The following is a 57,671-nucleotide window of genomic DNA, read 5'->3' as shown; positions in this document are numbered from 1 at the left end:
TCGTTTTGATGAATCGCCCGAGTCAAGTGAGGGGTGAAGCGAGAAAAGAGAAAAGCCAGGAAATCGAGGGTTTTTGCCGTGCCCGCCGTGTCGCCGTGGTTTGAATTGAGGCTTTCAGCTTTAACCGGCGGCCGCGCCCCGTTCGCGCTCGTCGTTCAGCGCCAGATAGCGCCGGGGCGAGACCCCCAGTTCGCGGCGGAACATCGCGACGAAGGCGCTGGGCCCCTCGTAGCCCAGCTCGTAGGCCGTGGCCGTCACCGAGCACCCCTTGGACAGGAGCGTGATGGCCTGCAACAGGCGCAAGCGTTTGCGCCACTGGAGGTAGCTCAGCCCCGTCTCGCCGTTGAAATGCCGCAGCAGCGTGCGCTCGCTGGCGCCGACGCGCTTGGCCCAATGCGACAGCGGATGGTTGTCGGAGGGGTTCTCCAGCAGGGCGTCGGTCACGATCCGCAGCCGTCTGTCGCGCGGCAGCGGCAGTTGCAGCGGCTCCGGCGCGATCGCGCCGAGCAGGTCCGGGATCACCGACAGGATGCGGGCGTCGGCGCCGTCCAGGGCGTAGTCGGGCCCCACTCTGATGGCATGCAGGATCAGTTCCCGCAGCAGCGGCGACACGGTGATCACGCAGCATCCCTCGGCCAGGCCGTGGATCGCCGCCGGGTGCAGGTACAGGGTCCGCAGGTCGAAGGACCCCGTCGCCGTGACCGAATGCACGACGTCCGCCGGCACCCACACGGCCTGCTGGGGCGGCAGCACCCAGGTGCAATCCGCCGTGCTGACGCGCAGCACCCCCGCGGTCGCGTAGATCAACTGGGCCCGCAGATGGCGATGAGCCTCGATGCTGAACTTCTCGTTGGTCGGCCAGCCATAGGCGTAGCCCATGACCGGGCGGCGCTCGTCGTCGTCGTCGGCCAGGCGGTCGTGCATCGGGCCCGCGCCGATGCGCAAGGCGCCGACCCCGTGATGCACCGAGAGCTGGAACGAGACCGTCATCGATCCGCCGGCGCCGCTCAGGAAAACGCGGCGATGCCGGTGATGGCTCGCCCGAGGATCAGGGCGTGGATGTCGTGGGTGCCCTCGTAGGTGTTGACCACTTCGAGGTTGACCAGATGCCGCGCCACGCCGAATTCGTCGCTGATGCCGTTGCCGCCCAGCATGTCGCGCGCGACGCGGGCGATGTCCAGGGCCTTGCCGCAGGAGTTGCGCTTCATGATCGAGGTCAGCTCCACGGCGGCGCCGTCCCCCTCCTCCTTCATGCGGCCAAGCCGCAGGCAGCCCTGCAGGCCCAGGGCGATCTCGGTGAGCATGTCCGCCAGCTTCTTCTGCACCAGCTGGTTGGCCGCCAGCGGCCGGCCGAACTGCTTGCGGTCCAGGGTGTATTGGCGGGCCCGCTGGTAGCAGTCCTCCGCCGCGCCGAGCGCGCCCCAGGCGATGCCGTAGCGGGCGCTGTTGAGGCAGGTGAACGGTCCCTTCAGGCCACGGACCTCGGGGAAGGCGTTCTCCTCGGGGCAGAACACCTCGTCCAGCACGATCTCGCCGGTGATCGAGGCGCGCAGGCCGACCTTGCCATGGATCGCCGGCGCCGACAGGCCCTTCCAGCCCTTTTCGAGGATGAAGCCGCGGATCGCGCCGGCGTCGTCCTTGGCCCAGACCACGAACACGTCGGCGATCGGGCTGTTGGTGATCCACATCTTGGCGCCGCTCAGGGAATAGCCCCCCGCCACCTTGCGGGCGCGGGTCGCCATGCTGCCGGGATCGGAGCCGTGGTTCGGTTCGGTCAGGCCGAAGCAGCCGATCCATTCGCCGGTGGCCAGGCGCGGCAGGTATTTCTGCTTTTGCGCCTCGGTGCCGAAGGCGTTGATCGGCACCATCACCAGCGAGCTTTGCACGCTCATCATGGAACGGTAGCCGGAGTCGATCCGCTCCACCTCCCGCGCCACCAGGCCGTAGGCCACATAGCCCATGCCGGCGCCGCCGTAGGCTTCGGGGATGGTGATGCCGAGCAGCCCCAGCTCGCCCATTTCGCGGAAGATCGCCGCGTCGGTGCGCTCGTGGCGGAACGCCTCCACCACACGCGGCGCCAGCTTCTCCTGGCTATAGGCGAACGCGGTGTCGCGCACCATGCGCTCTTCCTCGGTCAGTTGGTTGGACAGCGAGAGTGGGTCGCTCCAGTTGAATTCCGGCTTGGCCATTTTGAGTTTTCCTTGAGATTTTCAGTGGTGACGGTAGTGACGGCGGGCTATTCCGATGGACCGGATCGTAGGCGCCGGCCAGACGCGAGGCAAACGAATTTTAGGAACCAAGATATGTTGTTTTGGAATATATTCCGGGACGCCAGCGAGTCCATCCCGGAGCCAGCGACATGAGACGCAAGATCCCCAGCATTCAATCCCTGTGCTGCTTCGAGGCGGCGGCCCGCCACGAGAGCTACACCCGCGCCGCCCAGGAGCTGGCGCTCACCCAGGGCGCGGTGTCGCGCCAGATCGCCGCCCTGGAGGAATTCCTCGGCGTGCCGCTGTTCAAGCGCACCCGCCACGGCGTCGCCCTGACGCCGACGGGCGTCGCCTATGCGCGCCAGATCGCCGGCCGGCTCAACGGCCTGGAGCGGGACACCATCGACGTCATGTCGGCGCCCGCCAGCGGCGGCGCGATCCAGCTGGCCGCGGTGCCCACCTTCGCCACGCGCTGGCTGCTGCCCCGGCTGGCCGATCTGGCGCTGCTGCACCCCGAGATCACGGTGCATATCGAGACGCAGACCCGGCCTTTCATGTTTTCCGACAGCGGCTTCGATGCCGCCCTCTATGCCGGAACGGCCGAACAGCTCGCCAACTGGCCCGGCACCCGGGCGACACTGCTGATGCAGGAGGAAGTGGTGCCGGTGGCCAGCCCCCGGCTGCTGGCCGGGCGCGGCCGCTGGCAACCGCGGGACCTGCTGCGCCTGCCTCTGTTGCAGCAGAGCACGCGACCCGACGCCTGGCGCCAATGGTTCGAGGCCATGGGTGCCAGCGCCGACCCGATCCGCTACGGCCCGCGCTACGAACTGTTCTCCATGCTCACCATGGCCGCCAGTTGCGGCCTGGGCGTGGCCCTGGCGCCACGCATGCTGATCGAGCCGGAACTGGCGCGCGGGGAATTGCGCATCGCCTGCGATCGCCCCCTGCGCGGCGCCCGCGGCTACTATCTGGTGACGCCGGAATCCGGCGAGGAACGCCAGGACATCGTCGATTTCCGCGACTGGCTGCTGGCGCGGAGCGGGCCGCAGGCATCCGCTTCCCGACCCGCGCGAGAGTGAACGCCGGGCAGTCATGCCTCCCGGCCCATTGACGGCGAGACATGCGGAACCCAAATACTTCGACATGAACATGACCGCCCAAGGCATGGGTATGGGCATGGCAAAAAAAGAACCCGGCCCCGTTGCGGGGTGCCGGGTCAAGAGGAGATGCCTTCGATGCCGCGGCGATCGATGGAAACGATCGCCGCGGCCAGTCGTGCCGCGATCAGCGGCCAGCCGCCTCGAGCTGTCCCAGCGAAACATCCGAGGACTTCACCTTGGCCTGGTTGACGAACCACTGGGTGGGGTCGGTCAGGAACACCGTGGCGTGGTTGCGCTGGAAGTCGATGATCGCGCCGCCGGAGGTCTGGTAGCTCTGGAAGCCGTCCTCGCCCTTGACCATGAACGAGTGGAATTCCATGAATTTCCAGAACTCGCCCTTGCGGTTGTAGGCCTCGCCGTAGTAGATCCGCGGGTACTTGGTATCCATGTACAGCACCTTCTTGCTGTAGGGATGGACGTCCGGCGTCACCGCCTCGATCACCCAGACCTCGCGCGGCTCGAAACGATCGTTGTTCAGGTTCCAGTGCGGCTCACCCTGCTCCAGCACCGGATAACGCTCGTTGAACGCCTTGGCCTTGGGGTTCCAGGCCGGCAGCCTGGCGTGGGCGACGGCCAGCACCCAGCGCTTGCCGAGCAGCTTGTAGCTCTTGTACCAGGAAGGACGTGCGTTGAAGATCTCCAGGTCGTCCTGCAACTGGTCGGAGCTGCCCACCGGGTCCATCCAGGCGCCGCCGGAGAGACGGCGCACGCGCCGTACCGCCGGCACATAGACCCAGGCGTCGGGCACCTGGGCCGAGTCGTACATGATGGTGAAGGTGCCCAGGCCCTTCATTTCCGCCGGTTCCTTGAAGAACAGCAACTGGCGGGCCTTCTCCTTGCCGTCGCCCTCGGTAGGCTTGCCGCCCAGCCGCCCCTTCATGTTGTAGCGGGTGAATTCGGCGATGGGCTCGGCGTGGATGCCCTTCTTGCCGTCGATCAGGAGCTGGGTCCAGGTCTTGGCGGTCGCCACGTCGCCCGCCAGCTGACCGAGGTGGTAGTTCCAGATCAGCTTTTCGGCGACCTGGGGATCGTTGGCCTGGACGTCGGGGAACGGCTCGCCGGCTTCCCAGCCCTCGATCTCGCGGGTCTGCGGATTGATCTTGGTCTTGCCTGCGTTGGCCTTGCTGGCCTTGACCCACTTGGCGTCGAGCGGGATCTCCTTGGCCTTGTAGAGCGGCAGCTTCCAGCCGTTGTTGCGGATGCGCCATTCCATCTTCTCGGTCAGCAGGCTGCCGATCGGCTTGCCGTCGAGGGTTTCGTTCTTCAGGCTGTCGATGTTGGCGGCGGAAAGCACGGTGCCATCGGCGACCTCGCCGGCCCAGGTCAATTGGCAGGTGCCGGCCATCGCCATGACGACGGCGGTGGTGAGCAGTTTACGTCTGGTGATCATGCGCGATACTCCTCGACTCAGAATTGATAGGTGACTTTGGCGTAGAACTGGTTGTTGTTGGCGAAATAGCCGAACAGACTGGTATTGCGCTCGATGTTGTTGTTTGCGAAGGTGCGCTCGCCGCCGCCGAAGAAGTGGTCGTACTCCAGCTTCAGGCGCCAGTCCTTGCCGAACTGGAAGGCGATGCTCGGCACGATGAAGCCGCCGCCGTAGCTGAGGTCGCGGCCGGCGACGATGCCCGGATTGATGGTGCCGTTGGCGTAGCTGGTGTCGAAGATCACCGTCAACAGGGAGGAATGCTCCTTGCTGCGCTGGCCGAAGCCCACCAGCTGGACAAGATCCTCCTTGCTGTTGAAATCCCGAATCCAGGTGTCGAACAGCTGCACCGAGAAGAACGCGGGCTTCTCGGTGCCCAGCAGGGACTGGGTGAAGGCCAGGTTCTTGTCCATGCGGAACATCGAGCGGATGACGTCCTTGCGCTTCACGCCGTCATAGCCCGGGCCGCCCAGTGCCCCGGAATAGAACGAGGTCTGGCCGTAGTTGTAGGCGAAGTCGCGGATGTAGGCGACTTCGGTGCTGAACACCGCGTCCGCGGCGGCGGAATAGCCCGAGGCGGTGAGGCCGAAGAGGTCGATCTTGGGATAGATGACCTCGCCCGCCAGACCGATCGGCTGATTGCCCTCGAACGGCGTGGAGCCGGAGAGTCCGGCCGTGCCGGGGGTGCTGAAGATGTCATTGCGCATGCTGATGACCGGCACCGGATTGAAGGTCTTCAGGTACGACAGCGAGTAGTTGATCTCGCTGGCCATGCCGCTCCAGCGCAGCCCCCAGGTGTTGTCGCGCGCGTCCGCGCCCCTGACCTCGTAGTTGTAGGGCGTGACGGCGAGGAAGTCGACGCTCTTCAGCGGCTGGTTGGCCCAGCGCCCGCCCTGGATGTCGAAGGTGTTGCCGATCGAGTCGTGCTTGTTCAGCGCGCCGGGACGGAACAGGGCCTGGACCTTGCCGTCGAGCTCCGGCACCTGGATCGTCAGGTTCGCCATCACGGACGGTTTGCGCAGATCCTCGTTGGCGGGCTCGAGGAAGCTGCGCCACATGAAGTTGTAGCCATGCACCATGTCCATGGCCTGGAAGAAGTCCGACTCGCCCCAGACCACCTGCTGCTTGCCCAGGCGCAGCATCACGTTGCTGCTGGGCTTGATGTCCATGTACAGCTCGCGGATCTCGCCTTCGCTGTACAGCCGCGACAGATCGTTATGTCCCGCCGCATCTGCGCCGAGCTTTTCGAGCGTCCGCAGGTAGTCGGTCGACGCATCCTTCACCAGGCGGAACTTGCCGACCCAGGAAATGTTGTCATTGACCGTGGAATCGATGTTGAGCTTGAGCGTGAACCGGGCCATGGACAACTTGCCCTTGGTGTCCCGGTTCGAACCGGCCAGGTTGTCCTTCAGCGTGTTCTGGGTGTTCCAGGAAAACGCCGCGCTCACATCGCCGTAGATCTTCGTATCTTCAGCGTGCGCCGTGGCCACGCACAGGGGTGCCATGGTTGCCAGCACGCCCGCCATCCTGCCGACGGTGCGTCGGACCGACTTTCTTTTTTTACTCATAAACCCTCCTCTAGCATGAATGGGATCAAGCAGTTATCTGTTACAGATTCACAAGGCACTACCAGGGCACTACTACGACTTCTGGCCGAAGACGAAAGCCGGCCGGAATACGAACAGCATCGAAGGCATCAGCAGCAGGGCGGAACTCGCCGACACCGCCAGCCAGATGCCCATCAGCAGGGCCATCTCCGCCTGGAAACGCAGCGAGGAGACCCACCACAGCATCACCGAGAGGATCAGCACCAGCGCGGTGATCACGACGCCGAGCCCGGTGCTGTGCAAGGCGATGGTGGTCGCCGTCACGGCGTCCTTGCCCAGCGCCAGCTCCTCCTTGATGCGGTCGGCGATGTAGAAGGCGTAATCCACGCCCAGGCCGATGCCCAGCGCGGCCACCGGCACGGTGTTGATGTTCATGCCGATGTCCATGAAGGCCATCACCGAGAAAGTGATCGTGTTCGACAGGATCACCGGCACCATGAACACCATGCCGGCGATGGTCGAGCGATAGACGACGCTACAGATCACCACCAGCACGAACAGCGCCAGGGCGATGGCCTCGATCTGTCCGGACAGGATGATTTCGTTGACCGCCGCCATCACGCCGACGGCGCCGCCGGCCAGGTAGTAGGCGCCCTGGCTGAGCGGATTGAGCTCCATGAACTCCTTCACCCGCGCGACCGCGGTGCGGATGGTCTCGCCCTGGCGATCGCGGAACAGCAGCGTCACCGCGGCGTTCTGATAGCCGGTGTCCACCAGGCGATCCAGGTCGCCGGGCTCCGACACCGACTCGAACAGATACATCAGCGAGCCATTGACGGTTTCCGAATCGCCCAGCTCGTAATAGCGCGGATTGCCCTCGTGCATGATGCGGTTGACCGTCGGCACCACGTCGGCGATGGACATCGAGCCGCCGATCTCCGGCTGTGCGCTCATGAAGCGCTGGAACTTGCCGATGCTCTCCAGCACTTCGGTCTTCTTGACGAAGCCCGAGCTCTCGCCGCCGACCACCACGAACATGCGGTCGACGCCCTTGAACCGGTTGTTGATCGCCGCCGAGTCGCGGTTGTAGGGCGCGTCCGACCAGAGGATGGGCGAGCCCGGATTGGCGTCGCCGATCTTCAGGTTGAAGGCGTAGTAGCAGGAGAAGGAGAACACCAGCGCCGCGCCGGCGAGCACCGCGTAGCGCGCCCGCGAGGTCGCCACCCAGGCGCAGAAGCCGAGGAACTTGTGCAGCAGCGGCGCGGTGTTCAGCGGATGGGCGTAGCCCTTCGGATGATGTCCCCAGGACAGCAGCACCGGCGTCAGGATGACCGCGCTCACCGAGAGCGTGAACACCCAGACCACGGACAGCAGGGTGAGTTTCTGCAGCAGCGGAATCGGGCTGAGCGCCACCACCGCCATGCAGCCGGCATCGGCGATGATGCCCAGCATGCCGGGGCGGAACATGTCGAGCAGCGCCAGCCGCGCGGCGTCCTCGCACTTCTCCTTGCCGGCCTCGATGGCGTCCACCTCCTCGTCGAAGCGATTGACGATCTGCACCGAATGGGACACCGCGCGGGCGCTGATCAGCACCGCGACGACGATGACCAGCGGCTCGAAGTGGATGCCGGCCAGCTTGATCACGCCCAGCGCCCAGATCGCGCTGATCAGGCCGGCCAGCATCGGCAGCACGGTGTTGCGCCAGGTGCGCGTGAAAAGGAACAGCAGCGCGGCGACCAGGGCCGCCGTCGCCAGCACCAGATGGAAGGTCTCCGGCAGGTGGTGATTCACCCAGCCGTACAGGATCGGGTCGCCGACGACGTGGATATGGACGCGGTCGTCCTTGACCTTGTTCACTAGATCGTTGATCTCGTGGAACACCACGCCGTAGTCCACCAGGCGGTCGATGAAGTCGACCGTGATCAGCGCGGCCTTCAGGTCGGTCGACACGTAGCTGCCGTAGACCAGCGGATTGCGCACCACCGCGGCCTTCAGCTCCTGCAGCTCGGCCTCGGTCTTGGGCACGTCGGGCCACATCAGGGGGCGGGTCTCGATGTTGTCGGTCGAGGCCCGCACCTCCTTGGCCTTCTTCGAGGCCAAGGAGATGATCTGGAACGGATTCACCGCCGAGACCTTGCGCAGCTCGAACGTCAGGGTCTGCACCTTCTCCAGGATCGCGGGATCGAAGATGTCGCCCTGCTTCGCCTCCACCATGATCGTCACCATGTTGGAGCCGCCGAAGGTATCGGCGAACTTCTCATGCACCTTCACATAAGGATGCGACGACGGCAGCATGTCCGCGAACACCGTCTTCACCTCCACCAGCGCCGCGAAATAGGTGAGCACCGCGGTCGCCAATCCGAGCACCACCACCACCGCCGCCCGCTGGCGGATGCAGAAGGTGGAGAATCTCGCTATCCAGCCTGTTTCAATCATTGCCTTCCCCTGCCATTACGGTCCATCGATCAATCAATTCCCGGCGCCGAGTCGATGCCACGAGGCATCCTCCCCGGTCCAGCGGCCGAGGCTGCCTCCCGCCAGATACAGTTGTCCATCCGCCGCGACGATCCGGGTATGCCAGGCCAGTTCCTGGGGCGCCAGAGGGCCGCCGGACCACGCGCTGCTCTCGCCGTCCGCGGTGGCGAACACGCCCTGGTCGCCGACGGCGAACCAGCGGTTGCGCTGCGCGTCCCACGCGATGTCATAAAAGTGGAGATGGATGTCCGCGCCGTTCCGGTCCCGGCGCCCGGCGGCCACGCGGCGCCAGGTCCTCCCGGCGTCGGCGGTCGTCAGAATGACGCCCTCGAGACCGACCGCCACGCCGTTGCGGGCATCGCGGAACGCCACTCCCATCAGGCTGCTGCGCACGCCGGAGGGCGCCGCCTCCCAGGTGCGCCCGCCGTCCGTGGTGCGCAGGATGCCGCCGGCCTCGCCGACCACCCAGCCGTTCTTCTCGTCGGCGAAGGCGACATCGTTGAAGGCGGTGTCCTGCACGGCGCGCCGGCGCTCCCAGGTCTTGCCGTAGTCGCCCGAATAGAGCAGCGCGCCCATCTCGCCGACCGCCCAGGCGCCGCCGCCGGCGACGGCCTTCACGCGCAGCAGCTTGTCGGTCGACGCGGGCAGGAAGTCGAGGCGATTGCCGCTCCAGAGGCCGCCGCCGTCCTCGGTGACGCAGACCATGCCGCCGTTGCCGACGGCCAGCAGATGCTTGGCGTCCCAGGCGGCGATGTCCTGCAGGTGGCTGGCGGTGCACGATCCCTGGCCCGACCAGGTGGCGCCGTCGTCGATGCTGTGAATGATCTTGCCGAAGTTCCCGACCGCCCATAGCTGCTTGGAAGCCGGAGCGGCAAGTCCGAAGAAGGCGTCGCCGCGCCCCATCACCGGCGGCGCCACCATGGCCCCCACCGACTTGGGCTTGATGAACAGCCCCGCCCAGAGCAGGCCGGCGATGATCAGCCAGGGCATCACCGACAGCACCAACTTGATCAGCCGCGTGACCACCGCGCCCGAATCGACTCGTTGCGACATAGCGCCACTTCCTCCTTGATAATTTCCGCCTGTTTGTCCGGGCACCGGCAGATCGGTGGATCGGACATGGCTGTCTTGATTCGGCGATATGGGCGGCCGCGGTCGCATTTCTGCACTTCCCGGCTATCCCCTATACGTTCGGGATGATTGTGTCGTCGGGGACGTTCCGTTTCTTGCTCGACCACGCTGAAACGATTGACCGGCGATGCATGGTTGTACGGGGCGGCGCGCCGTTCCGCATCGACGGCGCAGTGCCGCGCCACAGGCGGCTTCGCGCGAAGCCGCGCCAACGGCGAGTCGCTGCCTTCGGAGTCAATCTCGGCGCTCCCGCGGGCAAGAGCGCCTCGCGGCGCGCTGTTAGTCTCGAATTCATTGGCTCGCCCCCCTTCGCCCCCCTCCGGGGGGTTCGATATGGCTCGCTGCGCTCGGATGTTTGGGGGCGCCTCGTGGCGGCATCGATGCGTTGCGGCTGGCGCCGCGTGCCGCTTTTCCCCATTGTGGGAAAGGCGGCGCGGCGGAAAAGCTCTGTCAAGGAAGCACGGAGGTTCTGATTTTGTAGGAGCGGGCCATGCCCGCGACCAGCGCATCGTCGCTCACCGATTCGCGGGCATGGCCCGCTCCTACATGCGCCGTGCCCGCCGTGTCGCCATGGTTGTCCTTGGGACGGCCCGGCAGGAAAGCACGTTTTTTCACACTAATCACCAGGAGAATCGAATGACCGATAAAAAACCTTCACTCACTTTCATCGGCGGCACGGGCGATCTCGGCTCCGGACTGGCGTGGCGTTTCGCCCGGGCCGGCTATCCCGTGATCATCGGCTCGCGGGCGGCCGACAAGGCGGAGGCCGCCGCGGCGGAAATGAGCCGGCGCGGCAACCTGTCGGTGCGCGGCATGGCCAACGCCGAGGCCGCCGCCGCTGGCGACATCGTCTTCATGACGGTCCCCTTCGCCAGTCACGAGGGCACCCTGACGCCCATCCGCGCGGCGGTGCAGGGCAAGATCTTCGTGGACTCCACGGTGCCGCTGATACCGCCCAAGGTGACGCGGGTCCAGCTCCCCGCCGCCGGCTGCGTGGCGAAGCAGACGCAGGCGTTTCTCGGCGAGGGCGTGCGCGTCGTCTCCGCGTTCCAGAACGTGGCCGCCGCCCATCTGCAGAACGAGGAGGCCCACCTGGACGACTGCGACGTGCTGGTGAGCGGCAACGACGTGGACGCGAGGGAGACGATCGTGCGCCTGGCCGCGGAAATCGGCTTCAAGGCCTGGCATGCGGGACCGATCGAGAACTCGGCGGTGGCGGAAGCCCTGACCTCGGTCCTGATCTTCCTCAACAAACGCTACGGCATCGCCGGCGCCGGCATCCACGTCACCGGCACGCCGACCAAGTCCGAATAAACCTTGAAAAAGTAGTCAACCACGGCGGGTACGGCGTGTGTAGGAGCGGGCAATGCCCGCGAACCGGTGGGCAACAATATGCTGGTCGCGGGCATGGCCCGCTCCTACGGGACGAGGAGGGTTTTCGCCGTGCCCGCCGTGTCGCCGTGGTTCGACCCAAGATTTCCAGAATAAAAATGCCCCGCGCAGGGGCATTTCTTTCGGAAGTACCGGCTTCAGCCGGTGACGACCGGCGTCAGTTCGCCGTTGCGGGCCTTGGTCCGCAGGTGGCCCGGCGAGATGCCGAACCGCTCCTTGAAGGCGCGGCTGAAATGGGCGGAGTCGTTGAAGCCGCGGCGATAGGCGATTTCGCAGATGGTCAGGGAGGCCATCGCCTGGTCCAGCAGGTCCTCGCGGCCGGCCTTCAGGCGGCGATCCCAGATCCACTTGCTGACGGTCATGCCGCTTTGCTGGAACAGGCCGTGCAGATGGCGCACGGAAATGAAATTGGCCTCGGCGATCTTGGTCGGGGTCAATTCGTGGTCGGTGAAATGTTCCTCGAGGTAGGAGAGGATGCGGCACAGGCGGGCGGACTGGTTCTTCTCGTTGTCCTTGGGGCACACCTTGGCCCGGGAGCGGACGACCGCGCCCACCAGGGCGAGGAAGCTTTCCGACAGGGTGTACTGCTCGATTTCGGAGAGGTTCCCCTCGGCCTCCAGGGTCAGGGACTTCAGCAGGTTGATGACGACCGGCACCAGTCCGCCGCCATTGAACACGGCGGCGCCGAAGTCGCGGACCTCCCGGCCCAGCACGCGCTCGTGGAACACGCGGTGGGGGATGCGCAGGATGATCTTGCTGCCCTTCTCCGGATAGTTCACGCTGTAGGGGATGCCCCCCGGAACGATCGCGAAGGCGTCCTGGGCGAGCGTGAAGGTCCGCTCGCACTGGGTGATCACGGCCGTGCCCTCGAGCTGCACGTGCAGCAGCAGATCGAACACGTGGTCGGCGAGAATGTCCTCGTCGCGGCGGCAGACGGTGACCGGATCGCTTTCGATGCAATGGATGGTCAGCGTGGCCAGCTTGAAACGGCTGATCGCATAGTGACCGAAAGGTTCGTCGTGCTGCTGGGCCAGTACGCGCACAACGGCATTTGCGACATTGTCCAACGGCGGTGCTTCGACCGCGAGTGGCATACCCATAAAACAAGCCTCCTCCAGTGGGAGCCCGCCCGCCATCCGGACGGGAACTCCCGGGATTGCTGTCTCAGCTTCCGGCCGGCTCGACCGGCTCTTTTCGCTTTTCAATGAGTTCGGTTGTTAGATATCAGAACGCACGAAGAGCAGTCAACCATAACGCTCCGAGTGTTGTATTTCCGTCAAACCGCGCTGGCCATCGCCACGAAATCGGCGTCGCTGACCAGTTGATGGGTTCGCGTCGCCTGCTCCTTCACCTGCGCCAGCAGCGTCGGGAACTTTTCCTCGGGAACGACGAGCCCCAGTTCCTTGATCTTGATCTCGATGTTGGCCAGACCGCTCTTCTTGCCCAGCACGATGCCGCGCCGGGCGGCGACGATGGACGAGGAATACGGTTCGATGGCGTCGGGCATGTGGAACTGGGCCGCCACCGCACCGCTCTCGCGCACGAACAGCGCCTCGCCCACCACCGGCTTCCAGCGGTCCACCTGGTAGTCGCCCGCCGCGCGCACCAGTTCGGACACCTTGCGCGCCTTGGACAGGTCCATTTCCACCGGTACGTTGTAGAGACACTGAAGGGCCAGCGCCACCTCGCAGATGTCGGCGTTGCCGGCCCGCTCGCCCATGCCGTTGATGGTGCCATGGATCCAGGTCGCCCCGCCCCGCACCGCGGCGACCGCGGCCGCCGTGGCCAGGCCGAAGTCGTTGTGGCCGTGCCAGTGGATCGGCACTCGCGGCCCGACCCAGGAGGCCACCTTGCGGATCAGGAATTCCACCGCTTCCGGGGCGCAGGCGCCGATGGTGTCCACCACCGACACCTCCGAGGCGCCGGCGGCGATGGCCGCCTTGTAGACCTGTTCGAGGAAATCCAGGTCGGAGCGGGTCGCGTCCACCGGGAAGAAGTTCACCCGCATGTCGTGGGCGCGGGCATGGCGGATCGCGTCGCTCATCCGGTTGATCACGGTCTCGCGGGTGAAGCCGTAGGCCTGCATCTTCTGTTCGCTGGTGGCGATCTCGATCAGCACCGCCCGGGTGCCGAGCTCGATGTGGGCGTCGATGTCCGCCTTCACCGCCCGCGCGAAGCCCCAGATCTCCGAGTGGAGGCCGGCGTCGAGAATCCGCCGCACCGCCTGGGTGTCCTCGTCGGAAACGCGGGGGAAGCCGGACTCGATGCGCCCCACGCCCAGTTCGTCGAGGGCGCGCGCGATCTGGTACTTGGCGTCGGCGGAGAAGACCACGCCGACCGCCTGCTCGCCGTCCCGCAGGGTCGTGTCGTAGAAGCGCACGGTGCGGCTGCGATCGAAGCCGTCCTGGACTTCCGGTCGCCGATTGATGTCGCCCGTCCAGATCAGGTCGGGGGCAATGGATGTGCTGCCGTTCATGTCGTCACCTCGATTCAAGCAATTGCGATCGGTCGGACCAGGGAGGCTTCCCCGCCCTTGATCTTCAGCGGCAGCACGACCACCGTGCTGACGTGGCGCCCGGCGGCCGCCAGGGCTTCCAGGGTCAGGCTTTTCATTACGTAGATGCCGGCCTCGACCAGGATGATTCGATGGCTCGCGAACGGCGCCGGCACGCCCAGCGACAGGTTGTCGATGCCCACCAGGCGCGGCTTGCGGGCGACGATCCAGTGCGCCGCGTCGTCGGCGAGGCCGGCCCATTTGTTGAGATAGGTGTCGCGGTCGGTCTCGAAGAAGCGCCCGTAGCCGGTGCGCACCAGGACGCAGTCGCCCGCGCCGATGGTCACGCCCTGGCGCGCGGCGGCGCCCTCCAGGTCCGCCGCCGTGATGGCGTAGCGCTCCGGCAGCAGGTCCACGCCCTTGTAGGCCGGAATGTCGAGCAGCACGCCGCGCAGCACCAGGGGCGGCACCTTTTCCATGCTGTGCAGCGGCTCGGGCAGATGGGTGAAACCGGTGTCGCGCTGATAGGGCGTCACGTCGATGCCCATCACCTTGTTGTCCTGCGACATGTGGATCGGCGCGTCGAAATGGGTGCCCGAGTGCATCGACGTCACCACCAGGCTGATGGCGTCCGAGAAGCCGGGCTCGATGCCCATCTCATCGAAGGACTTGCGGACGTACTCGTGGTAGCGGTAGAGGAAGAACTGGAACGGCGGGTCGAAGGGATGCACCGGCATCGCCGGCCAATAGGCCTGGCCGAGATCATAGACGTCTGCCTTCGACAAGGCGTCAAACAGGGCTTCACCGCGCATTTCATGTTCCTCGCAATATTGTTGTGATGGGCGTCGCGCCGTGTTCGCCGGCCTGGAAATCGTTCGCCGCCGGCTGCATCCCGCCGACGCCGCGCGGGAACCACGGACGGCGCCGCAAGGCGCCGTAGAAGGTGTTGCGCTGGAGCGGTTCGCGGCCGATGGAACGGATCAGCGCCTCCAGTTCGGCGGGCGACATCTCCTGGCCGTGGCCGGCGCCGGCGGCGCGGCTGATGCTCTCGTTCATCAGGGTGCCGCCCAGATCGTTGGCGCCCGCCTGCAGGCAGGTGGCCGCCCCCTCCCGCCCCATCTTCACCCACGAGGTCTGGATGTTGCCGATCAGGGGATGCAGCGCCAGGCGGGCGACCGCGTGCATCAGCACCGCCTCGCGGAAGGTGGGGCCGCGCCGCGCCAGGCCGCGCCGGTAGAGGGGCGCCTCCATATGGACGAAGGGCAGCGGCACGAACTCGGTGAAGCCGCCGGTCTCCTCCTGCAGGTCGCGCAGGCGCAGCAGGTGCCGGGCCCAGTGCTTGGGACCCTCGATGTGGCCGTACATGATGGTCGCGGTGCTCTTCAGGCCGAGGCCGTGGGCGACCCGCATCACTTCCGTCCACTGGTCCACCGTGAGCTTGTCCGGGCAGAGCGCCTTGCGGATGTCGTCGTCGAGGATTTCCGCCGCGGTGCCGGGCAGGGAGCCCAGCCCCGCCGCCTTCAGCTCGGCGAGGTAGTCCGCCAGCGGCACGCCCAGGGTCTGCGCGCCCTGCCAGACTTCCAGCGGCGAAAAGGCGTGGATGTGCAGATCCGGCCGGATCGCCTTGATCGCCTTGCAGATGTCGATGTAGGTCTGGCCGGTGTACGAAGGATGGATCCCGCCTTGCAGGCAGACCTCGGTGGCGCCGCGATCCCAGGCTTCCACCGCCTTTTGCCGGATCTCGGCCAGGGAGAGGTTGTAGCCCTTGCCGCGCAGCGCCTCGCTGGTCTTGCCCTTGGAGAAGGCGCAGAAACGGCACTGGTAGGCGCAGATGTTGGTGTAGTTGATGTTGCAGTTCGGGATGTAGGTGACGGCCTCGCCCTTCACATCGACGCGCAGCTCGTCGGCCGCCGCGCAGAGGATCCGGAAGTCCCCGCCCCGCACCTCGAACAGCCGGGTCAGCTCCGGCGCCGACAGCCGCGTGCCGCGCGCCGCCTTCTCCGCGTGCCGGTAGGCCTGGCTGCCCAGGGAGCAGCTCAGGTGGCGCGATTTGGGGAACGACGGCAGTTCCGGCGGGCGGCCGTCCTCGCCGGGGGACCAGTCGTCCGTGCGCGGAAAGCCGCCGCCGTCCACCCGGTCGCGCACCGCTTGCCGCAGGCCCTGGTCCACCCAGGATTCCAGCCGCTGCGCATAGGCCGGGTACAGGGGCAGACGCGGCACCAGCGTCTTGCCGGCCGCCTCCGTGGCCTGCGCCAGCTCGCGCAGATGGGGCCAGGGCGCCTCCGGATTCACGTGGTCCGGCGTCACCGGCGAGATTCCCCCCAGGTCGTTGATCCCGGAATCGATCAGCGCCCGCAGCGACTGGGGAGAGAGATTGGACGGCGCCTGGATGTTGGCCTTGGGGCCGAGGACGATGCGGGCCACGGCGATGGTCCAGCACAGCTCGTCGAGGGACGGCTCCTCCGCCTCTGCCATCTTGATGCCGGGCTTGCGGCGGAAATTCTGGACGATCACTTCCTGCAGATGGCCGTAGCCGTCGTGCAGGTCGCGCAGCGTCAACAGGGCCTCGATCCGTTCCTGGCGGGTCTCGCCGATGCCGACCAGGATGCCGGACGTGAAGGGAATGCCCAGCCGGCCCGCCTCGGCGATCATCGCCAGGCGCACCGCCGGAATCTTGTCGGGCGAACCGTGATGCGGCCGGCCCACCGCGCACAGCCGCTGCGAGACGGTTTCCAGCATCAGCCCCTGGGAAACCGACACGGCGCGCAGCTCGGCGAGTTGCCGGGCGTCCATCACGCCGCCGTTGATGTGGGGCAGCAGGCCGGTCTCCTCATGCACCCGGCGCGCCATGGCCGCCAGGTAGGCGACCGTGGACTCGTAGCCCAGCGCCGCCAGCGCCTCGCGGGCCTTGGCATGGCGCAACTCGGGTTTGTCGCCGAGGGTGAACAGCGCCTCGTGGCAACCGGCGCGCGCACCGGCGCGGGCGACCTCCAGCACCTGCTCCGACGTCAGGTAGGGCGCCTGGTCCTCGCCCCGCTCCCGCGAAAACGCGCAGTAGTGGCAGACGTCGCGGCAAAGCCGGGTCAGGGGGATGAAGACCTTGGGCGAATAGGTGATCAGCGCGCCGTGGCCGCGATCCCGGATCTTCGTCGCGATCGCCTGCAGCGCCTTGGTGGAATGGCACTCCGCCAGCTCCAGCGCGGCATCGGCGTCAAGGCGCCCCGAACTTGAAATCGACTCGACGAGGATGTCCATCAATCACGGCTTTCCACTGTTCAACCACTCCATGCCGGACCGGGCGGACCCTTTGCGGCCCGCCCGCGGCGACTCACTCGACCACGCCGCAGAGGTCCATCATCACTTCGATGTACACCCGCACGATGTCCATCATGTCGCCGATGTGGGTGTGCTCGCCCTGCGCCGTCGAGAAGCCGCCGCCGCCGGTGCGGATGCGGCCCGCCGAGCCGTAATTGACGGTGGGGATGCCGTAGCGGTTCATGTGGGCCGCGTCGCTGTACCAGGTCTCGGTGCCCATCTGCGGCGCCTGGCCGAGCTGGTGGGTATGGGCGGCGATCACGCTCTGGACCAGTTCGTGATCGTCCGGAATCGAGGTGCCCGGGGCCGAGAGGAAGATTTCGGCCTTGGTGCCCGCCAGATGCGGATTGGCCTTGACCACGCTCTTGACGACGCTGCGCACTTCGTTGAACGCCTGCTCCGGCAGGACGTTCGGCAGGGTGCGCACGTCCAGGTAGATCACGCAGTTGTCGGGCGTGCGGGCACCGCGCCAGGGCCAGCCGCCTTCGATGGCGGAGACGTTGACCCGAGGCTGGAAGTCGCCGAGGCGGTTGCGCTGGCAGTAGTCGGGAATCCATTCGTGGATCGCGTCCAGCACCACGCGCGCGCGGTTGATCGCGTTGCGTTCGAGATCCGACCAGGCGGTGTGGATCAGCTGGCCGGGCACGGTGATCTTGATCCAGGTGGTGCCGCAGTGGCGCGGGATCAGCATCATGTTGGTCGGCTCGCCGAGGATGCAGAAGTCGGCGGTGGCGCCATGGGTGATGGCGTACTTGGTGCCCACGCCGTAGCCCTGGTACTGGCGGCCCTCGTATTCGTTGACCGGCGCCTTCTCGATCTCGCCGGCGACGCCGGCGATGACCACGTCGCCGCCCAGCTTGATGCCGGCCTTGCGGATCGCCTCGACGGCGGTGACGTAGTTGGCCAGGGCGAACTTCATGTTGAAGGAACCCATGCCGTAGATCCACTCGTCGTCGACCAGCGTGCCCTTGCACTGGTAGCCGAGGCCGCGATGGGCCTGCTCGGGGCCGAACGAGGTGTCGAGGTGGCCGTTGAACATCAGCGACTTGCCGCCGCCTTCGCCCTGCAGGCGGCCGACCGCGTTGTAGCGCTCGTCGCCGATGGGTTGCAGCGTGGCGTCGAAGCCGGCGCCCTTCAGCACCTCGTGGTAGGCGCGGGCGACGTCGCCCTCGTAGCCGGTGGGGCTGGGGATGTTGGTCAGGTCGATGGTCAGGTTGACCAGCCGGTCGCGGTCGATCAGATCGGTCGCCTTGCGGACGAGATCCTTGTTGACACGGTTTGCCATGATTGTTTCGCCTCGCTTATTCGACGATGAAGGTGGTCAGGGTGCCGAGCTTCTCGACCTTGCAGTCGATGCGGTCCCCGCCTTTCAGGTAGGTGGCGTCCTTGCGTCCGGCGATGACGCCCGGAGGGCTGCCGGAGGTGATCACGTCGCCCGGCTCCAGGGTGATGTTGGACCACCAGGACACCATGTCGGCGATCTTGTAGATGACGTTGCCGGTATTGGAGTTCTGGCGCTCCTCGCCGTTCAGCGTCAGCACCATGGGCAGGTTGTTGACGTCGCCCACCTCGTCCAGGGTGACCAGATAGGGGCCCAGGGGGCAGGAGCCGTCGAAGCTCTTGCCCAGCAGGATCACCTTGTTGGAATGCTCGCGGGCCTGAATGTCGCGCGCCGACAGGTCGTTGAAGATGGTCAGGCCGGCGACGTAGTCCAGCGCCTCGTCGGGCGAGACGCGGAAGGCTTTCTTGCCGATGATGATGCCGACCTCGATCTCGTAGTCGAGCTGCTTGGTGAAATGGGGCACCTTCACCGAGGCCCCGGTGGGCACGACGCTGGAAGGCGCCTCGAGGAAGCCGGTGGGGTGCTCGAAATGGAACTCGCCCCAATTGTGCGACTGCCACTCGGGTTCCTTCCAGGTGGTCAGTTCCGAGAGGTGGGCCGGGAAGTTGCACGAGGTGTGCATGATCTTGCCGGGACGCGGCACGGGCGCCTGTAGTTCCACGTCGTCGGCCGGGACCACGTTGGCGCGGCCCAGGGCGGCGTTCGCGGCCACGGCGCGGGCGCGGGCCATGGCCCCCTCGCCCATTTCGAGGAAGTCGATCATCCGGGCCGGCAGCTCGCCGTTGGTCGCACCGTGCAGATCGAGATAACCGCCGTCGGCCAGCACCACGCCGATGGTGGTCTTGCCGCTCGACTTGATCTTAAAACTCGCCAGTTTCATTTTTGCCTCTCTGTTGGATTCGACTGCGCCGCGGACTCGTTGCCCGCGGCGCCTGCTGCGGCGCTCAGGCCGAAGCGACGGGACCGGGCTTCAGCTTGGGCAGCACTTCGGCGCCCATCAGCCGGATGGTTTCCAGGTTGTCCTCGACGGTCTTGCCGACGACTTCCAGCAGCGGCAGGTTGAGGCCGGCATCCACCAGTTCCTGGGTGATTTCCAGGCATTCCTCGGGAGTGCCGGAGATCACGGTGAAGCGGCGCATCATCTCGTCGGTCACCAGATGGGTGACGTTGTCCTGGGTGCCCTCGGCGATCGCCTTGCGGAAGGGTTCCCAGGCGCTGTCGGGCAGGCCGGAGCCGGCCAGGATCACGTCGTTCTTGATGTTGCGGATCTTGTTGACGATGTAGGTGCCGGTGTAGCTGCGGGTGGCGTTGCGCGCCTTGTCGCCGTCGCGGGAACAGGCGCAGAGGATCACGCCGCCCACGGGGAAGCTGTCCGGCAAGGTGCGGCCCACGGCGGCGGCGCCGGCGCGCATGTTGTCGATGGCGTACTTGACGAAGGCGGGCGAGGTCAGGCCGGCGAGCAGCATGCCGTCGCTTTCCTTGCCGGAGAGCTTCTGCATCGCCGGGCCGGTGGCGCCGACGTAGATCGGGATGTCGGTGCGCAGGCCGCGGCCGGCACGGTCGAAGGCGGGCATCGAGGACTTGTAGTGCTTGCCTTCATAGGAGTATTTCTGGCCGCTGAAGACGTGGCGCATGATTTCCATGGATTCGTGATGCACGGCCACGGGACGCATCTTCTCGATGTCGTACTCCAGGTATTCGATGCCGACCTTGCCGACGCCGATGCCCATCAGGAAGCGGCCGTTGGACAGTTCGTCGATGCCGGCGGCCTCGGAGGCCTGGATCGTCGGATGGCGCATGTAGGGCGAGGTGATGCCAAGACCAACCGGAATGTTCTTGGTGGCCTGGGCGACGACGGCGAGGGTGGTGAAGCAGCCGCGCGCCTCCAGCCCGTATTGGCGGAACCAGTGATAGGCCTCGGCGATCCAGAAGCCGCCGGTCATGCCGCTGGCCTCGGTCTGCTCCGCGTAGGCGCGGATCGCCGACAACGGCTCGTAGGACTTGAAAATTACGCCCATCTTGGGCTGAATGGTCTTGGTCATTTGGACTTAACTCCCGCTGAAAGGGTTGGCTCGCAGTAACTCGATCGGAGGCGCGGCGCGCGCCCGGCATCGAACTGGATCGAATCGTACGGGGGCCGTCCGCGGGGAGTCTTGCCCGGCCGGGCGGGGTGCATTGATCGCCAGTGCAAAACCGAAAGGGGCCCCGATCGGGGCCGATCCGGGGTCGGGAATCCTGCACGCTGAGACAAACCGCTCCGGTTCACCATGCAAGACCCCGCTGCCGGCAAACCGTATCTTCCCCTCCGAAAAAGCTTGAAGCTCCCCGTTATCGGGGGCGTCGCCTACAACGGAAATACTCCAGCCACCGAGACCCGCCGTAACGATCATGAAAAAGATCCGCAAACTCCTCATCGCCAACCGCAGCGAAATCGCCATCCGCGTCATGCGCGCCGCCACGGAGCTGGGCATACGCACCGTGGGCATCTATTCCAACGAGGACCGCTTCGCGCTGCACCGCTTCAACGCCGACGAGAGCTACCTGGTGGGCGCGGGCCGGAAGCCGATCCAGGCCTACCTGGACATCGACGACATCATCCGCATCGCCAAGGAGGCCAAGGCCGACGCGGTGCATCCCGGCTACGGACTGCTCTCGGAGAACCCGGACTTCGCCGAGGCCTGCGTCCGCAACGGGCTGGCCTTCGTCGGCCCGACCCCGGAGGTGATGCGCACCCTGGGCAACAAGGTGGCGGCGCGCAACGCCGCCGTCGCCGCCGGCGTGCCGGTGATGCCCGCCACCGGCCCCCTGCCCCGCGAATTCGACGCGGCCGCGCGCCTGGCCGGGGAGATCGGCTATCCCCTGATGCTGAAGGCGAGCTGGGGCGGCGGCGGACGCGGCATGCGGATGATCGAAACGGAGGACGACCTGCGCGCCCAGCTCGACGTGGCGCGGCGCGAGGCGATGGCGGCCTTCGGCAACGACGAGGTGTATCTGGAGAAGCTGGTGGTCAACGCCCGCCACGTGGAGGTCCAGATCATCGGCGACCGCCACGGCACGGCGATCCATCTGTTCGAGCGCGACTGCTCGGTGCAGCGGCGCAACCAGAAGGTGGTGGAGCAGGCGCCGGCGCCCTATCTCGACGACGTCCGGCGCCAGGCTCTGTGCGAATCGGCCCTGCGCCTGGCGCGGGCGGTGAACTACACCCACGCCGGCACCGTCGAGTTCCTGATGGACGGCGACAGCGGCCAGTTCTACTTCATCGAGGTGAATCCCCGCATCCAGGTGGAGCACACCGTCACCGAGCAGGTCACCGGGGTGGACATCGTCAAGGCCCAGATCCGCATCTGCGAGGGCGCGCGGATCGGCGACCCCGACGCCGGCCTGCCCCGCCAGGAGGATGTCCATCTCTCCGGCCATGCGCTGCAATGCCGCATCACCACCGAAGATCCCGAGAACAACTTCACCCCCGACTACGGCCGCATCTCCGCCTATCGCAGCCCGGCCGGCTTCGGCATCCGCCTGGACGCCGGCACGGCGTATACGGGCGCCGTGATCACCCCCTACTACGATTCGCTGCTGGTCAAGGTCACCGCCTGGGCGCCCAGCGCGCGCGAGTCGATCCAGCGCATGGACCGGGCGCTGCGGGAGTTCCGCGTGCGCGGGCTGTCGACCAATCTGCATTTCCTCGAAAACGTCATCAACCACCCGCTGTTCATCGCCGGCGACTGCTCCACCCGCTTCATCGACCGGACCCCGGAGCTGTTCCACTTCCCCAAGCGGCGCGACCGGGCGACGCGGATGCTGCGCTTCATCGGCGAAGTGGTGGTCAATGGCAACGAGGAGGTCAAGGGCCGGCAGCAGCCGCATCAGCCGGTGGCCGCACCGCTGCTGCCGGCGGCGGAAGGCGGCCGGACGATCCCGCCGGGCACCCGCGACCGCCTGAAGGCGCTCGGCGCGCGCGGCTTTTCGGCCTGGATGAAGGAGCAGCGCCAGGTGCTGCTCACCGACACCACGATGCGCGACGCCCACCAGTCGCTGTTCGCCACCCGCATGCGCAGCGCCGACATGGTGGCCGTCGCGCCGCACTACGCCCGCGCCCTGCCGGAACTGTTCTCGCTGGAATGCTGGGGCGGCGCCACCTTCGACGTCGCCCTGCGCTTCCTCAAGGAGGACCCCTGGGAGCGTCTGGCCAGGCTGCGCCAGGCGGTGCCCAACATCCTGTTCCAGATGCTGCTGCGGGCCTCCAACGCCGTGGGCTACACCAACTACGCCGACAACGTGGTGCGCTACTTCGTGCGGCAGGCGGCGCGCGAGGGCATCGACGTGTTCCGCGTGTTCGACTCGCTCAACGGCGTGGACAACATGCGCGTCGCGATGGATGCCGTGATCGAGACCGGCGCCCTGTGCGAGGCGGCGATCTGCTACACCAGCGACATCTTCGACACCGCCCGCCCCAAGTACGACCTCAAGTACTACGTCGACATGGCCCGGCAACTGGAGAAGGCCGGCGCCCACATCCTGGGCATCAAGGACATGGCCGGGGTCTGCCGGCCCCGCGCCGCCGCGACGCTGGTCAAGGCCCTGAAGGAGGAAATCGGCCTGCCCATCCATTTCCACACCCACGACACCAGCGGCGGCGCCGTGGCCAGCGTGCTGGCGGCGATCGACGCCGGGGTGGACGCGGTGGACGGGGCAATGGACTCGATGAGCGGGCTGACCTCGCAGCCCAGCCTGGGGGCGATCATCGCCGCCTTGCAGGGCGGCGAGCGCGATCCGGGTATTTCCCCGGCGCGCATCCAGCCCTTCGCCCGCTACTGGGAGGGCGTGCGCCGCTTCTACACGCCGTTCGAGGCCGACATCCGCGCCGGCACCTCCGACGTCTATCGCCACGAGATGCCGGGCGGCCAATACACCAACCTGCGCGAACAGGCGCGCGCCATGGGCCTGGAGCACCGCTGGGCCGAGGTGGCCCAGGCCTATGCCGACGTGAACCAGTTGTTCGGCGACATCGTCAAGGTCACGCCCACCTCCAAGGTGGTCGGCGACATGGCGCTGTTCATGGTGGCCAACGAGCTCGCCCCGGCCGAGGTGGCCGACCCGGCGCGGGAGGTCGCCTTCCCGGAGTCGGTGGTCTCCCTGTTCAAGGGCGAGATGGGTTTCCCGGCCGACGGCTTCCCGCCCGCATTGCAGGCCAAGGTACTGAAGGGCAAGCCGCCGCTGGCGGGCCGCGCCGGCGCCATCATCCCGCCGGCGGACCTGGAGGCGCTGCGCGCCCAGTGCGAGAAGGCCGTGGACCGCCACATCAGCGACACCGAGCTGGCGTCCTATCTGATGTATCCGAAGGTGTTCATCGACTACGCCGAGCACCATCGCCACTACGGCGACGTCGGTCTGCTGCCGACGCCGGTGTTCTTCTACGGCCTGGCGGAGCGGCACGAGATCGCCGTCGAGATCGAGCCGGGAAAAACGCTGGTGATCCGGCTGGTCGGCCAGGCGGAGGTGGACGAGGAAGGCATGGTCAAGGTGTTCTACGAATTGAACGGCCAGCCCCGCTCCATCCGCATCCCCAAGCGCGGCGCGGCGGTGCTGCAGGCCGCGCGCGCCAAGGCCGAGCTGGGCAACCCGAACCACATCGCCGCGCCGATGCCAGGCGCCGTCGCCACCGTCAACGTGAAATCCGGCCAGGCGGTGAGGAAGGGCAGCCCCCTGCTCTCCATCGAGGCCATGAAGATGGAGACCATGATCACCGCCGAGCGGGACTGCGTGGTGGGCAGGATCCACGTCGCCATCGGCGACAAGATCGAGGCCAAGGACCTGCTGATGGACCTGCGCGACTGAACGCCTGCGATGGTTAGCGTGGCACCACGCACAACATTGCCATGACGTCCGATTCCGAACCGTTTCTGCGCGTGCCGGGCGACAAGCACGAACAGGTGTTCTTCGTCGTGCGCCACCGGGTCAGGGCGGGCGCCCGCGAGGCCTACGAGCGCTGGCTGCGGCACATCATGCAGGTGGCGGCGAAATTCCCCGGCCATCTCGGGGTCCAGATCGTGCGTCCACCCGCCGGGCGCCAGGAATACGTGATGGCCGTGCGCTTCCAGAGCCAGGAGGACGCGGCCCGCTGGCATCGCTCGGCCGACAGGGAGGCGCTGATCGCCCAACTGGAGAATCTGCTCGACAGCGACGAGCAGATCGACATCGTCAGCGGCATCGACTACTGGTTCACCCCGCCCAGCGGCATCATTCCGCCGCGCTGGAAACAGCTGCTGGCGACCACCGCGGTCATCTGGCCGCTGACGGTCCTGATCTCGGTCCTGCTCGCCCCCCTCCAGGAAGCCCTGCCCCGCCCCCTCCCCGGCTGGCTGCTCCAGGGACTGAACATCCTGACCGTGGTGGCCCTGGCTACCTACCTGGTCATGCCCCGCTGGACCCGGCTGCTGGCGAAGTGGCTGTACCGCAGGTAGGACGGTTCCGCACCGTCACCCTGGAAATTGACCTCACAAGGAGATCCCATGTCCCAGACTTCTCCCCGTATCGCTCTCGTCACCGGCGCCAACCGTGGCATTGGCCTTGAAATCTGCCGTCAGCTGGGCACCGCGGGCATCATTGTTTATCTGGGTGCCCGCGACGATCTCCTGGGAAAGCAGGCAGCAAGCGCCCTGCGCGACACGGGTCTGGACGTCCGATACCTGCGGATCGACACGGATGACTCGACGACCTATCAGGCGGCCCATGATCGGATCGCCCGTGAATTCGGCCGCCTCGACATCCTCGTGAATAATGTGGGCATGGGATTCGACTGGGCCTGCACTGCGGCCAATGTCCCCATTGAACTTGTGCGCAAGACCTTCGACATCAACTTCTTTTCGATCCTCGAGTTGACTGGACATCTGCTTCCGCTGCTGGAAAAAAGCCCGGCCGGACGCATTGTCAATCAGTCGAGCGCCATCGGTTCCCTGTCGCTGCATGCATCGCCCGAATCGTGGGCCCAAGGCGATCGTCCCCTAGCCTACTGTGCCAGCAAAACGGCCCTCAACGCTTTCACTCAACACTTGGCCTGCGCCTTGCGGAATACGCCGATCAAGGTCAATTCGGCCCATCCCGGCATCGTAAAGACCGATCCGAACCCCGGTGGGTTGATCAGCCCGGAGGAAGGCGCCCGCACCGCCGTTTCCCTGGCCCTGTTGCCGAACGACGGGCCCACCGGAGGATTCTTCCATCTCGACGAACCGATCCCTTGGTGACTTATGGTGGTTAACCCGCTGCGCTCGTCTGTTTGACTCGCTGTTTCAATTTTCTGTTTCACGTTGATTCTGGAAGAGGCTAGGCATAGCGCCGGACCAGCCCGGTGACGACGCCGAAGATTTCCAGTTCGCCCTTGGGACGGATGACGGGATACGCCGGGTTGTGGGGGATGAGAACGAACTTCCCGCGTTCCATGCCCAATTCCTTGAGGGTGAATTCGTTGTCGACGATGGCGATGACGAAATCGCCCTTGTGGGCGGCGCGGCGGCGCTCCACGACCACCATGTCGCCCTCGTGGATGCCGGCTTCGCTCATGGAATCCCCCTTGACCGGAACCATGACGGTGCGGGAGGGCTGGCGGACCAGATAGCGGTCCACCAGGAACGGATCGGACTCCATGGCCTCGACCATATCCGGACCGCCGGCGCGGACGAAGGAGGCGGCCAAGGGGCGCTCGAAGAACCGCTCCGTGGGAATCCAGGCATCGTCGTCGGAAGTGCGTTCGACATAGCCGGCAGTCGCCAGGCGCTCCAGGAGCTTGCTGGAGGCGGCCTTGGAGGCGAAGCCGAGCAGCGTCGCGATCCGCCGGAAGGAAGGAATGCGGCGGTTCTCGGCATAGTAGTCCCGTAGCTGGTCGAGGTATTCGGTGTCTTTGTTGGGGGAGGCCATGGCCGTCTCCGGGTATTCTTTCGTTCACCAAAGATAGTGCTCGAACGATTACCTGTCAACATGCGTCCCTATTCTCGAATCCCACAGGCGGATCGGCTTGTTAGGATGGACGAATCATGAATGCGCCGATCGGAATGCACCGATCGAATGGACCCGAAGATGTCGCCGGAAGACCTTGAACGCCTTGTGACCGTGGCGATGCCCTTCGGAAAATACAAGGGGCGCCTGATCGCCGACCTGCCTGGAAACTATCTGAACTGGTTCGCCCGGGAGGGTTTTCCGGCCGGGGAAATCGGGCGTCTCCTGGCGCTGATGCAGGAAATCGACCACAACGGGCTCAAGCCGATCCTCGAACCGCTGCGGCAGCGGAGGGCCGGCTGATGGCGATCTGGGTCGATGCGGACGCCTGCCCCAGGCCGATCAAGGACATCCTGTTCCGGGCGGCCATTCGCACCGGATGCGAGCTGACGCTGATCGCCAATCAGATGCTCGCCGTGCCGCCCTCGCCCCATATCCGCTCGCTGCAAGTGCCAAGGGGGTTCGATGTCGCCGATGGCGAGATCGTCCGCCGCGCCCAGGCCGGCGATCTGGTGGTGACGGCGGATATCCCCCTCGCCGCCGAGGCGATTGGCAAAGGGGCGAAGGTGATCACCCCGCGCGGGGAAACCTACGATGCGGGCTCGATCGCCGCCGCGCTGACCCTGCGCAACTTCATGGACACCTTGCGCTCGTCGGGCGTCGAGACCGGCGGACCGGCCTCGTTCAGCGCCAGCGACCAACGTGAATTCGCCCGACAGTTGGATCGCTATCTGGCGAAGTGATCCGACTTCAAGGCAGCCGGCGCCGGGAAAGCGGCCGTGGTTGCCCCCCGTTCGAGTCGCACCGCGTTCCCGCGCTGTTTCACCGAAGGACCAGAGGGCTCGCTACATCACTCCACGATGGGCTGTCAAATACGAAGCACATAAGAAATAGTGCAAATTGCAAACAAATTTTGATTGTGCCGTGACATTCGCCACAGTCATAATCGAATTTATGTTATTCGCGAACTTAAAACGGATTCGTGAGTTTGAGCGGAAAAACCTGCCCTTCATGACCTCGCTGGAAGACCGAGAGATTCTGCTGACGATTGGTTATGCCCAGGAACAAGGTCATCCGGTCTGCTTCAAAAATCTTACTTTGAGCATGGATAACCTGAAACGTTTCGGCCTGGGCTCCGCGGCGACGATACGGCGGCGCGTGATGCGATTGATTGCACGCGGCGCGTTGGAGAAATACCCCGCCGATCATGACGGACGAATAGTCTATCTGGTGCTGTCGGAAAAATCACAACGGCTGTTCGCGCGCTACTCCGGGGTAATGACCAGTCTGTATTGGCGGTAGCGTGCGGCCCTGATGGCGAGCGCTCCCTCAGTCCCGACCTTCGACGATGCGACAGATCCCGGCGATTTGTTTCTTCGCCTGAAGAGACATTGCGAGGGCCAATACAGGCTGAAAAGCATTTCCATGGTCTGTGACGAAGATTTCAAAGACAGGATTCTTTGCATCATCGAGACCGACAAGGCGACGGTGATGGATCTCGCGAACTACCTGGGCGGGGAGGTGTTCGGCTATACCAGCGTGCTGCTGCACATCCCGGCGAGCGCCTGTTTCCAGTGCGCCAGCCGCAAGAACGGCTATCTCATGACGGCCCATCGTTGCGACTTGTGCTGGTCGGTGGAGTGATGGAGGAGGCTCGCCCCCCTTCGCCCCCCTCCGGGGGGTTCTAGACTGCTCGCTGCGCTCGGGTGTTTGGGGGTGCTTCGTGGGGGCACCGATACGTTGCGCCTCCGGCGCGTGCCGCTTTTCCTTGCGGCGGCGCGGCGGAAAAGCTGTTTTTTACGCTGAGCTCTTTTTTACGCTGAACTCCCGGCGGACGTCAGCCGGTGGGGGTGGCTATACACCTTGGCGCTCGTGCCGCGCACGAATCCACAAAGCGTGATGCCGAACCGCTCGGCGAGGTCGATCGCCATCGACGAGGGCGCGGAGATCGCGGCGACGACCTCGAAGCCGGCGCGCACCGACTTCGCCACCATCTCGTAGCTGACCCGGCTGGAGATGTAGACGCCGCAGCCGTCGAATCCGAGCCCGCTGAGGAAACGGTAGCCGATCACCTTGTCCAGGGCGTTGTGCCGCCCCAGGTCCTCCGCCACCGCCGCCACCCGCAGCTCGCGGTCGAACACCGCGGCGCCGTGCGCGCCGCCGGTGCGGCCGAAGATGCCCTGATGCTCCAGCATCGCGTCGCGGATCGGCAGGAAGTCGGCCACCGACATGCGCACGGTGTCGGGCACCCGGGCGGTGCAGGTCATGCCCGCCTCCAGTTGATCCCGACCGCCGCACACCCCGCAGGAACTGTTCATCACCACGTTGCGGCGCCTCACCGCGACGCCTTCCGGATGGGCGAGCACCATCCGCACCACGTCGGCGCGCTCCGGGCAGACCGACATGTTGACGATGTCGGAGACGCGCTCGACGATGCCCTCGGTGAAGGCGAAGCCGGCCGCCAGCGCCAGCGACTCGGGCACCCCGCATTCGGACAGCACGCCGTCCTCGATGGTGAAGCCCGCCGCCTGGCTGTTGTCCTCGGTCGGAGTCCACATCAGCGCGTAGCTGCCGACCCCTTCCACCTCGATGGTGAGGACGTCCTCCTCCACCACACGGCACTCGGCAACGCCGGAGCGATGGCCGTCGGCGAAGATTTCCTCCGCCGCCGTGATGCGGGTGCCGAGATTGCTGACGACGGGGGTGCCGACAGGGCCCATGGGAACGCTCCCGGAATTCCGGAACCGGCCGGGCGCTAGCGCGCGCTCGGCAGGCCGATGCTGCCGGCCAGGTCGTGGGTGATCGGCTCGAAGACGGCCGCCTTGAACAACAGCACCCGGAAGGCGAAAAAGCCCACCAGCATCGCCAGCGTTGCCAGGATCACCATCGGATACGAGCCGGCACCCAGGGCCATCAGGACGACGGGTGCGGCCAGGCCGAGCAGCAGCACCAGATTGCGGAACGGCGACGAATACTCGCCCTGCAGCAGCATTTCCGCCGAGAAGGCCCCGCCCTTGGATTTGCGCCGCGCCGACAGCAGGATGCCGAACACCACCAGGGTGTCGAGGATCAGCATCAGCACCGCCAGATTGACCAGGCCCGCGAGCCGCCGGGGTTCGAGCGCGCCCCAGCCCACCACCAGCGTCAGCAGCGCGCCGGCGGTCAGGGCGTAGCAGAAGCTCGACACCGGCAGCAGCGGGCTGGCCCACAGGGTGAGCGACTCGGAATGGGACATCGCCAGGCCCTGGTAGCACATCACCACCAGCGCGCCCGCCACCGCCAGATAGCCCACCAGGTCGATCACGCCCTGCGACAGGCCGAGGGCGGCGCCCAGCCCCGTTGCGCGGTCGATCACGTGCAGCACGCCGAAGCCCACCAGCACGGCGACGGCGAAGGCGCCGCGGCTGATCCAGGAGCGGTCGGGACGCAGGATGGCGCGCCAGGACTTCTGCGGCACGCCCATGTGGGCGAGATGGAAGTAGGGTTTGAGGGTCGCGGTGAGGGCCAGGCCGAGCGCCATTCCCAGCACGTAGTTGCAGAAATAGGAAACCAGGAACAGACCGGTGCCGACTTCCGCGGAGAAGAAGGCGATGGCCATCGAGGTGTCCCAGTAGCGCTGGAAGCGGTACCCCAGTTTGAAGGAGTTGCCGACCAGACGATTGTTGCCGGTATTCGTCATCGTAGTATCCACCTAGGCAGTTGAGCGCCCCCGAAAACGCCTCTCGGCATTTTCACCCTCCCGAGGGAGGGGCAAGAAAGCTTGGGGCGGCTCTTCATTTTCTTGAGAGCGCCGCAGCGCTCAGTCCACGTCTCAGTCCACGTAATAGACCTTGGGCTTGGTGCCCTTTTCCGGCAGCGGCTGGCGGCCGTCGCGGTCCCGGATCAGCTTGCTGGGCGCGCTGTTGGGATCGTCGAGGTCGCCGAAGATGCGGGCGTTGGTCGGGCAGGTGGACACGCAGGCCGGGTCGAGTCCGGCGTCCACCCGCTGGCTGCAGAAGTCGCACTTGACCGAGGTACCTGGTGTGAACCGCTCGTAGCCCTGCTTCTCGAAAGGCGTCAGCTCGCCGGTGCCGAACAGGCCCTTCTCGAACATGTCCTTGTCGAGCATGGTGCGCATGTCGTAGGGGCAGGCCACCGCGCAGCTGCTGCAACCGATGCACTTGTCCCGGTCCACCATGACGATGCCGTCCTCGCGGGTGAAGGTCGCGCCGCTGGGGCAGACCTTCTCGCACGGAGCATCCTCACACTGATTGCAGATGGTGGGGATGTAGGTGCGCCGGGTGTTGGGGTAGGTGCCGTGCTCGTAGCTCAGGGTGCGGGTGAAGAACACGCCGTCCGGCAAGGAGTTCTCCTGCTTGCAGGCCACCACGCAGGCGTTGCAGCCGATGCAGGCCTTGAGGTCGAAGACCATTCCCATCTTGGCCATCAGTGTTGCCCTCCCTTGCCCTTGGCGTTGTTGATGGAATCCACGAAGTCATAAACCGTGGAACCCCGCTTGAGGAAGTCGGGCCAGTCGTCGAGTTTCGTGATCTTCACGCGGCAGCTGGTCTCGGGCTGGCCGGTGGCACCGTCTGTATTGCGCATGTCGTAAGGCAGTAGATCGTTGTAGTGGCCCCCGGCCATCAGCACCGAACGGTTCTCGTTCTTGGTGCGGGACAGGGCGTTGGAAACCCCCAGGGTCTCGTGGTGCATCGCCTCGGTGGTCTTCAGCCGGCCGTAGAGGCGGCCGTAGGGCGACTCCACGAGGACGATGTCGCCGTCGGCGAAGCCCAGCTTGTCGGCCGTGCCGCGATTGAGCAGGAGGCCGGTGTGGACCGGGTCGCGGTAGGTGATGTCCTTGATCCAGGGGTTGGACAGGCTCTCGCCGAAGTTGAGCTGGATGTCCTTGAAGGTGATGGCGTAGAGGTTGTACTCCGCCGGCTCCAGGTGGATCGGGTCCAGCACCGTGGTCGGCAGCGGCTGGTAGTCGTCGAAGGGCCATTCGTGGCGGAACGGCACCTGCGCCTCCTCGAACTGCTGGCGCAGGTTCTCCCGCTGCAAGGGCAGGTCCTCGATGTAGAACAGCAGGCGCATGCCGTCCCAGGGCCGGTACCACTTGTCCAGCCGGCGCTCGGTGGAGGAATGGCCGTGCTCCATGTACCACTCGATCGGCTTGTCGTTCCAGAGCAGGCCGAGACGCTCGGCGATGTCGCGGTCGGTGTACTTCCTGCCCGGCTCCAGCTTCAGGTGCGGCTTCTGGTTGAAGCCCAGGATCATGTTGATCACTTCGTTGTACTGGTCCAGCACGCCCAGCCGCTCGGACAGTTCGAAGAAGATGTCCTCCTCGCTCTTGGTGTCGTAGAGCGGCGCCACCACCGGCTGGCGGAAGCAGATGCCCTCGGTGTAGGGCGGCTCGATCATCACGGAGTTGAAGGACTCCAGATAGTCGTGGGAAGGCAGGATGATGTCGGCGAAGTCGGTCATCTCCGTGGGAATGATGTCCACGCAGACGATGAAGCGCATCTCCTTGAGGAACTGCAGCCACTTGTCGCGCGGCCCCTGGATCGCCCAGACCGGGTTGGAATGGCAATTCACCAGCACGTCGGGCTTGTAGGTGGAGCCGTACTTCTCCGGCTCCAGATAGGAAAGCATGTTGAGGTGCGGGCCGTTCACGCCGACGGGGAAGAAGCCCGCCAGGTGGTACTCGTTGGGCGGCCAGGAGAAGGGCGGCATGTGGCCCAGCTGGTGGGGCGTGCCCAGCATCTGGCCGCACTCGCCGGGCTGGCAGTGGTTGTTGTCCACGCAGCCGTCGGTGATGGTGACGCCGCAGCGGCCGCCCGGGTGGTCGATATTGCCGATCAGCATGTTGGTGAGCTGGAAGGCGTGGTTGGTCATCATCCCGGTCTTGCGGCCCTGGGCGCCCCGGTAGTAGTTGTAGGCCGCGGGCCGGTAGGGCACGGTACGGCCGTCCGCCAGGGTCATGGTCTCGCCGATGCGCGCCTCGCGGGCGAACTCCCGGGCGATGCGGCGCACCGTCTCGGGCGGCACCGTGGTGACCTTCTCCATCGCCTCGGGCGAGGCTTCCTTGAGGATGTCCTTGTAGACCTGGAAGGCGGGGCGGCACTTCACGCCGTTCACCACGTACTCGCCCTCCAGCGCCAGATTCTGGTTCTTCAGGGTCGGATCGTTCCAGAGCTTGGCGCAGTCGTCCGCCGTATCCCAGACATAGATCTGGCGGTTCTCGTCGCGCACGAAGAACTGGTCCGGCCCCACCAGATAGGACGCGTTGGTGTCCTTGCGCAGGAATTCGTAGTCGCACAGCCCCTCGTTGACCAGGACGTGGCTCATGCTCATGGCGAAATGGCGGTCGCTGGCGGGGCGGATCGGCACCCACTCCTCGGCCTTGGCCGCGGCGATGGACATCCGCGGCTCCACCGCAACCACCTTCATCCCCCGCTCGATGCGGGCCTTGGCCACCCAATGGGACTGGGCCGCGGCGTGGAGGTGGGAAGAGAAGCCGTCCCCGGCGCCGTTGCTGATCCAGTAGTTGCAGTACTTGGCGTCATTCACCGCGCCGAAGGCGGAATGGATGTAGCCGTTCAACGGATGGTAGGCGCCGCCGCACATGGTGCCGCCGGACTGGTAGAAGTTGTGATTGCCGATCGCCAGGGGCCAGAACCAGATGTGCATCTTCTGGAAGTCCTCCAGCGACGGCAGGATGCGGCGGGGGTCGACGTCCAGCGACTTCTTGATCTCGCGGGCCGTGATGTCCAGCGCTTCCTCCCAGCTGATCGGCTCCCACTTGGGATCGACGCCCGGCCCCTTCTCCGGATTGGTGCGGCGCATCGGCTGCTGGAAGCGCTGCGGATCGTAATGGCGCATGATGCCCGCGTTGCCCTTCGGGCAGAGCTTGCCGGCATTGGACGGATTGGTGGGGTTTCCCTCGATCTTGTTGATGACACCGTCGTCGGTGACATGAACCCGGGTGGAACAGGAGTGCAGGCACATCTTGCACGTCGAGTTGAACCACTTCCCCGGCTTCAGGGAATTCTGCTGGATGTCTCTACTATTCACTTGCTTGACCTCCGTTGGGGAAGGAACGTGACTGCTTCTGGATTTCTCCGCTCGCGACAGGCCGGAGTTTCTGGGTACTGGGTTACAACGGGCTTACTGCATCCGAAAAATCGCATCAGGGTTTGAACTTCGGCGCGAAACTGAGCACCGGATCGTAGGTGCCAGCCTTGAACATCAGCACGCGAAAGGCGTAGTAGCCGGTCAACTCGCAGCCGGCGACCAGGATCATGGTGGCCAGGTCCTTGGCGGCGAAGGCGAGCATCGTCCCCGAGACGACGAACCCGAGCACCAGCACCACCGGCAGGAAATAGCCCGAAAACGCGCCGCGCAGCAGCAGCTCCACCGACTTGCGGCCGCCGCCGGAGCCGTATTTCGCGCTGTGCACCAGGCTCAGCACCATCACGAAGCCGTAGAGCACCAGACCGACGGCGGCCATGCGCAGCATCGGCAGCGCCTCCGGATGGCTGGTGGCGAGCGCGTCGTGGCCGATCACCAGAGTCAGCATCACGCCGTTGAGCAGGGCATAGGTGAGGCTCGCCAGGGGCATCAGCCCGCTGCTCCAGAGGGTGATCGACGAGGAATGGGACATCGCGAACCCCTGGTACACCATGATCACCAGACAGCCCGCGACCGCCACGCCCGCCGCCAGCGCCGACAGCGGCCGGGGCAGCAGCCCGGTCTGCAGGTCCAGCAGATGCAGGGCGCCGAAGGCGGCGAACAGCGTGATCGCCCAGAGGCCGCGGCTAATCCAGGAACTGCCGACCCGGGTGAAGGCGCGCCAGCCGCGCGACGGCTTGCCCAGATGCAGCAGATGGCCGCCGCCCTTGCCGAAAATCACCATCAACAGGCCCAGCAGCATCCCCGCCGCCAGGTCGTAGAACTGGGAGACGAAATACAGACCCGCGCCGGCCTCGCCGAAGAAAAAGGCCGTCGCCATCGACATTCCCCACGACTTCTGCATCCGATAGCCGACGCGGAATTCGCTGCCGACCACATCGAGACTCTTAGCCAACATGTCATTCCCTCCTTGTCCACCGCTTGCGCGACCCCAGGGCCGCGACGGGGGAAATCAATCGATGTAGAACACCTTCGGGTCCGTGTTCTTCTCCGGCAGCGGCTGGCGGCCATGGCGTTCGTGGATCAGGCGCCGCACCTTGCTGTCCGGATCGTCCAGATCGCCGAAGATGCGCGCCTCGGTCGGGCAGGTCGCCACGCAGGCCGGCTCCAGGCCGGCGTCGACGCGCTCGTGGCAGAAGGTGCACTTGACCGCCGTGCCCGCCGTCCAGCGCGAGTAGCCCTGCTCCTCGAACGGCGTCAGCCGGCCGTTGCCGAACAGGCCGGCCTCCAGCATCTCCGGCTCCAGGCGGGTGCGCTGGTCGTAGGGACAGGCGACGATGCAGGAACCGCAGCCGATGCACTTCTCCTTGTCCACCAGGACGATGCCGTCGGCCCGGGTATAGGTGGCGCCGGTCGGGCAGACCCGCTGGCAGGGCGCGTCCTCGCAGTGGTTGCAGATCGTCGGGATGTACATCCGCGTCGTCTTGGGAAACTCGCCGATCTCCTCGGACAGCGTCTTGGTGAAGAACACGCCGCCGGGCAGGCTGTTCTCCTGCTTGCAGGCGACCGTACACGCATTGCAGCCGATGCAGCGCCGCAAGTCGAAAACCATGCCCCACTTGGCCATCAGTGCATCCTCCCGTTCTGTCCGCCATACACGGAGTTGCCGGCCGCCAGTTCGGGCGGCAGTTCCGTGAGCTTGACCAGCCTGACCCGCGCCACCGTCTCCGGCTGGCCGCTGCAGGCGTCGGTGTTCTCCAGGTTGGCGGGCAGCAGGTCGTTGAAGCTGCCGCCGCCCACCCGCACGCCGCTGTGCTGGATCGCCATCCGGGTCAGGGCGTTGGACACGCACACCGTTTCCGGATGAACGCCCTGGGACGTGGCGAGCCGCGCGACGATGCTGCCGTAGGGCGACTCGATGCGCACCACGTCGCCGCTTTGCAGCCCCTTCGCGGCGGCGGCGGCGGCGTTGATCAGCACCGAGGTATGCACCGGGTCGTTGTAGGTGATGTCCTTGATCCAGGGATTGCTGGTGCTCTCGCCGAAATTGATCTGGATGTCCTTGAAGGTGATCGCGTACATGTCGTACTCGGGCGGTTCCATCAGCACCGGGTCGGGACGGGCGTCCGGCAAGGGCTGGTAGTCGCCCCACGCCCACTCGCTGCGGATCGGCACCCGCGCCTCCTCCATCTTCTGCCGCAGGTCGTCGCGCGCCCGCAGGATGTCCTCGATGTAGAAGTGCAGCCGCATGCCTTCCCAGGGCCGGTACCACTTCTCCGGCCGGCGCGGCGTCACCGCGTGGCCGTGCTCGACGTACCAGTCCAGGTCCTTGCCGTTCCAGAGCTTGCCCTTGCGCTCGGCGATCTCGCGGTCGGTGTAGGTGCGGTTGGTTTCCAGCATCAACTCCGGCTTCATCACGAAGCCGGTGACGTAGTTGAGGATCGTGTTCCAGCCCTCCAGGATGCCGATGCGCTTGGAAAGCTCGTAGAAGATCTCCTCCTCACTGCGCGTGTCGTAGAGCGGCGGCGTGGCCGGCTGGCGCAGGCACATGCCCTCGTGGTGGGGCGGCTCGATCATGGTCATGTTCCAGGTTTCGAGCAGATCGTGGGCCGGCAGGATGATGTCCGCCCACTCGTTGCTTTCGTTGGGCAGGATGTCGATGGCGACGATGAAGCGCATCTCGCGCATGATCCGCTGCCATTCCTTGCGGCTGCCGCTGATGTTCCACATCGGGTTGGCATGGCACAGCAGCATCGTGTCCGGGCGATAGTCGAGGTTGTACTTCTCCGGGTGCAGCAGGGTTTCCTGCGCGAGGTGGCCGGGATCGACGCCGATCGGGAAATAGCCCATCAGGTGCACTTCGTTGGGCGGAAAGGAGAACGGCACTTCCGGGTGCAACTGGTGCGGGTTGGCGTGCATCATGCCGCTCTCGCCCGGCTTGATCTCGCCGCAGCCGCCGCGGATGTCCTCCATCTGGTCGTCGAGAGTGGCGCCGCAGTGCCCCCCCGGCGTGTCGATGGCGCCGACCAGGAAATTCACCAGCTTGAACGCCTGGTTGGCCATCGCGCTGTACTTGTGGCCCTGGGCGCCGCGATAGTAGTTGTAGGCGGCCGGGCGCAGCGGCAGGATGCGGTCGCCGATCTCGATGAAGGAGCCGATCTGGGCCGCCTTGGCGAATTCGCGGGCGATGCGGCGAATCGTCTCCGCCGGCACCGTGGTGACCGCCGACATCTGCTCCGGCGTGCATTCGGCGAGGATGTCCTTGAAGCGCTGGAAGGCCGGGCGGCAGGCGACGCCATTCACCTCGTAGACGCCCTCCAGGGCGAAGTCCTTGAGCGAGGGATCGTTCCACAGCTTGGCGCAGCCGTCCTTGGCGTCCCAGACGTAGATCTCGCCGGCGCGGTCGCGCACGAAATAGCCGTCGGGTCCGACCAGATACGGAGCGTTGGTGTCCTTCTTGAGAAACTTGGCGTCGAAGAGGTTCTCATACACCAGCACGTGGCACAGGCCGAGGGCGAACTGGCGGTCGGTGGCCGGGCGGATCGGCACCCACTCGTTGGCCTTGGCGCCGCCGATGGACAGCCGCGGCTCGACGGTGACCACCCGCATGTTGCGCTCGATGCGCGCCTTGGCGACGTGGTTGGCCTGGGCGGCGGTGTGCAGATGGGACGAGAAGCCGTCGCCGCCGCCGTTGTTGATCCAGTAGTTGCAGTAATTGACGTCGTTGGCCGCGGCGAAGGCCGAATGCACGAAGCCGTTCATCGGATGGTAGCCGCCGCCGCAGAAGTTGCCCACCGAGGAGAAGAAGTTCGCCGAGCCGAACGCCGCCGGCCAGGCCCAGAGGAAGATCTTCTGGAAATTGTTGATCGCGGGCAGCAGCTTGCGCGGGTCCTCGTCGCGGGTCCGCTTCAGTTCACGGCCGACGATGTCGTAGGCCTCGTCCCAGCTGATCGGCTCCCATTTCGGATCGACGCCCGGACCCTTCTGCGGATTCGTGCGGCGCAGCGGCGTCTGGAAGCGGTTCGGATCGTAGTGGCGCAGGATCGCCGCATTGCCCTTGGGGCAGAGCCGGCCGTTGTTGCTCGGGCTGCTGGGCTCGCCCTCGATCTTGTTGATCACCCCTTCGTCGGTGATGTGCACCCGCGTATTGCAGGAGTGCAGGCACATCTTGCAGGTCGATTTGACCCACCGCCCCGGCTTCAGGGAATTCTGCTCAGGCTGTCGATTGCTCACTTCGTTGCTCCTCCTCCGGAACCGCAAACCGAGATGCGATTGAAACCAGGGCCGAACGTCGCCGCGCCGCGCGGAACTATTTGGCGGCAGCCTCTGCGGGCTGCTTCTTGAACATGGACTTCAGGTTGCCGAGCACGCCCTTGGCACCTTTATCGGCCTCGTCCGCCTCCGGGACGCCGTGGAGTTCGCCGGCACGCTTGGTCATCGCGGCGATGAACTGGTCGTTGATGCCGTCGGCGAACTTCTGCATCACGCCGCTGGCGAACTTTCCCAACTTGCCGACGATATTCACCTTCGAGGTATAGGTGATCTCGGTGTGCGCGCCATCCACATCGCGCAGGGCCAGGGTGCATTCGGCGCTGATCTTGCTGCCGCCCTCCTTGTCCGAGCCGCGCATGGCGTAGACGGCGTATTCCGGCGGCCGCTCCTCGGTGGTTTCCACCTGCACGTCGAAGCCGGCCTTGATCGGGCCGACCTTGATCCCGACCGAGCCCTTGTACTTGCCCACGCCCAGGATTTCGACCGTGTGGCAGCCGGGCAGGCACTTGCCCACCTCATGAGGGTCGTTCAGGAAAGTCCAGACCTCGGGCAAAGACCCGTCCAGGACAAAAGTGCGTTCTATGTACATCCGTTCTTCTCCTCGTCAGCCAAGCACTGCCGGAAACTATGCTCAACCGGCACGTCCCGCCATCCACGAACCACGCCGACTATCCGGCAACTACCGCGGTGAATTTCGCACCGCAACAACCAAGACCCCCGACCCATCAATAACGCCTGAACTGCTCTGAAAATCATCTGATATTGCAGCGCAACCAAATCGTCACAACCATCGGCTAGCGGATGAAACCAAGGCCCAGAGCGGGTTTACAGCCTGTTGCAACGGCACGATACAAACTGGACCGACGACCGTCTTGACTCTCGAAGCAGCGGCCGATGACCCTCAGCGCAGAGGCGGAACACGCCGCGCGGCGCGGCGCCCGACACTGCGCCGGGAGTCAAGCGCCCTGCCCAGCCGGGCAAGAGTTCCGCGAGCGATCGGATTAGGGTTGCGTTCCACCGGCCACGCACTTTCGCAACAGGGCCGGCCGGACCGGAGACCAGGACCGTGGAAGCTCATACCGAAACTGCTCGTCGGGCCCGCCCCTCCTCGCGGGCAACACTCCAACCCCAGCGCCCGCCCCGCAATGCGGCCGAGGTCTGGGCTCTGGTTCCACTGAAGGATCTGTCCCTGGGCAAGACCCGGCTCGCCGGCGTCCTCGACGCCAAGGCCCGGCGCGGACTGGCCCTGGCGATGGCCCGCGACGTGACCCGCGCGCTGACGCGGGCCGGCGGCGTGGCGCGGGTGGTCATGGTCAGCGACATTCCGGGCCTGCCCGGGCTGCTCGGCCTCGACGACGTGAGCTGTTTCGACACCGGCGGCGCACGCGGCCTCAACGAGGATCTGAGCCGCGCGGCGGAGTGGGCCCAGGCCCAGGGCGCCGGCCAGGTGCTGATCGTCCATGCCGACCTGCCCCATCTCACCGCGGCGGGGATCGACCGCTTCATCGCCGCCGCGACTTCGCCCCGCCGCCTGCGGGCGGCGGCCGACAAGGAAGGCAGCGGCACCAACCTGCTGCTGGCGCCGCTCCCCCTGCCCCTGCCCCTGGTGTTCGGCAGCCGGAGCCTGCCGCGCTTCCACCACGCCGCGATGGAGGCGGGCATCGGCCTGGAGGTGCGCCACGATCCGGCCCTGGCGGGTGACATCGACGAGGCCGAGGATCTGAACCGGCTGATGGCCACCTATCGCCGCGGCTACCTCGCCGGCAGGGCCACCGCCGCCTGGCTCGCCGCGACGCTCGAAGTCCGCGCCTGACATCGGCCGCCTCTGTACGGAAATCGTCAGCATGATGTGCTGCAATGTCGCTGCGGCGCAGCAGAAAAATCCCCGGCCGCGACAGCGCGCTGACAATCAAACCGGTGCGCTCTGGGGGGCAAGCCCGAATCGAATCTTCGCTCTATCGTGAGCCCATGCCGTGAAGCGGTCGCAACACCGATCTTCAGCGTCGGCGCGGGAAGGCGCGGGACGCTATGGCAAGATGGCATCAACAAATACTGAGGAATCGCTATGTATCCAGCGCCATTTCGATATCACCGACCGGCTTCCCTGAAGGAGGCCATCCTGATGCTCTCCGCCCTCGGCGAAACCGCCAAGCCCCTGGCGGGCGGCCAGACCCTGCTGCCGATCCTGAAGCTGCGCATGGACGAACCGACGGACCTGGTGGATATCGGTCGGCTGCCCGATCTGCGCTTCGCCCGCGAAGAGGATGGCTGGATCCGGATCGGCGCCCTCTCTCCCCACGGCTGGGTCGCCAAGTCCGCGATCGCCGCCGGGGTCCCCATCGTCCGCGACTGCGCCGGCGGCATCGCCGACGTCCAGGTGCGCAGCCGCGGCACCATCGGCGGCTCGGTCAGCGCCGCCGATCCCAACTGCGACTGGCCGGCGCTGCTGAACACCCTGGATGCGCAGGTGCTGTGCGCCGGCCCCGACGGCGAACGCGCGATTCCCATCGGCGACTTCATCACCGACGCCTACACCACCGCGCTGACGCCCGGCGAACTGGTCACCGAGATCCGCTTCATGGCGCCCCCGGCCGGCAGCGGCGGCGCCTACATCGCCTACAAGAAGGCGGCGGCGGCCTTCCCGGTCTGCTCCGTGGGCGTGCAGTTGACGCTCGACGCCGGCAACGTCTGCCGCGACGTCCGCATCGTGATGGGCGGCGCCGGACCGACGCCGCGCCGCGCCCGCGAGGCGGAAGCCGAACTGCGCGGCAAGACCCTGAGCAACCCGTTGTGGGAACGCGCCGCCGATGCTGCGATCGCCATCGCCGAACCGAACGCCGACGTGCGCGGCTCGACCGAATACAAGCGCAAGCTGCTGCGCGGGCTGCTGCTCCAGACCGCCGAAGTCGCCGTGCGGCGCTGCGCCAACACCAATATCGAGGGGAGTCACGTCTATGCGTAATCAGGACACACGGGTAACCATCGAAGTCACCGTGAATGGAGAGAAGCACCGCCGCCAGGTGGAGCCGCGCATGCTGCTGGTCGAATTCATCCGCGAGGAACTGGGCCTCACCGGCACCCACATCGGCTGCGACACCAGCTACTGCGGCGCCTGCACCGTGGAGTTGGACGGTGCGCCGGTCAAGTCATGCACCATGCTCGCGGTCCAGGCCGACGGCAGCGAGGTGCTGACCGTCGAAGGGCTGGAAAAGGACGGCGAGCTGCATCCGCTGCAGAAATCCTTCTCCGAGCACCACGGCCTCCAATGCGGCTACTGTACGCCGGGCATGCTGATGTCCTCGCACGCGCTGCTGGCGGAGAACCCCACCGCCGACCGCAAGGCGATCAAGAAGGCCATCGCCGGCAACGTCTGCCGCTGCACCGGCTACCAGAACATCATCAAGGCGGTCGAAGCCGTCGCCAACGACAACAAGGAGCATCGCTGATGGAAATGAAGTTCTCCGGCCAGTTCGAGGTCTCGCCCCGGCCCGCCGAGGTCTTCGAACTGCTTTCCGATCCGCAGAAATTCGCCCCCCTCCTGCCCACCTTCTCCAGCCTGGAGATGAAGGACGCCGACACCGCCATCGTCAAGGTGTCGGTGGGCATCGGCAAGATCCGCGGCACCGCGACCACCCAGCTGGCGCTGCAGAAGAAATCGGCTCCCAGCCACGCCACCTACGTCGGCAGCGGCCGCGTGATGGGCGGCGCCTACACCATGACCACCTCCTTCGCCCTGGAGCCCGCCGGCGGCGGCACCCGCGTCAACTGGCAGGGCGAGGTGCAACTGGTGGGCAAGATCCTCTCGCTCGCCGGCGGCGGCATGCGCGGCTACGCCGAGCAGCAGATCGGCACCGTGATCACCAGCCTGCAGCAGGCCATGTCGCCCGAGTATCAGCGGGAGGCCGCCGCCCGCAAGGCGGCCCAGGCCGAGCAGAAGTCGGGCTGGATGTCCGGCCTGATGCGCCGCCTGCGCAAGCAGGAAGAGACGGCGATGCCGGCCGAGGCCGCCGCCGAGACGGTGGACACCGAGGCGCTGATCGCCGGCTGGACCGGCCCGGCGCTGGAAACCGCGGACATCTCACCCAGCCTCGCCTCCCTCGCGGCGCCGCCGCGCTACAAGGATTTCGCCCAGATCGTCGAGCGCCACGGCGGCGACAAGTGGGTGCACGCATCGCTCTCGCGCAAGGAGGACAGCCGCCTGGTACGGGGCAAGGGCCTCTTCGTGGACGACTACAAGCAAAGCGGCATGCTGCACATGAGCCTGGTGCGCTCCCCCTACGGCCACGCCCGCGTGGTCCGCATCGACACCTCCCGGGCCGAGGCCCTGCCGGGCGTGGTGTGCACCCTCACCGGCAAGGAGATCGCCGCCGTGTGCACGCCCTTCATGCAGATCGGCCCCGGCGATGCGCAGAACATCAAGGACTACCCGATGGCCGTCGACAAGGCCATCTACCAGGGCGAGCCGGTGGTGGCGGTGGTGGCGGAGAACCCGCGCATCGCCATGGACGCGGCCCAGTTGGTGGACGTGGAATACGAGCCCCTGCCCGTCGTCACCGACTGGAAGACGGCCCTGGAGGACAAGTCCGTGCTGCATCCGGGCATGGGCACCAACCACCACTGGCACGGCGTCTACGAGTACGGCGAGGTGGAGAAGGCGTTCGTCGAGGCGGCCCACGTGGTCAAGATCGGCCAGATGGACTTCCATCGCTTCTCCAGCACCCCTCTGGAGACCAACGCGGTGGTGGCCACCTGGACGCCGACCGGCGGCGTGGACTTCTTCTGCAACAACTCCTTCCCCGCCATCGTGATCCAGATGATCGCGCCGGCACTGGGCCTGTCCATCGACCAGGTGCGCGCCAAGACTCAGGACGTGGGCGGCAGCTTCGGCAACAAGATCGGCAACTATCCCTACATGGCGCTGGCCGCCCTGGCCTCGAAGAAGAGCGGCGGCCGCGCGGTGAAGTGGGTGGAGACGCGCAGCGAGCACATGCAGGCCGGCGGCCACGGCAGCGAGCGAGTCTACCTCGACACCGAGGTGGCGCTGGACAAGGACGGCGTGATCACCGCCGTGCGCTCCAAGCACATCGACGACTGCGGCGCCTATCCGCGCTACGAGCCGCTGGGCTGCGTGATCTGGTCGCAGGTGCTGCCGGCCTGCTACAAGCTGCGCAACATCCGCATCGACTTCAACCAGGTGGTCACCAACAAGGGGCCCTCGGCGCCCAACCGCGGCTACTCGCGGCTCCAGCAGCTCTGGTTCATGGAGCGCGTGATCGACATCTGCGCCCACGAGCTGGGCATCCCGGCCGACCAGATGCGGCTCAACAACTACATCCGCGAGTTTCCCTACACCACGCCCAACGGCTGCGTCTACGACTCCGGCAACTACCCGCTGCTGCTGGAAAAGGCCAAGGCCCTGATCGGCTGGGACGACTGGCGGCGGAAGCAGGCCGAGGCCCGCGCCGAGGGACGCTGGATCGGCATCGGCATCGGCACCACACTGGATTCCGGCACCAACAACTTCGGCCAGGCGCGCATCGTCAATCCCTACCTGCCCTTCTCCGGCAACTCCGAGGTGGCGACGATCAAGCTGGACCTCGACGGCACCGTGGTGGTGATGCTCGGCTCGACCCCCTCGGGCCAGGGCCACGAGACCACGACCGCCCAGGTGGTGGCCGACGAACTGGGCATCCGCCCCGACCTGGTGGAAGTGCGCACCGGCTTCGACACCATCTTCAACAGCCACGGCGGCCATTCCGGCTCGTATGCCAGCCAGTTCGCCGTCACCGGCCTCTCGGCGGTCCATGGCGCCTGCCAGAAACTGAAGAAGGAGATGAAGAAGCTGGCCGCCTTCGCCCTCGAAGCCAACGAGGACGACCTGGAGTTCGGCATCGGCCAGCAGGGTCCGGAGCTGCGGGTCAAGGGCACCGACCGCAGCATCAACTACTGGGGCCTGTCGGCGATGGTGAACATCAACACCGCCAGCCAGCCGCCGGAGCTGGCCGACGTCACCCTCAACATCCGCCACGTCTATCGCCCGCCCTTCAAGATTCCCGACACCGAGAAGAAGATGGGCAACCTGACCCTGACCTACGCCTCGCAACTGCATATCGCGGTGGTCGAGGTGGACCGCCGCACCTACGTGCCGAAGATCCTGGCCTATGCGGCGGTGGACGACTGCGGCAACGTGATCAACCCGAAGATCGTCGCCGGCCAGGTCCATGGCGCCACCGCCCACGGCATCGGCGCCGCGTTGATGGAGAGCTACGTCTACGACAAGGAGGGCAACCTGCTCACCGGCTCGTTCACCGACTACACGCCAATCACCGTGATGAACATGCCCGACCTGGCCTACGACGATATCGAGACCCCGTCGCCGTTCAGCTACAACGGCGCGAAGGGCATGGGGGAAGGCGGCGGCGCGCCGCTGCACACCCTCTCGGCGGCGGTGCAGGACGCGCTGTTCGCCGAGGGCGTGGTCGTGCGCAATTCCTTCAACGCGCCCAACGACCTCTACGAACTGGTGAAGCGCGCCGACCGCGCCGCGTTCGTGCAGGTGGAGCGGCGTGTGGCATGAAACGGGGAATGCCGTGACGAACGGCGGGGAAGGAGCGCTCGGTTCCATCGATGAAGTGCAGCGGCGGTTCGCGGCCCAGGGCTACATCGCGGACCGCCTGCTGGCGACCACCGTCTTTCTCGCGGCCTCGCTGGGCAAGCCCCTGTTCCTCGAGGGCGAGCCCGGCGTCGGCAAGACCGAGATCGCCAAGGTCCTGGCCGCCGTCCATGGCGCCGAACTGATCCGGCTGCAATGCTACGAGGGGCTGGACAGCAGCGCCGCCCTCTACGAATGGAACTACACCCGCCAGTTGCTGGAGGTGCGCCTGCAGGAGGCGCGCGGCATAGAGCGGGAAAGCATCGGGCGCAACCTGTTCAGCGAGGAGTTCCTGCTCCAGCGCCCGCTGCTCAAGGCGTTGCAGAGCGAGGGGCCGCGTCCCCCGGTGCTGCTGATCGACGAGATCGACCGCGCCGACGAGGAGTTCGAGGCCTTCCTGCTCGAGGTGCTCTCCGATTTCCAGATCACCATCCCCGAGATCGGCACCCTGCGCGCCCGCCACGTCCCGTTCGTCATCCTCACCTCCAACCGCACCCGCGAGATCCACGACGCCCTCAAGCGGCGCTGCCTCTACCACTGGATCGACTATCCCAGCTTCGACAAGGAAGTGCGCATCCTGCGCGCGCGGCTGCCGGAGGTGGAGCTGCGCCTGGCCGGCCAGGTCTGCCGCTTCATGGAGCTGCTGCGCCAGCAGGACTTCTACAAGCGCCCCGGCGTCGCCGAGACCCTGGACTGGGCCCGGGCGCTGCTCGCCCTGGGCATCGCCGAACTGGACCCGGTCGCAGCCGACGCCACCCTCGGCTGCATCCTGAAGTACCGGGACGACATCGACAAGCTGCGCCAGCTCGGCCTCGAAGGCCTGGTGGAGATGGCGCTGATGCCCGGCCACGATCCGTCGGCGGCCTACGCGCCCGGCCCCTGACCCGGCCCCGGACTTCGGCTCCGTTCCGCCATGGCGCCCGCCGTCGCTCCGCTCCCCGCCCCGCGCACGGTGCTGGAGCACGTGGTGGGATTTTCCCGGGCCCTGCACGAAGCCGACCTGCCGGTCAGCCCGGCGAACCTGCTCGACCTCTGCCAGTGCTTCCGCCATGTGGAGATCACCCGGCGCGAGGACTTCTACGCCGCCGCGCGCGCCACCCTGGTTTCGCGGCGCGAGGACATTCCCCGCTTCGACGCGGTGTTCGCCCGCTACTGGGAATCCCCCGAACGGATTCCGATCCGCCGCCGCCGCGACGGCGACCGCGAGGAGGACGCGCCCGAGGAGAGCGCCGCCGGCGCCCGCCTGATGCTGCCCGGCGAGGGCGGCGAGGGCGACGACGAGAAGCGCCAGGCGCTGAAGCTCTCCTACAGTCCGGACGAGGTTCTCGCCCTGCGCGACCTGGGCACCCTCACCGACGCCGACGTGGAACGCGCCCGCCGCCTGGTGCGCGAACTGGCGGCGGCGCTGGCGAACCGGCGCAGCCGCCGCCACGCGGCATGCCGCCACGGCCGGACGCCGGATCTGCGGCGCCTGCTGCGCAGCCGCGCCTTCCACACCGCCGAGGGCGTCTGCCCCCTGCCCTACCTCACGCGCCGCATCCGCAAGACGCGGCTGGTGCTGCTCTGCGACGTCAGCGGCTCCATGCAGCGCTACAGCGCGTTCCTGATCGAATTCATGTACGCCCTGCGGCGCGAGCTGCCGAATCTGGAGGTCGGCGTGTTCTCCACCCGCCTGACGATGATCACCGAGCTGCTGAAGAGCAAGGGCGTCGCGGCGTCCCTGCGCCAGGTGGCCGCCACGGTGCACGACTGGGCCGGAGGCACCCACATCGGCGCCAGCCTGCGGGAGTTCAATCAGCGGCATGCCGCGCGGCTGCTGGGCGGACGGACGGCGGTGATCTTCCTCAGCGACGGCTGGGACCGCGGCGACGCCGCCGAAATGCGCGAGCAGATGGCCCGCCTGCGGCAACGGGCGCGGACGCTGCTCTGGCTCAACCCCCTGCTCGGCACGCCGGGCTACCAGCCCCTGACCCAGGGCATGCGCGGCGCGCTCCCCTACCTGGACCATTTCCTGCCAGCCCACAACCTGCAGAGCCTGTCGCAACTCGCGAAGACGCTGCGCGCGATCGGCGCCTGAGGCCCCACGCCGCCGGAGGACATCATGATTTTCGCGGAATTTCCCAGCACCCAGGCCGAAGGCGTCCGCCTCGCCCACACCCTCAAGCTGCCGCACCTGACCCTGCGCAAGGGGCGCGTGCTCTCGGCGGCCGATGCGGCCGCCCTGGTCGCCGCCGGAATCTCCGGCATCTCCGGCGCCCGCGTCGAAGCCGGCGAATTCGACGAGGACAACGCGGCCCGCTTCGTCGCCGGGCTGCTGGAGAGCGAGCACGTCGCGGCGCGGTCGCCCTACACCGGTCGCTGCAACCTCTACGCCCGGACGCCGGGTCTGCTGCGCCTGGACCGCGAACGCATCGACCGCCTCAACCTGATCAGCGAGAACGTCACCCTCGCCACCCTGGCGCCCGACGCCCTGGTGGGCAAGGACCAGCGCGTCGCCACGGTGAAGATCATTCCCTTCGCCGTCTCCGCCGGCATCCTGGAGCGCTGGCGCCGGGAAGCCGGCGCAGGAGCGCCTCTGGCGCTGGCCCCCCTGGCGCCGCGGCGCGCGGCCCTGGTGATGAGCGTCTCCTCCGGAACCACGGAACGCATGCTGGATCTGGCCGTGGCCGCCACCCGGACCCGGCTCGCCGCCCTGGGCAGCCCGCTGGCGCTGGAACTGCGCTGCGCCCACAGCGTGGCCGGCGTCGCCGGCGCCGTCGGCCAGGCCCTGGCGGCGGGCTGCGATCTGCTGCTGGTGCTGGGCGCCACCGTCAGCAAGGACCGGGGCGACGTGGTGCCCGCGGCCATCCGTGCCGCCGGCGGCACCATCGAGCATTTCGGCATGCCGGTGGAACCGGGCAACATGCTGCTCACCGCGCGCATCGGGGCGGTGCCGGTGTTCAACCTGCCCGGCTGCGCCCGCTCCAGCAGCCACAACGGGCTGGACATCCTGCTGCGGCGCCTGTGCGCCGGCCTGCCGATCGGCCCGCGCGAGATCATGGGGCTGGGCGTCGGCGGCCTGCTGCACAGCGCGGCCGAAGAGGAAACCTCCCCTGCCCCGCAGCCGCCCGCCGAAGCCGAGTCGACCCCGCCGCCGTGCCCGCCCCGGATCGCGGCGCTGGTGCTGGCGGCGGGCGGCCCCGCGCGGCAGGGCGAGGAAAACAGGCTGCTGCGGCAGACCGACGGCGTGCCCGCGGTGCGCCGGGTGGTCAATGCGGCCTGCGCCTCGCGCGCCTGCCAGGTGATGGTCGTCACCGGCCATGGCGCCGAGGACGTGGAGGCGGCGCTGGTGGACCGTCCCGTCTCCCTGGTCCATAACGCCGGCCACGCGTCGGGCCTGGCCGGCTCCCTGCGCTGCGGATTGCGCGCGCTGCCGAACGACCTGGACGGCGTCGTCGTGATGCCGGCCACCCTCTCCGCGCCGAGCGCCGACGACGTGGACCGCCTGATCGCCGCCTTCGACCCCGCCGATCCGGCGGTGCTGGTGCCGGAACAGGGCGGCCGGCACGGCCGCCCTGTGCTCTGGCCGCGCCGCCACTTCGCCGAGATGCTGTCGCTCAGCGGCGCCACCGGCGCCCGCGGCCTGCTCGAACAGTACGCGCGGGAAGTACGGACCGTGGCCGTCGCCGCCGAAGCGGCCCGCACCGACACCGATGCGCCGGCACTGGTTTGAGACTTGAACCACGGCGACACGGCGGGCACGGCGAAAAATCAAAGGCTCCCATCGTTTTGATGAATCACCCAATGGGTGCAGTCAGGGGTGAAGTGAGAAAACCCGAAAACCGAGGGTTTGCGCCGTGCCCGCCGTGTCGCCGTGGTTAACCCATTTCCCCAAGGAATCTCTGCGCATTGGATCACCCCCGAGTGCCGTGACAGGCAAGACGACGATTCGCCGCGACCGCTATCGTCGCACCGGAGCTTGAGGCTGCGGCGCGTCCGCGCGCCCGGGACAGGTAGCGATGTCGGATTACTGCAAGGCAACACGCCAACGACATGGCGGAACCGGCCGTCGGACGAAAGTCGGAACATCCAAGTGATCGGCATCCACGGCAAGCTGCGATGAAGAAGGCAACCCGATCGACTGCCGGCGCCTTGTGCGGTGCACTCAAGAAACCAACGGCAAGCCGCGCTCCGTGCGAGTTTCAACAAAGACGGACGTATTGTGGCCGCTGGACGAAACCATTAGACTGGCCGCCGCGGTTGAGGATGTCTTCGATGGATTTGGAGTCGGTTTAGAACCAGAAGGAGATGAGAAGGCAACCCGACATGCTTATCGCACAGCACAGTTCCCGCGCCGCGGGCGATCCGCTTTCCCGACATCTGCTGTTTCAGACTTTCGACGCATCGGAAGCGCGCGAGCGCGTGGCCGACATCTACTGCCCCCATGAACTGACGATCATCGGCGGCAGCAACAGCCGGGTGGACACCCGGATGAGCCACGTGCCCCTGGGCGGCGCCTCCCTCAACCGCCTGCGCTACGGCCCCACCGTGAAAATCGACGCCGGCCAGTTGAAGACCTTCGTGCTGGTGATGATGCCCCTGCTGGGCGCGGCCCACGTCACCTGCGGCGAGGAGAGGATGTGCGCCCGGCCGGGCGCGGCGGCGGTCGTCTCGCCGACCCAGCCCTTCTACCAGACCATCGACGCCAACTGCGACCAGATCATGGTCCAGATCGACCGCGAACTGGTGGAACGCACCTGCGCCCAGCACATCGGCCACGAGCTGCGCCAGCCGCTGCAGTTCCGGCTGGAACTCGACATGGCGAACGGCTGCAGCGGCTGGCCGGCGCTGGTGTCCTACCTGCTCGCCGAGTTCGACGGCAATGCCCGCTACCTGCATTCGCCGCTGGTGCGGGCGCCCCTCGAACACCTGATCGCCGCCACCCTGCTGCATTCCCAGTTCAACAACTACAGCGAGGAACTGGCCCAGCCGGCGCGTCCCATCGTGCCGAGCCACGTCAAGCGGGTCGAGGAATACATCAAGGCCCACGCCGACGAGCCGCTGACCGTGGCCAGCCTGGCCGCCTATGCGGGCGTCAGCACCAGCGCCCTCTACGCGGGCTTCCGGGATTTCCGCAACACCAGTCCGATGGCCTACCTCCGCGCCGAGCGGCTGCGCCGGGTGCATGAGGAACTGCTGGGCGCGGTTCCGGCCACCGCCAACGTCACCGACGTCGCGATGCGCTGGGGCTTCCAGCATCTCAGCCATTTCGCCGCCCACTACAAGAAGAAGTTCGGCGAACTGCCCTCCGATACGCTGCGCAAGCAGTAACACCCGCCCCTCGAGGGGGCGAGGAACCGGTTTGCGATCGTTCGCGATGGCCCCGTCCCGACTTCCCGCGGCGCCTTTTCGAGGATAATTCGGGGTTCGCGAAATCTGGATCATCCCCGTGAATCCCCATCTGTCCCAGCTCCAACCCTATCCCTTCGAAAAACTGCGGCAACTCTTCGCCGGCGTCACGCCGCCCGCCGGCCTGCGGGAAATCAAGCTGTCGATCGGCGAGCCGCAGCACCCGACGCCGGAGTTCATCAAGCGTGCCGTCACCGAAGGCCTGGCGGGACTGGCCAACTATCCCACCACCGCCGGCAGCGACGCGCTGCGCCAGGCGATCGCCGGCTGGATCGGCCGCCGCTACGGCATTCCGGCACCGGACTTCGCCACCCAGGTGCTGCCGGTGCTGGGCTCGCGCGAGGCGCTGTTCTCCTTCGCCCAGACGATGATCGACGGCAGCCGCCCCGGCGCCCTGGTGGCCTGCCCCAATCCGTTCTACCAGATCTACGAAGGCGCGGCCCTGCTGGCCGGCGCCGCCCCGGTGTTCCTCGACACGCTGCCGGAACACAACTTCGAACTGGACCTGACCGCCCTGTCCGACGAACAGTGGCGCCGTGTGCAGCTGCTCTATGTGTGCAGCCCGGGCAATCCCACCGGCAAGGTGATGGGGCTCGACGCCTGGAAAAACCTGTTCGAGTTGTCCGACCGCCACGGCTTCGTCATCGCCTCGGACGAATGCTATTCGGAGATCTATTTCGACGAGGGCGACAAGCCGCTGGGTGGGCTGGAAGCGGCGCAGCGCCTGGGCCGGGACGACTATCGCAACCTGGTGATGTTCAGCAGCCTGTCCAAGCGTTCCAACGTGCCGGGCCTGCGCTCGGGCTTCGTCGCCGGCGACGCCGCGCTGATCGGGAAGTTCCTGCTCTACCGCACCTACCACGGCAGCGCCATGAGCCCGGCGGTGCAGCACGCGAGCATCGCCGCCTGGAACGACGAAGACCACGTAGTGGACAACCGCCGCCAGTACGCCGAAAAGTTCGCGCGGACGACGCCCCTCATCGCCCGCCACCTCGCGACCGCCCGCCCCGACGCCGGCTTCTACCTCTGGGCCTCGGTCGCCCGGTACGCGCCGCTGTCCGACACCGAGTTCGCGCGCGAACTGCTGCGCCAGTACAATGTCGTGGTCCTGCCCGGCAGCTTCCTGGCACGCGAATCCGGCGGCGTCAACCCGGGCGCCGATTTCATCCGTATCGCCCTGGTGGCCGGCGTCGAGGAGTGCCTCGAAGCCGCCGGCCGCATCGCCGCTTTTTGCCAAACACTTTGACCCCTGACTGGAAACACCATGCACGAACTACAAAAAATCATTGAAGACGCCTGGGAGACCCGCGCCGAATTGAAGCCCGGCACCGCGCCCGCCAAGGTCGGCGACGCCGTCGCCCACATCCTCGCCGAACTGGACGCCGGCACCCTGCGGGTGGCCGAGAAGATCGACGGCGCCTGGGTCACCCACCAGTGGATCAAGAAGGCCGTGCTGCTCTCCTTCCGCCTCGAAGACAACGTCATGATGCCGGGCGGCGGTGCGATCAACTATTTCGACAAGGTGCCCACCAAGTTCGCCCAATACGACAACCACACCTTCCAGCAGGGCGGCTTCCGCGTGGTGCCCCCCGCCGTGGCGCGGCGCGGCAGCTTCATCGGCAAGGGCGCGGTGCTGATGCCCTCCTACGTCAACATCGGCGCCTATGTCGATGAAGGCACCATGGTGGACACCTGGGCCACCGTCGGTTCCTGCGCCCAGATCGGCAAGAACGTGCACCTCTCGGGCGGCGTCGGCATCGGCGGCGTGCTGGAGCCGCTCCAGGCCAACCCGACGATCATCGAGGACAACTGCTTCATCGGCGCCCGCTCCGAGGTCGTCGAAGGCGTGATCGTCGAGGAGAACTCGGTGATCTCGATGGGCGTGTACATCGGCCAGAGCACCAAGATCTTCGACCGCACCACCGGCGAGATCCTCTACGGCCGCGTGCCCGCCGGCTCCGTCGTGGTCTCCGGCAACCTGCCGGCCAAGGACGGCAGCTACAGCCTCTATTGCGCCGTCATCGTCAAGAAGGTGGACGCGCAGACCCGTTCCAAGACCAGCATCAACGAACTGCTGCGCGACTGAGCGTCAGGCTCGCGTATCGAGGGAGACCGGCATGGGTACGATGGATCGGCTGTTCACGCTGATGGCGGAAAGGAAGGCCTCGGACATTTTCGTATCCGTCGGCGCTCCCATCAACATCAAGATCAACGGCGTGGCCGTGCCGGTCAACCAGCAGGTGATGGATGCCGCCACCATCCACGGCCTGCTCCGGGAAATCCTCAGCGAAGCCCAGTTGCGCGAGTTCGAGGAGACCCTGGAGCTGAACACCGGCTACGCGCTGGAGGGCGTCGGCAACTTCCGCCTCTCGGTGCTGCGGCAAAAAGGCACGCCGGCGTTCGTGGTGCGCTACATCCCGGCGGAGATTCCCCGCTTCGAGACCCTCAACCTGCCGTCGACGCTGACCGACGTGATCATGGAAAAGCGCGGCCTGATCCTGATGGTGGGCGCCACCGGCTCGGGCAAGTCCACCACCCTGACGGCGATGCTGGACCAGCGCAACGAGCGGATGAGCGGGCACATCCTGACGCTGGAAGACCCGATCGAATTCATCTTCAAGAACAAGAAGGCCATCGTGAACCAGCGCGAGGTCGGCGCCGACACCCGGGCCTTCCAGGTCGCGCTGAAGAATGCGCTGCGCCAGGCGCCGGACTGCATCTTCATCGGCGAGATCCGCGACAAGGACACCATGTCCCAGGCCATCGCCTACGCCCAGTCCGGCCATCTGTGCCTCGCCACGCTCCACGCCAACAACGCCTATCACTCGCTGTCGCGCATCATCAGCTTCTATCCCCTGGAGAACCGCCCGGCCCTGCTGGCCGACCTGTCGGTCACGCTGAAGTGCGTGATCTCCCAGCGCCTGGTGAAAAAACCCGACGGCGGCCGCATCCCGGCGGTGGAAGTGATGCTGAACTCGCGCCACATCGGCGAACTGATCGAGAAGGGTGACCTCAACGGCATGAAGGAAGCCATGGAGCAGAGCCTTTCTCCCGGTTCGCAGACCTTCGAGCAGGCCCTGTTCCACCTCTACAAGACCGGCGTCATCACCCTGGAAGAAGCGCTGGCGAATGCCGACTCGGCCAACAACCTGCACTGGCTGATCAACAATGCCGCCATCGACGATGGCCCCAAGGAGGCCAGGAACGAGCCCGCCGAAGGCGAGCGGACCGCGTCCGGCGCCACCTTCTCCGAATTCACCCTGACCATGGATGCCGGTGATGTCTGATGTTTTGTCACTGGCGCGGGAACTGATCTCGCGCCCCTCCGTCACGCCCACCGACGCCGGCTGCCTCGAACTGATCGGCCAGCGTCTCGCCGCGCTCGGCTTCAAGCTCGAATTCATCAACGCCGGCGGCGTCGTCAACCTGTGGGCGCGGCGCGGCGCCGCCGCCCCCCTGGTCTGTTTCGCCGGCCATACCGACGTGGTGCCCACCGGCCCGCTCGACACCTGGAAAAGCCCCCCGTTCGAACCCGAGATTCGCGCCGGCCTGCTCTACGGCCGCGGCGCCGCCGACATGAAATCATCCCTGGCCGCCATGGTGGTGGCGTGCGAACGCTTCGTCGCCGCCCATCCCGGCCATTCGGGCGCCATCGCCCTGCTGCTCACCTCCGACGAGGAAGGCGACGCCATCGACGGCACGGCGCGGGTGGTCGAAGCACTCCAGGCGCGCGGCGAGCGCCTCGACTACTGCATCGTCGGCGAACCCACCAGCGGCGATCGCCTGGGCGACACCATCAAGAACGGCCGGCGCGGCTCCCTGTCGGCGAAATTGACCGTCAAGGGCGTGCAGGGCCACGTCGCCTACCCGGAAAAGGTGAAAAACCCGATCCATCTGGCGGCGCCGGCCCTGGCCGCCCTGGCGGCGGAACGCTGGGACGAGGGCAACGAGTACTTCCCGCCCACCAGCTTCCAGATCTCCAACATCCACGCCGGCACCGGCGCCACCAACGTGGTTCCCGGCAGCCTGGAAGTGCTGTTCAACATCCGCTTCTCCACCGCCAGCACCGTCGAGGGGCTCCAGTCCCGCATCGCCGCCATTCTCGACCGCCATGGGCTGGACTACGCCATCCAGTGGACCGTCGGCGGCCGTCCCTTCCTCACCCCCAAGGGCAGCCTGGTGGCCGCCCTGGCCGCCGCCATCGAGGACGCCACCGGCATCCTGCCGGAGCTGTCCACCACCGGCGGCACCTCCGACGGCCGCTTCATCGCCGACATCTGCCCCCAGGTGGTGGAGTTCGGCCCGGTGAACGCCACCATCCACAAGATCGACGAATGCGTCGCGGTAGCCGACCTGGAGCCGCTTGCCGCCGTTTACGAAGACACGCTGAAGCGCCTGCTCTGCTGACGCCCACGGCGGCTGGCTCGCTGCGCCCACACGTCCGATCCGCCGTTTCAACTTGCAATTTCACGGTAATGGAAAAACTCGAAGACCAACTCATCACCGTCCGCGACTGGCTGCGCTGGGCCGTCAGCCGCTTCGGCGAGGCCGGCCTGTTCTTCGGCCATGGCTGCGACAACGCCTACGACGAAGCGGTCTGGCTGATCCTCCACGGCCTGCACCTGCCGCTGGACCGACTGGAGCCCTTCCTCGACGCCCGGCTCACCCGGCCCGAGCGCCAGGCCCTGGCCAATCTGCTGGAGCGGCGCATCGCCCAGCGGGTGCCGGCGGCCTACCTGACGCGGGAAGCCTGGCTGGGCGAATTCCGCTTCTACGTCGATGAACGGGTCATCGTGCCCCGCTCCTATTTCGCCGAGCTGCTGGCAGAAGGGTTGCAGCCCTGGCTCGACGATCCGGCCGGCATCGGCGCGGCGCTCGACCTGTGCACCGGCTCGGGCTGCCTGGCGATCCTGATGGCCCACGCCTTCCCCGGCGCCACCATCGACGCCGTGGATCTCTCGCCGGACGCGCTGGCCGTGGCTCGCCGCAACGTCGCCGATTACGGCCTCGAAGACCAGGTGCGCCTGGCGCGGTCCGACGTCTTCGACGGCCTGGCGGGTTGCCGCTACGACCTGATCATCTCCAACCCGCCCTATGTCACGACCGGCGCGATGGAGACCATCCCCGCCGAATACCGCCATGAGCCATCCATGGCGCTGGTGGCCGGCAGCGACGGCCTGGACGTGGTGCGCCGCATCCTCGCGCAGGGAGCGGACCACCTGACGCCCGGCGGCCTGCTGCTGGTGGAGGTCGGGCACAACGCCGATCTGGTCGAAGCCGCCTTTCCCGAAGTGCCCTTCACCTGGATCGACGCCCCCAGCGGCGAATCCAAGATTTTCCTGATGAGCCGGGAAGAATTGATCGCGCATTTTCGCTGAGTCCACCCCAAACCGCGACGCCCCGCCGTTGATGCAAGATAGAATCGGACGTACGACCTAGGCCGGGGAAAGCGGAGAGCTGTCATGTGTCTGCGCGTGAAACAATTCAAGCTGGAACTGCCGGGGTATCTCTCCAGCGCCCTGCTTTCAGTGCTCCTGCTCCTGGCGCTGGTCGTCGTCTTCACGCTCTACGTTCGCGCGGAAAAAGCCATCGATGTCGCCAACTCGCAGCGCCATCAATCGTTGAAGCTGGCCGACGAGCTGCGCCAATCGTCGGATGATCTGACACGGATGGTGCGCAGCTACGTGGATACGGGCGACCCGGTCTATATCCGCTACTACCAGCGCATCATCGACATCCGGGATGGCCGGCAGCCCCGTCCCGTGGGTTATGACCATCCCTACTGGGAGCTCTACAGCGCAACCGGCAAGCCGCCCCGGCCAGACAGCGATCAGCGCGTCAGCCTGCTGGCGTTGATGCAGAAAGCCGGATTCACTGCCGCGGAACTGGGCAAGCTGGCCGAGGCCAAGACCCATTCGGACGCCCTGATCCGGCGCGAACAGGAGGCGATCAACCTGGTCCAAGCCGCCGGCCCCGGCGATCGGACATCCGTCGCCCGCGCACGGTCGCTGCTGTTCGACGAGGAATATCTGCGCCAGAAGGCCAACATCATGCGGCCCATCGACGATTTCCTGCGGATGCTGGAGGCCCGCACCCAGAGCGCGGTCGAGAGCGCCATCCGGCGGGCTGCCGTCATCCGCTACCTGTTTGCCGCGCTGAGCCTGGCGCTGATGTACTCGCTCTGGAGCATCCATGGGTTCATGCGCAGAACGCTGGGCGGCGGCATCGATGAAGCGCATGGCCACATTGCCCGGCTGGGCCGCGGCGACTTCAGCCAGGAGATTCCGGTGGCGCCCGGGCGCAAGGACAGCATCATGGGCTGGCTGGCCGAAACGCGGCGCCAGCTCCAGCAACTGGACGCCGAGAGAAAGAAGCACGAGCAGCAACTGCGCATCGCCGCCACCGCTTTCGAAACCCAGGAAGGCATCATGATCACCAACGCCGATCGCGCCATCATCCGCGTCAATCGCGCCTTCACCGAGATCACCGGCTATTCGGCGGCCGAAGTCGTCGGCCGGAATCCCTCGATCCTGAATTCGGGCCGCCACGACGACGAGTTCTTCCACCAGATCTACCTGACACTGGCACGCGAGGGACATTGGCAGGGCGAGATCTTCGACCGCCACAAGGACGGGCACGTCTATCCCAAATGGCTGACCATCACGACGGTCAAGGATGATGCGGGCCGGATCAGCCACTACGTGGGCAGCTTCGCCGACATCACCGAACGCAAGGCCGCCGAGGCGAAGATTCTCGGCCTGGCCTTCTACGATCCCTTGACCGCGCTGCCCAACCGCCGCCTGCTGATGGAACGATTGGGCCACGCCATCGCCAAGCGCACCCGTTTTGCCAAGCACGGCGCCCTGCTGTTCCTCGATCTGGACAATTTCAAGACCCTGAACGATACCCAGGGGCACCGCCTGGGCGACGAACTGCTGATCGAAGTGGCGCAGCGGCTGAACGCCCACGTGCGGGAAGCCGACACCGTCGCCCGCCTGGGCGGCGACGAGTTCATCGTCCTGCTCGACGATCTGGACGAATCCAGCGCGCACGCGGCCGTCCAGGCCCGGGTGGTGGCCGAGAAGATCATCGCCAGCCTGTCCCAACCCTACTGTTTGAGCAACGGACAGTTCCAATGCTCGACCAGCGTCGGCATCGCCCTGTTCGTCGATCCGGCGACGTCGCCCGAGACCATCCTCGCTCAGGCGGACAGCGCCATGTACGCGGCGAAAAAGAACGGCAAGAACACTTTCCGCTTCGCGTCGGACGACCGCCGGGAATAGCGCGCCTCAGGAGCCGCCAGCGCTCGAACGCGCCGCCAGCAGGCCGGCGCAATAGCGCCGGGCGTCGGCGATGAATTCGAGGAAATCCGTCTCGAATCCCTCGTAGCATGCCAGCAGCTCCGCGCCGCCGCCGCCGAGGTGGTTGGGTTGGCGCAAGCGATACTGCGCCAGCCGGTCCAGGGCCAGGGCGATGGCGTCCGGCGTCCGGTAGGACAGCAGCCAGTTTTCCTGGCGCATGTAGCCCAGCGTGCGGTGGAAGGCCGGCGGCAGGTCGCCGCGGCGCCGCTCGGCCAGGGCGTACAGTTCGGCCACGTACTCGGCCAGCGGCACCTCGCTGAATCGCGGCCAATGGCGGGCGAGGAAGTGGTCGTAGAACATGTCGACCATGATCCCCGCATAGCGGCGGCGCATCGCGCTGACCCGCCGGCGGCTGCGCAGAAAAGCGGGATGAACGTCAGCATAGCCATCCACGCGCCGATGCA

Annotated in this window: 47 protein-coding genes (1 of these 47 only partly in view); 23 read left to right on the top strand and 24 right to left on the bottom strand. The window is 66.5% G+C overall.

Translation table 11 applies throughout. The features are described from left to right. Positions 1–120 precede the first annotated feature (120 nt). Both B9N43_RS02530 and B9N43_RS02525 read right to left on the bottom strand, forming a co-directional pair. Entirely contained in the window at positions 121–990 is an 870-nt protein-coding gene (locus tag B9N43_RS02530) for an AraC family transcriptional regulator (protein WP_145840767.1), read from the bottom strand. Positions 991–1,007: 17 nt separating this feature from the next. Next, entirely contained in the window at positions 1,008–2,189 is a 1,182-nt protein-coding gene (locus B9N43_RS02525) for an acyl-CoA dehydrogenase (protein ID WP_145840766.1), read from the bottom strand. Between the two features lie 170 nt (positions 2,190–2,359). Between B9N43_RS02525 and B9N43_RS02520 the strand changes: the two genes are divergently transcribed. Then, entirely contained in the window at positions 2,360–3,289 is a 930-nt protein-coding gene (locus B9N43_RS02520; protein ID WP_145840765.1) for a LysR substrate-binding domain-containing protein, read from the top strand. A gap of 205 nt (positions 3,290–3,494) precedes the next feature. On the opposite strand, the gene B9N43_RS02515 is transcribed toward B9N43_RS02520, so the two are convergent. From B9N43_RS02515 to B9N43_RS17105, 5 genes are all read right to left on the bottom strand, one after another. Continuing rightward, the gene (locus tag B9N43_RS02515; RefSeq protein WP_145840764.1) at positions 3,495–4,760 is read right to left on the bottom strand and encodes a DUF1329 domain-containing protein; all 1,266 of its coding nucleotides are present in this window, start codon (positions 4,758–4,760) and stop codon (positions 3,495–3,497) included. Positions 4,761–4,777: 17 nt separating this feature from the next. Further along, positions 4,778–6,364 carry a DUF1302 family protein gene (locus B9N43_RS02510; RefSeq protein WP_145840763.1) on the bottom strand — a complete coding sequence of 529 codons (1,587 nt, stop codon included), beginning with the start codon at positions 6,362–6,364 and terminating at the stop codon, positions 4,778–4,780. A 72-nt stretch (positions 6,365–6,436) separates the two neighbouring features. Further along, a complete protein-coding gene (locus B9N43_RS02505) occupies positions 6,437–8,779 on the bottom strand; it encodes an efflux RND transporter permease subunit (RefSeq protein ID WP_145840762.1) in 2,343 nt (780 codons plus the stop codon). A gap of 33 nt (positions 8,780–8,812) precedes the next feature. Continuing rightward, entirely contained in the window at positions 8,813–9,871 is a 1,059-nt protein-coding gene (locus tag B9N43_RS02500; protein ID WP_186453950.1) for a sialidase family protein, read from the bottom strand. Positions 9,872–10,399: 528 nt separating this feature from the next. Then, positions 10,400–10,564, bottom strand: coding sequence for a hypothetical protein (locus tag B9N43_RS17105; RefSeq protein ID WP_186453949.1), 165 nt, complete (start codon positions 10,562–10,564; stop codon positions 10,400–10,402). 21 nt (positions 10,565–10,585) lie between these two features. Here B9N43_RS17105 and npdG point away from each other — a divergent pair, with 21 nt between their 5' ends. Continuing rightward, the gene (gene npdG, locus B9N43_RS02495; RefSeq protein WP_145840760.1) at positions 10,586–11,263 is read left to right on the top strand and encodes an NADPH-dependent F420 reductase; all 678 of its coding nucleotides are present in this window, start codon (positions 10,586–10,588) and stop codon (positions 11,261–11,263) included. Between the two features lie 215 nt (positions 11,264–11,478). On the opposite strand, the gene B9N43_RS02490 is transcribed toward npdG, so the two are convergent. The 7 genes from B9N43_RS02490 to B9N43_RS02460 all read right to left on the bottom strand — a co-directional run bounded on the left by B9N43_RS02490 (position 11,479) and on the right by B9N43_RS02460 (position 20,534). Next, on the bottom strand, positions 11,479–12,441 hold the full coding sequence (locus tag B9N43_RS02490) for a helix-turn-helix domain-containing protein (protein WP_186453948.1): 963 nt from the start codon (positions 12,439–12,441) through the stop codon (positions 11,479–11,481). Positions 12,442–12,617: 176 nt separating this feature from the next. Further along, positions 12,618–13,817: a LeuA family protein gene (locus B9N43_RS02485; RefSeq protein WP_145840758.1), complete on the bottom strand. Its 1,200-nt coding sequence runs from the start codon at positions 13,815–13,817 to the stop codon at positions 12,618–12,620. 14 nt (positions 13,818–13,831) lie between these two features. Further along, positions 13,832–14,647: a cyclase family protein gene (locus B9N43_RS02480; RefSeq protein WP_145840757.1), complete on the bottom strand. Its 816-nt coding sequence runs from the start codon at positions 14,645–14,647 to the stop codon at positions 13,832–13,834. Position 14,648: 1 nt separating this feature from the next. Next, positions 14,649–17,090: a 5-amino-6-(D-ribitylamino)uracil--L-tyrosine 4-hydroxyphenyl transferase CofH gene (gene cofH / locus B9N43_RS02475; RefSeq protein ID WP_145840756.1), complete on the bottom strand. Its 2,442-nt coding sequence runs from the start codon at positions 17,088–17,090 to the stop codon at positions 14,649–14,651. 73 nt (positions 17,091–17,163) lie between these two features. Then, positions 17,164–18,435, bottom strand: a complete 1,272-nt coding sequence (locus tag B9N43_RS02470) for a M20 family metallopeptidase (RefSeq protein ID WP_145840755.1) — start codon at positions 18,433–18,435, stop codon at positions 17,164–17,166. A 16-nt stretch (positions 18,436–18,451) separates the two neighbouring features. Further along, positions 18,452–19,372 (bottom strand): fumarylacetoacetate hydrolase family protein, encoded by a 921-nt coding sequence (locus B9N43_RS02465; protein ID WP_145840754.1) that lies wholly within the window; start codon positions 19,370–19,372, stop codon positions 18,452–18,454. Between the two features lie 64 nt (positions 19,373–19,436). Further along, positions 19,437–20,534, bottom strand: coding sequence for an LLM class flavin-dependent oxidoreductase (locus tag B9N43_RS02460; protein ID WP_145840753.1), 1,098 nt, complete (start codon positions 20,532–20,534; stop codon positions 19,437–19,439). 346 nt (positions 20,535–20,880) lie between these two features. Between B9N43_RS02460 and B9N43_RS02455 the strand changes: the two genes are divergently transcribed. From B9N43_RS02455 to B9N43_RS02445, 3 genes are read left to right on the top strand one after another with little or no spacing between them, the layout of a single operon-like run. After that, positions 20,881–24,330 carry a pyruvate carboxylase gene (locus B9N43_RS02455; RefSeq protein WP_145840752.1) on the top strand — a complete coding sequence of 1,150 codons (3,450 nt, stop codon included), beginning with the start codon at positions 20,881–20,883 and terminating at the stop codon, positions 24,328–24,330. A gap of 41 nt (positions 24,331–24,371) precedes the next feature. Then, positions 24,372–24,956, top strand: a complete 585-nt coding sequence (locus B9N43_RS02450) for an antibiotic biosynthesis monooxygenase (RefSeq protein WP_145840751.1) — start codon at positions 24,372–24,374, stop codon at positions 24,954–24,956. Between the two features lie 48 nt (positions 24,957–25,004). After that, positions 25,005–25,736 (top strand): SDR family oxidoreductase, encoded by a 732-nt coding sequence (locus B9N43_RS02445; protein ID WP_145840750.1) that lies wholly within the window; start codon positions 25,005–25,007, stop codon positions 25,734–25,736. Between the two features lie 79 nt (positions 25,737–25,815). Here B9N43_RS02445 and B9N43_RS02440 read toward each other — a convergent pair whose 3' ends face one another. Next, positions 25,816–26,406 carry a LexA family protein gene (locus B9N43_RS02440; protein ID WP_145840749.1) on the bottom strand — a complete coding sequence of 197 codons (591 nt, stop codon included), beginning with the start codon at positions 26,404–26,406 and terminating at the stop codon, positions 25,816–25,818. A gap of 159 nt (positions 26,407–26,565) precedes the next feature. On the opposite strand from B9N43_RS02440, the gene B9N43_RS02435 reads away from it, so the two are divergent. The 4 genes from B9N43_RS02435 (at position 26,566) to B9N43_RS02420 (ending at position 28,128) form a co-directional block, all read left to right on the top strand. Continuing rightward, positions 26,566–26,787 carry a DUF3820 family protein gene (locus B9N43_RS02435; RefSeq protein ID WP_145840748.1) on the top strand — a complete coding sequence of 74 codons (222 nt, stop codon included), beginning with the start codon at positions 26,566–26,568 and terminating at the stop codon, positions 26,785–26,787. Then, the gene (locus B9N43_RS02430) at positions 26,787–27,227 is read left to right on the top strand and encodes a YaiI/YqxD family protein (RefSeq protein WP_145840747.1); all 441 of its coding nucleotides are present in this window, start codon (positions 26,787–26,789) and stop codon (positions 27,225–27,227) included. The genes B9N43_RS02435 and B9N43_RS02430 overlap by 1 nt, the downstream gene beginning before the upstream one ends. 181 nt (positions 27,228–27,408) lie before the next feature. Further along, entirely contained in the window at positions 27,409–27,786 is a 378-nt protein-coding gene (locus B9N43_RS02425; protein ID WP_145840746.1) for a hypothetical protein, read from the top strand. 123 nt (positions 27,787–27,909) lie between these two features. Further along, complete coding sequence (locus tag B9N43_RS02420) at positions 27,910–28,128, top strand: hypothetical protein (protein ID WP_145840745.1); 219 nt, start codon at positions 27,910–27,912, stop codon at positions 28,126–28,128. A gap of 170 nt (positions 28,129–28,298) precedes the next feature. Here the strand turns inward: B9N43_RS02420 and fdhD are convergent, their stop codons facing one another. The 8 genes from fdhD to B9N43_RS02380 form a co-directional block, all read right to left on the bottom strand. Next, entirely contained in the window at positions 28,299–29,204 is a 906-nt protein-coding gene (fdhD, locus tag B9N43_RS02415) for a formate dehydrogenase accessory sulfurtransferase FdhD (RefSeq protein ID WP_145840744.1), read from the bottom strand. A 35-nt stretch (positions 29,205–29,239) separates the two neighbouring features. Beyond that, complete coding sequence (locus tag B9N43_RS02410; protein WP_145840743.1) at positions 29,240–30,163, bottom strand: dimethyl sulfoxide reductase anchor subunit; 924 nt, start codon at positions 30,161–30,163, stop codon at positions 29,240–29,242. A 132-nt stretch (positions 30,164–30,295) separates the two neighbouring features. Continuing rightward, a complete protein-coding gene (locus B9N43_RS02405; protein ID WP_145840742.1) occupies positions 30,296–30,910 on the bottom strand; it encodes a 4Fe-4S dicluster domain-containing protein in 615 nt (204 codons plus the stop codon). Beyond that, entirely contained in the window at positions 30,910–33,537 is a 2,628-nt protein-coding gene (locus B9N43_RS02400; protein ID WP_222428780.1) for a molybdopterin-dependent oxidoreductase, read from the bottom strand. Before B9N43_RS02400 ends, B9N43_RS02405 begins: the two co-directional genes overlap by 1 nt. A 115-nt stretch (positions 33,538–33,652) precedes the next feature. Then, positions 33,653–34,552, bottom strand: coding sequence for a DmsC/YnfH family molybdoenzyme membrane anchor subunit (locus B9N43_RS02395; RefSeq protein WP_145840741.1), 900 nt, complete (start codon positions 34,550–34,552; stop codon positions 33,653–33,655). Between the two features lie 54 nt (positions 34,553–34,606). Beyond that, a complete protein-coding gene (locus B9N43_RS02390; RefSeq protein WP_145840740.1) occupies positions 34,607–35,221 on the bottom strand; it encodes a 4Fe-4S dicluster domain-containing protein in 615 nt (204 codons plus the stop codon). After that, positions 35,221–37,827 carry a molybdopterin-dependent oxidoreductase gene (locus tag B9N43_RS02385; RefSeq protein ID WP_222428779.1) on the bottom strand — a complete coding sequence of 869 codons (2,607 nt, stop codon included), beginning with the start codon at positions 37,825–37,827 and terminating at the stop codon, positions 35,221–35,223. The genes B9N43_RS02390 and B9N43_RS02385 overlap by 1 nt, the downstream gene beginning before the upstream one ends. Positions 37,828–37,903: 76 nt before the next feature. Further along, positions 37,904–38,455 carry a CoxG family protein gene (locus B9N43_RS02380; RefSeq protein WP_145840739.1) on the bottom strand — a complete coding sequence of 184 codons (552 nt, stop codon included), beginning with the start codon at positions 38,453–38,455 and terminating at the stop codon, positions 37,904–37,906. A gap of 477 nt (positions 38,456–38,932) precedes the next feature. On the opposite strand from B9N43_RS02380, the gene cofC reads away from it, so the two are divergent. The 14 genes from cofC to B9N43_RS02310 all read left to right on the top strand — a co-directional run bounded on the left by cofC (position 38,933) and on the right by B9N43_RS02310 (position 57,189). Continuing rightward, entirely contained in the window at positions 38,933–39,679 is a 747-nt protein-coding gene (cofC, locus tag B9N43_RS02375) for a 2-phospho-L-lactate guanylyltransferase (RefSeq protein ID WP_186453947.1), read from the top strand. 252 nt (positions 39,680–39,931) lie between these two features. Continuing rightward, positions 39,932–40,828 (top strand): FAD binding domain-containing protein, encoded by an 897-nt coding sequence (locus B9N43_RS02370; protein ID WP_145840737.1) that lies wholly within the window; start codon positions 39,932–39,934, stop codon positions 40,826–40,828. Beyond that, a complete protein-coding gene (locus B9N43_RS02365; RefSeq protein WP_145840736.1) occupies positions 40,821–41,312 on the top strand; it encodes a (2Fe-2S)-binding protein in 492 nt (163 codons plus the stop codon). The genes B9N43_RS02370 and B9N43_RS02365 overlap by 8 nt, the downstream gene beginning before the upstream one ends. Beyond that, positions 41,312–44,443 (top strand): molybdopterin cofactor-binding domain-containing protein, encoded by a 3,132-nt coding sequence (locus B9N43_RS02360; RefSeq protein WP_145840735.1) that lies wholly within the window; start codon positions 41,312–41,314, stop codon positions 44,441–44,443. The genes B9N43_RS02365 and B9N43_RS02360 overlap by 1 nt, the downstream gene beginning before the upstream one ends. A 13-nt stretch (positions 44,444–44,456) precedes the next feature. Further along, positions 44,457–45,401 carry an AAA family ATPase gene (locus tag B9N43_RS02355; protein WP_145840734.1) on the top strand — a complete coding sequence of 315 codons (945 nt, stop codon included), beginning with the start codon at positions 44,457–44,459 and terminating at the stop codon, positions 45,399–45,401. A 30-nt stretch (positions 45,402–45,431) separates the two neighbouring features. Next, the gene (locus B9N43_RS02350) at positions 45,432–46,595 is read left to right on the top strand and encodes a vWA domain-containing protein (protein ID WP_145840733.1); all 1,164 of its coding nucleotides are present in this window, start codon (positions 45,432–45,434) and stop codon (positions 46,593–46,595) included. Between the two features lie 24 nt (positions 46,596–46,619). After that, complete coding sequence (locus B9N43_RS02345) at positions 46,620–48,230, top strand: NTP transferase domain-containing protein (RefSeq protein ID WP_145840732.1); 1,611 nt, start codon at positions 46,620–46,622, stop codon at positions 48,228–48,230. Between the two features lie 593 nt (positions 48,231–48,823). Next, entirely contained in the window at positions 48,824–49,828 is a 1,005-nt protein-coding gene (locus tag B9N43_RS02340) for an AraC family transcriptional regulator (RefSeq protein WP_186453946.1), read from the top strand. A gap of 118 nt (positions 49,829–49,946) precedes the next feature. Next, the gene (gene dapC, locus B9N43_RS02335) at positions 49,947–51,152 is read left to right on the top strand and encodes a succinyldiaminopimelate transaminase (RefSeq protein WP_145840730.1); all 1,206 of its coding nucleotides are present in this window, start codon (positions 49,947–49,949) and stop codon (positions 51,150–51,152) included. Between the two features lie 18 nt (positions 51,153–51,170). After that, positions 51,171–51,992, top strand: coding sequence for a 2,3,4,5-tetrahydropyridine-2,6-dicarboxylate N-succinyltransferase (gene dapD, locus B9N43_RS02330; RefSeq protein ID WP_145840729.1), 822 nt, complete (start codon positions 51,171–51,173; stop codon positions 51,990–51,992). A 31-nt stretch (positions 51,993–52,023) separates the two neighbouring features. Next, positions 52,024–53,193 carry a PilT/PilU family type 4a pilus ATPase gene (locus B9N43_RS02325; RefSeq protein WP_222428778.1) on the top strand — a complete coding sequence of 390 codons (1,170 nt, stop codon included), beginning with the start codon at positions 52,024–52,026 and terminating at the stop codon, positions 53,191–53,193. Next, positions 53,186–54,313 (top strand): succinyl-diaminopimelate desuccinylase, encoded by a 1,128-nt coding sequence (dapE, locus tag B9N43_RS02320; protein WP_145840728.1) that lies wholly within the window; start codon positions 53,186–53,188, stop codon positions 54,311–54,313. The genes B9N43_RS02325 and dapE overlap by 8 nt, the downstream gene beginning before the upstream one ends. A gap of 68 nt (positions 54,314–54,381) precedes the next feature. Then, on the top strand, positions 54,382–55,284 hold the full coding sequence (prmB, locus tag B9N43_RS02315; RefSeq protein WP_145840727.1) for a 50S ribosomal protein L3 N(5)-glutamine methyltransferase: 903 nt from the start codon (positions 54,382–54,384) through the stop codon (positions 55,282–55,284). A gap of 96 nt (positions 55,285–55,380) precedes the next feature. Beyond that, the gene (locus B9N43_RS02310) at positions 55,381–57,189 is read left to right on the top strand and encodes a diguanylate cyclase domain-containing protein (protein ID WP_186453945.1); all 1,809 of its coding nucleotides are present in this window, start codon (positions 55,381–55,383) and stop codon (positions 57,187–57,189) included. Positions 57,190–57,195: 6 nt separating this feature from the next. Here B9N43_RS02310 and B9N43_RS02305 read toward each other — a convergent pair whose 3' ends face one another. Further along, on the bottom strand, positions 57,196–57,671 hold the 3' portion of the coding sequence (locus B9N43_RS02305) for an ACP phosphodiesterase (RefSeq protein ID WP_145840725.1). Its footprint extends 130 nt past the window's final position; only the last 476 of its 606 coding nucleotides appear in the window; the start codon falls outside the window, past its right edge; its stop codon occupies positions 57,196–57,198.

The sequence above is a fragment of the Denitratisoma sp. DHT3 genome (assembly GCF_007833355.1).
In the GTDB taxonomy this organism is placed as follows: Bacteria; Pseudomonadota; Gammaproteobacteria; order Burkholderiales; family Rhodocyclaceae; genus Denitratisoma.
This window is presented reverse-complemented; position numbering and strand designations above follow the sequence as displayed.

What these genes read in the sequence shown, in the direction of transcription:
- B9N43_RS02515 (WP_145840764.1), bottom strand. Translation starts at nt 4,760, where the DNA reads ATGATCACCAGACGTAAACTGCTCACCACCGCCGTCGTCATGGCGATG.
- B9N43_RS02350 (WP_145840733.1), top strand. Translation starts at nt 45,432, where the DNA reads ATGGCGCCCGCCGTCGCTCCGCTCCCCGCCCCGCGCACGGTGCTGGAG.
- B9N43_RS02420 (WP_145840745.1), top strand. Translation starts at nt 27,910, where the DNA reads ATGGTCTGTGACGAAGATTTCAAAGACAGGATTCTTTGCATCATCGAG.
- B9N43_RS02325 (WP_222428778.1), top strand. Translation starts at nt 52,024, where the DNA reads ATGGGTACGATGGATCGGCTGTTCACGCTGATGGCGGAAAGGAAGGCC.
- B9N43_RS02465 (WP_145840754.1), bottom strand. Translation starts at nt 19,372, where the DNA reads ATGAAACTGGCGAGTTTTAAGATCAAGTCGAGCGGCAAGACCACCATC.
- B9N43_RS02435 (WP_145840748.1), top strand. Translation starts at nt 26,566, where the DNA reads ATGTCGCCGGAAGACCTTGAACGCCTTGTGACCGTGGCGATGCCCTTC.
- B9N43_RS02530 (WP_145840767.1), bottom strand. Translation starts at nt 990, where the DNA reads ATGACGGTCTCGTTCCAGCTCTCGGTGCATCACGGGGTCGGCGCCTTG.
- B9N43_RS02360 (WP_145840735.1), top strand. Translation starts at nt 41,312, where the DNA reads ATGGAAATGAAGTTCTCCGGCCAGTTCGAGGTCTCGCCCCGGCCCGCC.
- B9N43_RS02500 (WP_186453950.1), bottom strand. Translation starts at nt 9,871, where the DNA reads ATGTCGCAACGAGTCGATTCGGGCGCGGTGGTCACGCGGCTGATCAAG.
- B9N43_RS02390 (WP_145840740.1), bottom strand. Translation starts at nt 35,221, where the DNA reads ATGGCCAAGTGGGGCATGGTTTTCGACTTGCGGCGCTGCATCGGCTGC.
- B9N43_RS02380 (WP_145840739.1), bottom strand. Translation starts at nt 38,455, where the DNA reads ATGTACATAGAACGCACTTTTGTCCTGGACGGGTCTTTGCCCGAGGTC.
- fdhD (WP_145840744.1), bottom strand. Translation starts at nt 29,204, where the DNA reads ATGGGCCCTGTCGGCACCCCCGTCGTCAGCAATCTCGGCACCCGCATC.
- B9N43_RS02470 (WP_145840755.1), bottom strand. Translation starts at nt 18,435, where the DNA reads ATGGCAAACCGTGTCAACAAGGATCTCGTCCGCAAGGCGACCGATCTG.
- B9N43_RS02440 (WP_145840749.1), bottom strand. Translation starts at nt 26,406, where the DNA reads ATGGCCTCCCCCAACAAAGACACCGAATACCTCGACCAGCTACGGGAC.
- dapD (WP_145840729.1), top strand. Translation starts at nt 51,171, where the DNA reads ATGCACGAACTACAAAAAATCATTGAAGACGCCTGGGAGACCCGCGCC.
- B9N43_RS02365 (WP_145840736.1), top strand. Translation starts at nt 40,821, where the DNA reads ATGCGTAATCAGGACACACGGGTAACCATCGAAGTCACCGTGAATGGA.
- npdG (WP_145840760.1), top strand. Translation starts at nt 10,586, where the DNA reads ATGACCGATAAAAAACCTTCACTCACTTTCATCGGCGGCACGGGCGAT.
- B9N43_RS02520 (WP_145840765.1), top strand. Translation starts at nt 2,360, where the DNA reads ATGAGACGCAAGATCCCCAGCATTCAATCCCTGTGCTGCTTCGAGGCG.
- B9N43_RS02525 (WP_145840766.1), bottom strand. Translation starts at nt 2,189, where the DNA reads ATGGCCAAGCCGGAATTCAACTGGAGCGACCCACTCTCGCTGTCCAAC.
- B9N43_RS02395 (WP_145840741.1), bottom strand. Translation starts at nt 34,552, where the DNA reads ATGTTGGCTAAGAGTCTCGATGTGGTCGGCAGCGAATTCCGCGTCGGC.
- B9N43_RS02370 (WP_145840737.1), top strand. Translation starts at nt 39,932, where the DNA reads ATGTATCCAGCGCCATTTCGATATCACCGACCGGCTTCCCTGAAGGAG.
- B9N43_RS02455 (WP_145840752.1), top strand. Translation starts at nt 20,881, where the DNA reads ATGAAAAAGATCCGCAAACTCCTCATCGCCAACCGCAGCGAAATCGCC.
- B9N43_RS02410 (WP_145840743.1), bottom strand. Translation starts at nt 30,163, where the DNA reads ATGACGAATACCGGCAACAATCGTCTGGTCGGCAACTCCTTCAAACTG.
- B9N43_RS02510 (WP_145840763.1), bottom strand. Translation starts at nt 6,364, where the DNA reads ATGAGTAAAAAAAGAAAGTCGGTCCGACGCACCGTCGGCAGGATGGCG.
- B9N43_RS02460 (WP_145840753.1), bottom strand. Translation starts at nt 20,534, where the DNA reads ATGACCAAGACCATTCAGCCCAAGATGGGCGTAATTTTCAAGTCCTAC.
- B9N43_RS02345 (WP_145840732.1), top strand. Translation starts at nt 46,620, where the DNA reads ATGATTTTCGCGGAATTTCCCAGCACCCAGGCCGAAGGCGTCCGCCTC.
- prmB (WP_145840727.1), top strand. Translation starts at nt 54,382, where the DNA reads ATGGAAAAACTCGAAGACCAACTCATCACCGTCCGCGACTGGCTGCGC.
- B9N43_RS02505 (WP_145840762.1), bottom strand. Translation starts at nt 8,779, where the DNA reads ATGATTGAAACAGGCTGGATAGCGAGATTCTCCACCTTCTGCATCCGC.
- B9N43_RS02445 (WP_145840750.1), top strand. Translation starts at nt 25,005, where the DNA reads ATGTCCCAGACTTCTCCCCGTATCGCTCTCGTCACCGGCGCCAACCGT.
- dapE (WP_145840728.1), top strand. Translation starts at nt 53,186, where the DNA reads ATGTCTGATGTTTTGTCACTGGCGCGGGAACTGATCTCGCGCCCCTCC.
- cofH (WP_145840756.1), bottom strand. Translation starts at nt 17,090, where the DNA reads ATGGACATCCTCGTCGAGTCGATTTCAAGTTCGGGGCGCCTTGACGCC.
- B9N43_RS02450 (WP_145840751.1), top strand. Translation starts at nt 24,372, where the DNA reads ATGACGTCCGATTCCGAACCGTTTCTGCGCGTGCCGGGCGACAAGCAC.
- B9N43_RS02485 (WP_145840758.1), bottom strand. Translation starts at nt 13,817, where the DNA reads ATGAACGGCAGCACATCCATTGCCCCCGACCTGATCTGGACGGGCGAC.
- B9N43_RS02490 (WP_186453948.1), bottom strand. Translation starts at nt 12,441, where the DNA reads ATGGGTATGCCACTCGCGGTCGAAGCACCGCCGTTGGACAATGTCGCA.
- B9N43_RS02430 (WP_145840747.1), top strand. Translation starts at nt 26,787, where the DNA reads ATGGCGATCTGGGTCGATGCGGACGCCTGCCCCAGGCCGATCAAGGAC.
- B9N43_RS02480 (WP_145840757.1), bottom strand. Translation starts at nt 14,647, where the DNA reads ATGCGCGGTGAAGCCCTGTTTGACGCCTTGTCGAAGGCAGACGTCTAT.
- B9N43_RS02405 (WP_145840742.1), bottom strand. Translation starts at nt 30,910, where the DNA reads ATGGCCAAGATGGGAATGGTCTTCGACCTCAAGGCCTGCATCGGCTGC.
- B9N43_RS02340 (WP_186453946.1), top strand. Translation starts at nt 48,824, where the DNA reads ATGCTTATCGCACAGCACAGTTCCCGCGCCGCGGGCGATCCGCTTTCC.